Origin of the sequence: Clostridioides sp. ZZV15-6383 (assembly GCF_020657735.1) — a bacterium.
Taxonomy (GTDB): Bacteria; Bacillota; Clostridia; order Peptostreptococcales; family Peptostreptococcaceae; genus Clostridioides; species Clostridioides difficile_D.
On the sequence record NZ_JAGWCV010000001.1, the window covers coordinates 173,014 to 230,684 of the forward strand.

General features: G+C 27.6%; 50 protein-coding genes and 1 pseudogene (2 of these 51 only partly in view). 13 read left to right on the plus strand and 38 right to left on the minus strand.

Annotated elements, in window-relative coordinates; genetic code table 11:
* The 6 genes from KGF42_RS00725 to infC all read right to left on the minus strand — a co-directional run.
* On the minus strand, window positions 1-1,562 hold the 5' portion of the coding sequence (locus tag KGF42_RS00725; RefSeq protein ID WP_227825524.1) for a metallophosphoesterase. The gene continues 352 nt to the left of window position 1, outside the view; 1,562 of the gene's 1,914 nt are visible here — the first part of the coding sequence; it begins with the start codon at window positions 1,560-1,562; its stop codon lies off the left edge, out of view.
* Between the two features lie 166 nt (window positions 1,563-1,728).
* Window positions 1,729-2,064 carry an IS200/IS605 family transposase gene (gene tnpA, locus KGF42_RS00730; RefSeq protein ID WP_227820765.1) on the minus strand — a complete coding sequence of 112 codons (336 nt, stop codon included), beginning with the start codon at window positions 2,062-2,064 and terminating at the stop codon, window positions 1,729-1,731.
* Window positions 2,065-2,382: 318 nt separating this feature from the next.
* The gene (locus KGF42_RS00735; protein WP_227825525.1) at window positions 2,383-2,928 is read right to left on the minus strand and encodes a hypothetical protein; all 546 of its coding nucleotides are present in this window, start codon (window positions 2,926-2,928) and stop codon (window positions 2,383-2,385) included.
* A 299-nt stretch (window positions 2,929-3,227) separates the two neighbouring features.
* Window positions 3,228-3,584: a 50S ribosomal protein L20 gene (gene rplT, locus KGF42_RS00740; RefSeq protein WP_003423569.1), complete on the minus strand. Its 357-nt coding sequence runs from the start codon at window positions 3,582-3,584 to the stop codon at window positions 3,228-3,230.
* A gap of 55 nt (window positions 3,585-3,639) precedes the next feature.
* A complete protein-coding gene (rpmI, locus tag KGF42_RS00745; RefSeq protein WP_003418222.1) occupies window positions 3,640-3,834 on the minus strand; it encodes a 50S ribosomal protein L35 in 195 nt (64 codons plus the stop codon).
* A gap of 27 nt (window positions 3,835-3,861) precedes the next feature.
* Entirely contained in the window at window positions 3,862-4,371 is a 510-nt protein-coding gene (gene infC / locus KGF42_RS00750) for a translation initiation factor IF-3 (protein ID WP_107594153.1), read from the minus strand.
* A 676-nt stretch (window positions 4,372-5,047) separates the two neighbouring features.
* Between infC and KGF42_RS00755 the strand changes: the two genes are divergently transcribed.
* Complete coding sequence (locus KGF42_RS00755) at window positions 5,048-6,451, plus strand: ATP-dependent metallopeptidase FtsH/Yme1/Tma family protein (RefSeq protein WP_003439135.1); 1,404 nt, start codon at window positions 5,048-5,050, stop codon at window positions 6,449-6,451.
* 207 nt (window positions 6,452-6,658) lie between these two features.
* On the opposite strand, the gene KGF42_RS00760 is transcribed toward KGF42_RS00755, so the two are convergent.
* The 5 genes from KGF42_RS00760 to KGF42_RS00780 form a co-directional block, all read right to left on the minus strand.
* The gene (locus tag KGF42_RS00760) at window positions 6,659-7,681 is read right to left on the minus strand and encodes a LacI family DNA-binding transcriptional regulator (RefSeq protein ID WP_227820767.1); all 1,023 of its coding nucleotides are present in this window, start codon (window positions 7,679-7,681) and stop codon (window positions 6,659-6,661) included.
* 55 nt (window positions 7,682-7,736) lie between these two features.
* Window positions 7,737-9,335 (minus strand): sodium:solute symporter, encoded by a 1,599-nt coding sequence (locus KGF42_RS00765; RefSeq protein ID WP_227820768.1) that lies wholly within the window; start codon window positions 9,333-9,335, stop codon window positions 7,737-7,739.
* Window positions 9,336-9,376: 41 nt separating this feature from the next.
* Window positions 9,377-10,642, minus strand: a complete 1,266-nt coding sequence (locus KGF42_RS00770) for an MFS transporter (RefSeq protein ID WP_227825526.1) — start codon at window positions 10,640-10,642, stop codon at window positions 9,377-9,379.
* Between the two features lie 144 nt (window positions 10,643-10,786).
* Window positions 10,787-12,163: an ester cyclase gene (locus KGF42_RS00775; protein ID WP_227825527.1), complete on the minus strand. Its 1,377-nt coding sequence runs from the start codon at window positions 12,161-12,163 to the stop codon at window positions 10,787-10,789.
* 39 nt (window positions 12,164-12,202) lie between these two features.
* Entirely contained in the window at window positions 12,203-13,210 is a 1,008-nt protein-coding gene (locus KGF42_RS00780; RefSeq protein WP_227825528.1) for a nuclear transport factor 2 family protein, read from the minus strand.
* 279 nt (window positions 13,211-13,489) lie between these two features.
* Here KGF42_RS00780 and KGF42_RS00785 point away from each other — a divergent pair, with 279 nt between their 5' ends.
* Together KGF42_RS00785 and KGF42_RS00790 are read left to right on the plus strand one after the other, a co-directional pair.
* A complete protein-coding gene (locus tag KGF42_RS00785; RefSeq protein WP_413926975.1) occupies window positions 13,490-13,711 on the plus strand; it encodes a hypothetical protein in 222 nt (73 codons plus the stop codon).
* Window positions 13,699-13,854: a hypothetical protein gene (locus KGF42_RS00790; protein WP_227820772.1), complete on the plus strand. Its 156-nt coding sequence runs from the start codon at window positions 13,699-13,701 to the stop codon at window positions 13,852-13,854. The genes KGF42_RS00785 and KGF42_RS00790 overlap by 13 nt, the downstream gene beginning before the upstream one ends.
* 193 nt (window positions 13,855-14,047) lie before the next feature.
* On the opposite strand, the gene KGF42_RS00795 is transcribed toward KGF42_RS00790, so the two are convergent.
* From KGF42_RS00795 to KGF42_RS00820, 6 genes are all read right to left on the minus strand, one after another.
* Window positions 14,048-14,755: a methyltransferase domain-containing protein gene (locus tag KGF42_RS00795; protein ID WP_227820773.1), complete on the minus strand. Its 708-nt coding sequence runs from the start codon at window positions 14,753-14,755 to the stop codon at window positions 14,048-14,050.
* Between the two features lie 582 nt (window positions 14,756-15,337).
* Window positions 15,338-16,207, minus strand: coding sequence for a Nif3-like dinuclear metal center hexameric protein (locus KGF42_RS00800; protein WP_054272604.1), 870 nt, complete (start codon window positions 16,205-16,207; stop codon window positions 15,338-15,340).
* Window positions 16,208-16,475: 268 nt separating this feature from the next.
* A complete protein-coding gene (locus KGF42_RS00805; RefSeq protein ID WP_054272603.1) occupies window positions 16,476-16,946 on the minus strand; it encodes a VOC family protein in 471 nt (156 codons plus the stop codon).
* A gap of 459 nt (window positions 16,947-17,405) precedes the next feature.
* Window positions 17,406-17,795: a BlaI/MecI/CopY family transcriptional regulator gene (locus KGF42_RS00810; RefSeq protein ID WP_227820774.1), complete on the minus strand. Its 390-nt coding sequence runs from the start codon at window positions 17,793-17,795 to the stop codon at window positions 17,406-17,408.
* A 1,058-nt stretch (window positions 17,796-18,853) separates the two neighbouring features.
* Window positions 18,854-20,260: a sensor histidine kinase gene (locus KGF42_RS00815; protein WP_227820775.1), complete on the minus strand. Its 1,407-nt coding sequence runs from the start codon at window positions 20,258-20,260 to the stop codon at window positions 18,854-18,856.
* Window positions 20,261-20,299: 39 nt separating this feature from the next.
* Window positions 20,300-21,007: a response regulator transcription factor gene (locus KGF42_RS00820; protein ID WP_227820776.1), complete on the minus strand. Its 708-nt coding sequence runs from the start codon at window positions 21,005-21,007 to the stop codon at window positions 20,300-20,302.
* 166 nt (window positions 21,008-21,173) lie between these two features.
* Here KGF42_RS00820 and KGF42_RS00825 point away from each other — a divergent pair, with 166 nt between their 5' ends.
* The 8 genes from KGF42_RS00825 to KGF42_RS00860 all read left to right on the plus strand — a co-directional run bounded on the left by KGF42_RS00825 (window position 21,174) and on the right by KGF42_RS00860 (window position 29,313).
* Window positions 21,174-22,097: an ABC transporter ATP-binding protein gene (locus KGF42_RS00825; protein ID WP_413926976.1), complete on the plus strand. Its 924-nt coding sequence runs from the start codon at window positions 21,174-21,176 to the stop codon at window positions 22,095-22,097.
* On the plus strand, window positions 22,097-22,858 hold the full coding sequence (locus tag KGF42_RS00830; RefSeq protein WP_227820778.1) for an ABC transporter permease: 762 nt from the start codon (window positions 22,097-22,099) through the stop codon (window positions 22,856-22,858). Before KGF42_RS00825 ends, KGF42_RS00830 begins: the two co-directional genes overlap by 1 nt.
* A gap of 11 nt (window positions 22,859-22,869) precedes the next feature.
* Complete coding sequence (locus KGF42_RS00835) at window positions 22,870-23,607, plus strand: ABC transporter permease (RefSeq protein ID WP_227820779.1); 738 nt, start codon at window positions 22,870-22,872, stop codon at window positions 23,605-23,607.
* Window positions 23,608-24,239: 632 nt separating this feature from the next.
* Complete coding sequence (locus KGF42_RS00840; RefSeq protein WP_054272596.1) at window positions 24,240-24,509, plus strand: DUF3795 domain-containing protein; 270 nt, start codon at window positions 24,240-24,242, stop codon at window positions 24,507-24,509.
* Between the two features lie 492 nt (window positions 24,510-25,001).
* Complete coding sequence (locus tag KGF42_RS00845; protein WP_054272595.1) at window positions 25,002-26,414, plus strand: DASS family sodium-coupled anion symporter; 1,413 nt, start codon at window positions 25,002-25,004, stop codon at window positions 26,412-26,414.
* A 36-nt stretch (window positions 26,415-26,450) separates the two neighbouring features.
* Window positions 26,451-27,590 carry an amidohydrolase family protein gene (locus KGF42_RS00850; protein WP_227825529.1) on the plus strand — a complete coding sequence of 380 codons (1,140 nt, stop codon included), beginning with the start codon at window positions 26,451-26,453 and terminating at the stop codon, window positions 27,588-27,590.
* Window positions 27,591-27,604: 14 nt separating this feature from the next.
* A complete protein-coding gene (locus KGF42_RS00855) occupies window positions 27,605-28,588 on the plus strand; it encodes a hydroxyacid dehydrogenase (RefSeq protein WP_054272593.1) in 984 nt (327 codons plus the stop codon).
* 26 nt (window positions 28,589-28,614) lie between these two features.
* On the plus strand, window positions 28,615-29,313 hold the full coding sequence (locus KGF42_RS00860) for an RraA family protein (protein ID WP_054272592.1): 699 nt from the start codon (window positions 28,615-28,617) through the stop codon (window positions 29,311-29,313).
* Window positions 29,314-29,579: 266 nt separating this feature from the next.
* On the opposite strand, the gene KGF42_RS00865 is transcribed toward KGF42_RS00860, so the two are convergent.
* The 18 genes from KGF42_RS00865 to KGF42_RS00945 form a co-directional block, all read right to left on the minus strand.
* Window positions 29,580-31,469 (minus strand): sigma 54-interacting transcriptional regulator, encoded by a 1,890-nt coding sequence (locus tag KGF42_RS00865; protein ID WP_227825530.1) that lies wholly within the window; start codon window positions 31,467-31,469, stop codon window positions 29,580-29,582.
* 42 nt (window positions 31,470-31,511) lie between these two features.
* Window positions 31,512-32,102: a MarR family transcriptional regulator gene (locus tag KGF42_RS00870; RefSeq protein ID WP_227825531.1), complete on the minus strand. Its 591-nt coding sequence runs from the start codon at window positions 32,100-32,102 to the stop codon at window positions 31,512-31,514.
* A 915-nt stretch (window positions 32,103-33,017) separates the two neighbouring features.
* Window positions 33,018-34,862: an ABC transporter ATP-binding protein gene (locus tag KGF42_RS00875; RefSeq protein WP_227825532.1), complete on the minus strand. Its 1,845-nt coding sequence runs from the start codon at window positions 34,860-34,862 to the stop codon at window positions 33,018-33,020.
* A gap of 137 nt (window positions 34,863-34,999) precedes the next feature.
* The gene (locus KGF42_RS00880) at window positions 35,000-35,719 is read right to left on the minus strand and encodes an ABC transporter ATP-binding protein (RefSeq protein WP_021388373.1); all 720 of its coding nucleotides are present in this window, start codon (window positions 35,717-35,719) and stop codon (window positions 35,000-35,002) included.
* Window positions 35,720-35,816: 97 nt separating this feature from the next.
* Entirely contained in the window at window positions 35,817-36,860 is a 1,044-nt protein-coding gene (locus tag KGF42_RS00885; protein WP_227825533.1) for a S8 family serine peptidase, read from the minus strand.
* An 80-nt stretch (window positions 36,861-36,940) separates the two neighbouring features.
* Window positions 36,941-38,179 (minus strand): radical SAM/SPASM domain-containing protein, encoded by a 1,239-nt coding sequence (locus KGF42_RS00890; RefSeq protein WP_227825534.1) that lies wholly within the window; start codon window positions 38,177-38,179, stop codon window positions 36,941-36,943.
* A 63-nt stretch (window positions 38,180-38,242) separates the two neighbouring features.
* Complete coding sequence (locus KGF42_RS00895) at window positions 38,243-39,289, minus strand: radical SAM/SPASM domain-containing protein (RefSeq protein WP_227825554.1); 1,047 nt, start codon at window positions 39,287-39,289, stop codon at window positions 38,243-38,245.
* On the minus strand, window positions 39,290-40,567 hold the full coding sequence (locus KGF42_RS00900; RefSeq protein ID WP_227825535.1) for a radical SAM/SPASM domain-containing protein: 1,278 nt from the start codon (window positions 40,565-40,567) through the stop codon (window positions 39,290-39,292). It lies immediately after the preceding gene.
* A gap of 34 nt (window positions 40,568-40,601) precedes the next feature.
* On the minus strand, window positions 40,602-42,962 hold the full coding sequence (locus KGF42_RS00905) for an FtsX-like permease family protein (RefSeq protein ID WP_227825536.1): 2,361 nt from the start codon (window positions 42,960-42,962) through the stop codon (window positions 40,602-40,604).
* A 90-nt stretch (window positions 42,963-43,052) separates the two neighbouring features.
* On the minus strand, window positions 43,053-43,175 hold the full coding sequence (locus KGF42_RS19755; protein ID WP_255650906.1) for a hypothetical protein: 123 nt from the start codon (window positions 43,173-43,175) through the stop codon (window positions 43,053-43,055).
* A gap of 378 nt (window positions 43,176-43,553) precedes the next feature.
* Complete coding sequence (locus KGF42_RS00910; protein WP_003427913.1) at window positions 43,554-43,718, minus strand: hypothetical protein; 165 nt, start codon at window positions 43,716-43,718, stop codon at window positions 43,554-43,556.
* Window positions 43,719-44,418: 700 nt separating this feature from the next.
* Window positions 44,419-45,003: an accessory gene regulator B family protein gene (locus tag KGF42_RS00915; protein WP_227825537.1), complete on the minus strand. Its 585-nt coding sequence runs from the start codon at window positions 45,001-45,003 to the stop codon at window positions 44,419-44,421.
* A 39-nt stretch (window positions 45,004-45,042) separates the two neighbouring features.
* Window positions 45,043-45,210 (minus strand): cyclic lactone autoinducer peptide, encoded by a 168-nt coding sequence (locus KGF42_RS00920; protein WP_003427910.1) that lies wholly within the window; start codon window positions 45,208-45,210, stop codon window positions 45,043-45,045.
* Window positions 45,211-45,222: 12 nt separating this feature from the next.
* On the minus strand, window positions 45,223-46,539 hold the full coding sequence (locus tag KGF42_RS00925) for a sensor histidine kinase (RefSeq protein WP_227825538.1): 1,317 nt from the start codon (window positions 46,537-46,539) through the stop codon (window positions 45,223-45,225).
* Complete coding sequence (locus KGF42_RS00930) at window positions 46,533-47,156, minus strand: LytR/AlgR family response regulator transcription factor (protein WP_255650907.1); 624 nt, start codon at window positions 47,154-47,156, stop codon at window positions 46,533-46,535. The genes KGF42_RS00925 and KGF42_RS00930 overlap by 7 nt, the downstream gene beginning before the upstream one ends.
* 321 nt (window positions 47,157-47,477) lie before the next feature.
* Window positions 47,478-49,172 (minus strand): sugar phosphorylase, encoded by a 1,695-nt coding sequence (locus KGF42_RS00935; protein ID WP_227825539.1) that lies wholly within the window; start codon window positions 49,170-49,172, stop codon window positions 47,478-47,480.
* Window positions 49,165-51,831 (minus strand): glycoside hydrolase family 38 C-terminal domain-containing protein, encoded by a 2,667-nt coding sequence (locus KGF42_RS00940; RefSeq protein ID WP_227825540.1) that lies wholly within the window; start codon window positions 51,829-51,831, stop codon window positions 49,165-49,167. The genes KGF42_RS00935 and KGF42_RS00940 overlap by 8 nt, the downstream gene beginning before the upstream one ends.
* Window positions 51,832-51,948: 117 nt before the next feature.
* The gene (locus KGF42_RS00945; RefSeq protein WP_227825541.1) at window positions 51,949-53,919 is read right to left on the minus strand and encodes a fructose-specific PTS transporter subunit EIIC; all 1,971 of its coding nucleotides are present in this window, start codon (window positions 53,917-53,919) and stop codon (window positions 51,949-51,951) included.
* Between the two features lie 152 nt (window positions 53,920-54,071).
* On the opposite strand from KGF42_RS00945, the gene KGF42_RS00950 reads away from it, so the two are divergent.
* Window positions 54,072-54,803, plus strand: a complete 732-nt coding sequence (locus KGF42_RS00950) for a MurR/RpiR family transcriptional regulator (protein WP_227825542.1) — start codon at window positions 54,072-54,074, stop codon at window positions 54,801-54,803.
* 337 nt (window positions 54,804-55,140) lie between these two features.
* The gene (locus KGF42_RS00955; RefSeq protein ID WP_227825543.1) at window positions 55,141-55,518 is read left to right on the plus strand and encodes a BlaI/MecI/CopY family transcriptional regulator; all 378 of its coding nucleotides are present in this window, start codon (window positions 55,141-55,143) and stop codon (window positions 55,516-55,518) included.
* 133 nt (window positions 55,519-55,651) lie between these two features.
* On the opposite strand, the pseudogene KGF42_RS00960 reads toward KGF42_RS00955, so the two are convergent.
* From KGF42_RS00960 to KGF42_RS00970, 3 genes and pseudogenes are all read right to left on the minus strand, one after another.
* Window positions 55,652-56,013, minus strand: a pseudogene (locus KGF42_RS00960) (helix-turn-helix domain-containing protein).
* 300 nt (window positions 56,014-56,313) lie between these two features.
* Window positions 56,314-57,135 carry a MurR/RpiR family transcriptional regulator gene (locus KGF42_RS00965; protein ID WP_227825544.1) on the minus strand — a complete coding sequence of 274 codons (822 nt, stop codon included), beginning with the start codon at window positions 57,133-57,135 and terminating at the stop codon, window positions 56,314-56,316.
* 60 nt (window positions 57,136-57,195) lie between these two features.
* Window positions 57,196-57,671, minus strand: partial view of a DUF4127 family protein gene (locus KGF42_RS00970; protein WP_227825545.1) — the end only. 1,024 nt of this gene lie beyond the right edge of the window; the window shows 476 of its 1,500 coding nt (coding positions 1,025-1,500); the start codon falls outside the window, past its right edge; its stop codon occupies window positions 57,196-57,198.

The following is a 57,671-nucleotide window of genomic DNA, read 5'->3' on the forward strand; positions in this document are numbered from 1 at the left end:
TTTTCTGCATCTTTAGAAGTTTTCAAAGTCTTAGAACCTTTGCTTAAACTTAAGCCACTTAAGTCTTTTTCATCCTTATCATTATCTTTATCAGTAGTAGTAAGACCTAATACCCCAACCTTTATATTTCCTTCCCTAGTTTCTACATTATGAATTATATACGGTTTTACATAATTTTCTCCAGATTCATCATATATATTAGCCGATAAAACGGGTATCTTCATTTCCTCAAAGTTTTCTATAATATAATCCAATGTAGATTTTTTTTCTTCAAAATTATCTTTATCGAATGTAAATTCATGACTACCAAGTACTACAGCATCATAACCAAGATATACAATTGGCCATTCGTTTATTTTTTTATGTATACCTTTATTTTCATTGTACTGCCACTCTTTAGCCCATTTAGTCATTTCTTTTGTATTAGTATTTAGAAAATCTCCAGTATCTATAAATATAGGTTGAACAGCCCTATCTCTTTCACTAAACAAATTAACTGCCATTTCATCTGAACATTTTGGATTTAGACCAGATGTTGTGATTATATTTACTTCTTTTCCAAACACTTTTAATTCACTATATTTATCTTTTATAAACCACTTATCATTCTTCTTATCTAACTTGAAATTAATCTTTGATATACTATTACCATGAGCTCCAGGCTGTGTTACTATTACTTCTTCGCCAGAACTATTTTTATATGTGTGTTGCTCTATTTTTTTATGCGTATGACCTGCTACAATAACATCTATTCCCTCTACAGTTGTTGCTAGTTCTTTTATTCTATTTCCTGGATTTTTAGGTTTTTTTGGTTCTTCACCTGAATGTACAATAGCAATTATTATATCTGGATTTTCTTTTTTCATAACCTTTACCCACTTATTCGCATCTTCTACTAAATCATTTGCATATAATTTCCCTTTATATTGAGGTTGCTCCCCAAGTTCTCTAGCTTTTTTATCTTGCTCGAAATTTTTAAATCTTGAACGTTCTCCTACTTCTTTTATAGTCAGACCAAGTATTCCAACCTTTACATCTCCCTTATCAGTCTTTACATTTTTCATTACATACGGCTTTACATAGTTTTCTCCAGATTGTTCATATACATTTGCTGACACTAATGGTATGTTATTATTTTTAAAATCAGAAACCAATTTATCAAGGCTTTGCTTGTCATTAGAAACAAATTCATGATTTCCAAATGTAACTGCATCATATTTCAACTTTGCCATTTCTTTAGCTATGGGAACCTCACCTTCACGTGGTTCAGCTATTTTTTTGTACTCCGGTATACCATCTTTAAACCTCACTAATTTTTGTCCAGTAAACCACTTGTTCATTTCACTACTTTGCATATCAAAAAAATCACCTGCATCTACCATAAGCAGATTCTCATCATATTTTCTTTCTTTATCCACATAAGAGACCAAATTATCTGGAATAATTGAATGTAAATCACTTGTAGCGAGTACATTGATTTCTGTATCTTTAGTACTTTGACATCCTACGAGTAATACTATTAAAAATATTATTAGTGCTACTATAATAAATTTTATTTTCATAAAAGCCTCCCCCTTAGATTTTTGGATGATAATAAAATTTAATATCATGCTTTATCTTTATTATAATAAGTTTGTACTATTTATTATACTAAAAGAACTATACGTAAATTCCTTTTTAATCAAATCTACATATAGTTCTCAATATTTTTTATTAGTCAAACAAGACTTACTCTAGTGCACTTAAATTATCAATTAAAACTTTCCCTAGTATACTCACAATATATTTACTACAATGTTTGAAATTTTCTCTTAATACTCTTGAACTAAAACCTTTTACTACTTTATGGATTCCAAATTGTGGGTCACATGATATTACTAAATGAACATGGTATTTGTCTATTTCCATTTCTATTATTTCTGCTTCAAGTTCATCTGCTTTATATGTTATTATCTCCTTTAACATCTTTTCTACTTCGCCAACTAAAACAGGTTTATGATACTTAGGACAAAATATTATATGATATTTACAATCATATGTTATATTTCCGTTAGATTTATACATAAAACCTAACACCTCCTACACATAATCTATCATTCGTAGTGTTAGGTTGCAAGTATTATTCTGACTTTTATTTATATTAAGACCTTGCCTTTCATCCCCATATCTAAAGAAGGGGGCTTTTCTGCAATTTTATTGTAATTAACCTCATAAGTTTCAGCCCCTTTACTTTAAATATATCATATATATACAATTTTTCCTTAAATATATCATATCACTTTATATGTCAGCTTGATATACATTTTATTGTATACACTAAAATAAAATACTATAAATAAAAATAACAGCTCAACATAAAAATCAAACTGTTATTTTTATCTTCTATTTGCCTTCATATTCTTTAGGTGGCGTAATTATTAGTCCTATAGAATGCATTCTTCTACCTTTTTCCTGTGAATTATTTTTCAGAGGTTCTAGTATACTAGCAATCTTTTTGCTTGCTTCAACTATCTCATCAATACTAGCATATACTGGACAGACAGAAAATCCTAAACCATCTTTTATAATATCCTTTTCCTTCCTTTCAGCATACTCATAAAATTCTCTTAAAAATCCCATCATATATTGAGTAAACAGTTGGGCATATTCTTCTCCAGAATTTTCATCTATAATTTTGTTCACATCATTAGCTATATCTAGTTTCATAGCATATACTTTTTCAACAGTTCCCCTTATTTTATTTTCTTCAACCACTTTTATAATGTCATCTTCCAGCATTTTATTAAGATAACGATAAAGTGTGGCTTTTGATATATCTTGAAATTTTTCTCCTAATTGTTTAGCTGTAGTTCGACTATTTGAAAAAATTTCAAGTATTAACTTGCATTTAATTGGGTTTACAAAACAATCCATCAGTTTATCATTCATATTATATTCCCCCTGTATACGTTCTTAATAAGATAATATTATCATGTTGATAATATTAATTCAAGATTGATTGGAAATTTTATACATATATCAATGTCGCTTTTACGATAACTTTTTATAATTCTCATAAATAATTGTAATATTTTTTATAATAAATCTAAGTAAAGTCTATTGTATTGTTTATTTTATTTAGCATTATAAAATTGATTGTACTTGACACTAATAATTCTTTTTCAAAAAATAAAAAAGCCCTTGAATTATTTACATAACTCAAAGACTTTACATATCATGATTCAATACTAAGCTAATTTTGCTTTAGCAACTTCTGCTAATTTTGCAAATCCTTCTGGGTCTTGTATAGCCATTTCAGATAACATCTTTCTGTTAACTTCAATACCAGATAATTTTAATCCATTCATTAATCTTGAATAAGATATTCCATTCATTCTAGCAGCTGCATTTATTCTTTGTATCCAAAGTTTTCTGAAGTCTCTCTTCTTTAACTTTCTTCCTATATAAGCATTTTTTAATGCCTTCATTACGAATGTATTTGCTGGTCTATATAATTTGCTTCTAGATCCTCTGAATCCTTTTGCAAGTTTTAATATTTTCTTATGCTTTTTACGAGCGTTCATAGCTTTTTTAACTCTTGCCATCGTTATGACCTCCTTTTATATCCCTCTTCTATAGTTATTATTTATAATCTGTATCCTAGTATGGTAATAATTGTGCTATTCTCTTAGCATCTCCATCACTTACTAAAGTTGATTTTCTTAAGTTCATTTTAGTTTTTGCAGATTTTTTAGTTAATATATGTTTTTTATAAGCTTTAGCTCTCTTTAACTTTCCAGTTCCTGTTTTCTTTAATCTCTTTGCTGCACCTCTATGAGTTTTCATTTTAGGCATGACAAATTCCTCCTCTCAGTTAATCATCTATTTTTTTGGATCTATAATTACAACCATATTATTCCCCTCAAATGTAGGGGCTTTTGTTGGTTCTCCAAACTCTTTTATTATATCTAAAAACTTAAGCATAACTTCTTTACCTATGTCTTTATGTCCTAATTCTCTTCCTCTAAATCTAAGTTCAACTTTGACTTTATCCCCTTTTGTAAGGAACTTTATAGCATTATTAGCTTTCGTATTTAAATCATTTTGTTCAATACCTGGTCTAAGTCTTACTTCCTTTACAACTATAGTTTTTTGTTTTTTCTTAGCTTCTTTCTCTTTTCTCGCTTGCTCATATCTAAACTTTCCATAATCCATTATCTTACATACTGGTGGATTTGCATTTGGCGAGATTTGAACTAAATCTAAGTTTTTGCTATTAGCCATTGCTTGAGCTTCTTTAGTAGGCATTACTCCAAGTTGTTCACCTGTTGGTGAAAGGACTCTTATTTCCTTATCTTTTATTTGTTCATTGATTGCTAATTCTTTGCTAATTGTAGGACACCTCCAAATTTTTTATAAAATAAAAAGCGGATGACATAATCATCCGCAATATAAGTTACCAAATTTAAACAAGTTTAAATTAATATTAAACTTTAACTTATATTTACCTTACTAACCCTTGGCGTAAGGTGAGAAGCGGACTTCTTCTTTGTTTTATTCTTACCTTATTTACTATATCACTTAATCAAATTATTTGCAACTATTTTTTTTAGTTTAGGAAAAATTTAATTACTTTCTCCTACTACTAATTATATGTCTGTACTACTCATTTTGATATTAATTTTTTACTTATATTAAAAAAATACTACCCCCAAATCAAAATTCTTTTAAAACTATAACTAAAAACACCTACTTAGTCAATTTTATACATAATACTATGATTCACACCCATCAATATATACAATATAACATTTTTTATCATTTTCATTTTATTTAGATTTATCACATTTTATTCAATATTATCTATATTTATCACTTTATTCATCAATTTTTATTCAATATATAAAATCAATCTCTATATACATAAATTCACTTTTTCATACATTTAACAAATTTATTTTTATTTAGATAAGATGTATATTTTTTCCACGAAAAATAAATAATAAAAAATAGTAAATATGGAAAATATAAAATTGATTAACAATAATTAATTACCTGAGGTGTGAATATGAAAATGCTAAACAACTTTTTTAAGAAAATCAACAATCCAGCTCCTGTCTTTGCACAAACAAAAATGGAAAGAGATAATCAAACAGATGATTCACTTTCTACAAAACCAAAGACTACATTTAGAGACGTTGCTGGATTAGACGAAGTAAAAGAAGAACTATTTGAAATAGTCGATTTTATGAAGTCACCACAAAAATATCAAAAAATGGGTGCAAAGATACCTAAAGGAGTATTATTTTATGGTCCTCCAGGAACAGGAAAAACTTTACTTGCATCTGCTGTAGCTGGTGAAACAAACTCATCATTTTTCAATGTTACAGGTTCAGAATTCGTTGAAAAATATGTAGGTGTAGGAGCAAAAAGAGTTAGAACTCTATTTGAAAAAGCTAGAAAAGAAGCTCCAAGTATAATATTTATAGACGAAATAGATGCTGTAGGAGCAAAAAGACATCTTGAAAGTAACAACGAAAAAGACCAAACTCTAAACCAACTTTTAGTTGAAATGGATGGATTTAATAAAGATTCCAATGTATTAATAATAGGTGCTACCAATAGACTTGACTTATTAGATGAAGCTTTACTTAGACCAGGAAGATTTGACAGACACATTCATATAGGTGCACCAAATTATCACACTAGATTTGAAATTCTAAAGGTACATACAGATGACAAACCTATAGACAAATCTGTAAATCTAGAACTTTTAGCTAAAAAAACTCATGGTTTCAATGGAGCCCATCTTTCAAATATAGCAAATGAAGCAGCTATATTTGCAGTTAGAGATGACAGTGAATGTATTACATCAGAACACTTTGACAAAGCACTTGAAAGAGTTATTGCAGGGCTAGAATCTAAAAACTCTGCATTGGTTGAAAAAGAGAAAAAAATAGTAGCATATCATGAAGCTGGACATGCTCTTGTAAGTGATATAGTAGGAATTTGTCCTATACAAAAAATATCTATAGTTCCTAGGGGACAAGCATTAGGTTATGTTCTTCAACTCCCTGATGAAGATAGATATATATATACTAAGGACGAGTTGATTGGAAAGATAAAAATATTACTTGCTGGAAAGGCGTCAGAAGAATTAATATTTAACCACAAATCTACTGGTGCAAAAGATGACTTAAAGAAAGTTACTGAAATAGCTAACCAAATGGTTTGTGAGTATGGTATGAGTAACTTAGGATTTATGACTATTGATGGAAATGATAAGACTTTCTTATGTGATAAAGTTCAAAAGGAAGCAAATCGTATAGTTGAAATTTGTTATAAAGAGACTTTAGAGATGTTAAAGGATAATCTTGAAGATTTACATTCTGTTTCTAAATTCCTATTTGAAAAAGAGACTATGACTCATGAAGAGTTAAAGGATTTGATAGGAAAAGAAGCTGTAAACTAGTTTAATTTTAAAAGATGAGTCTTATCAAATTTAAGACTCATCTTTTAATTCTATCTATTAATATAATATTATAACTACATAAAACATTAAAATTAAAATTTGCAAACATCCAATGTTAATCAGTAGTAATTATAAAAATAAGATTCTTTCACTTATAGAATTTCCTTTATAAAAACCATTCTTAACATATCCTTAAATATCAATCACTTAAACCGTAGAACCTCTTTCAATCAATTCTGGTTTTAACATTTCAACTACTGACTCTGGATTTTCTTCATTTAATAAAGATTTAAGTATATTAATTGTTTTTTCAATCAGCAAATCTAGTGGCTGTCTAATCGTTGTTAAATTATAACTTTTCCATGAAGCCATTTGAATATCATCATATCCTATCACTGATAAATCTTCTGGTATCCTCAACTTATACTCAAATCTTGCAGCATCCATTACACCAATAGCTATCAAGTCACTTGTGCAAAAAATTGCTGTTGGAGGACTTGATAATGCTAACATTCTCTTACCTGCTTCATATCCAGAATCATAATCATAGTTTGCAGATTCTTCTTTAAGATTATGAATCCCACTTTGTCTTAATTTAGAATAAAATCCAATTTTCTTTTCCATTTCTTCACTTGTTTCTCTTGTAAATTGGATATATCCTATATTCTTGTGACCTTTCTTAAGCAGATATTCAGCAGCCATGCCCCCACCTTCAATTGGGTCTACATATACTGTACTTATTTTTATACCAGGTATAAAACGATTAAAAAGAATCACAGGAATATTATTTTCTTCACAGGTCTCAGCCATCACCTTATTCATGGCTGAAGCTGTAATAATCACAGCTTCTACTTGAAACTGGATTACTTTTGAAATTATACTATCTATGCTTTCTTGTCTAGGAACTTTAAAAACAAGACACTGTTTACCTATCTCTTGAATTTTTTCTACAAATAAATTGATGATTCTGTTATAAAATGGACCTAGACTATCACCAACTATCAATCCTATAACATTAGTTTTTCCACTAATCATTCCCCGTGCAACTAAATTGGGAACATATCCGATTTCATTTGCTACACGAAAAATTTTTTCTCTTACCTCAGGTTTTACACCCTTTCCATTTGCACTACCAAATGCTCTTGAAACAGATGATTGGGATACTCCTGCCAATCTTGCAACATCTTTTGAGGTAGCTGATTTATTATAATGAACTTTCTTTTGATTCATTTAGTATTTCTCCTTAAACATCTAGTATTTCTCCTTAAACATCTAGTATTTCTTCTTAAAATTGTATCAAAAATAATATAATATATTGGATAATAAAAAAAGCTAATACAATTAATTCTTGTTTACCTAAAGAAAACGGCAATATAGATACTCCATCTACTCTATCTATTCCTTGAGAAATAAGGTGATTTCTCATACCAAATACAGTGTATTTTTTAATATCATCTACATTATGATTGTTCTTTAAAATAACACTAAAAATATATCCAAATATCAATGTTATTGTAGCACCTATTGCTGGATTCCACAACCAACTCACATTATATTTATTAGAAATAAAAAATCCTAAAGCTAATCCTACAATAAAACCAATAGATACCCCTTTGTCATTAGCTTTGTATGTAAACATAGCTAGTATAAATACACCTGTAGCTGGTCCAGCAAAGTATGAAATATAGTTACCAACAAGGTCAAGAATTGATTTGATACTTCCTCCAAATCCCATAATAATAAAACCTGTCATAACAACCCCTATAACTACAGTTATAATCATTGTAACTTTTAATGAGGATTCTTCGTTATCTTTTTTGAAATAAAACTCATAAATGTCTTTCGTAAAAACAGTTGTCATACTGTTTAATATAGAGTCAATACTAGACATCGCTGCTGCAAACACACCTGCAATAATAATTCCAATTGCTCCTACTGGAAGTTCATTTAAAATAAAAGTAATCATTATTTCATTTGAAGTTTCAAATGTTCGACCTTCATAAAAAACAAATAAAATTACTCCTACTAATAACATAAAGTAGTAAACTAAATTCATAACAAATGCACTAACTACAAAAGAATTTTTTGCACATTTTAAAGATTTAGACGTTAAGACTCTTTGTACCTGAGATTGGTCAAAGCAGAAGTATCTTATCCACATTACAGTTCCACCAATTAAAGTAGCCCAAAAAGCATTTGTAACTGAAACATCCCTACTGAAATCAAATGTATTTAATTTTCCACTCTGTTGTGCAATTTGTAATGTATCAAAGAAACTTAGATTCATTCCTTTTAAGGCTACAATAATCACTATAAATACAGCACTTATTACTACTATCATTTGAATACTATCAGTCCATATAACTGCTTTAATCCCACCTAATAGAGTATATATAATTGATACAAGGACAACGATTGGAACTAAAGCATAAAGTGACCATCCAGTAATCATTTGAATAATAAGCACTGGAATATATACCATAGAACTAGCTTGAATCAATGAATTAATAAAAAATTGAATAATAGTTAATCCCCTTGAATAATTTCCTAAACGAAGTCCCATATATTCATATACAGATGTTATTTTTAATCTATAAATAACTGGGGTGGTAATGCTCAGTGCAAAAAATATTGCTAAAGGAACTGCAATATTAACCATTACTGGATACATTCCATCTACATATGCCCATCCAGGACCTCCTATAAAGCCATTTGCACTAATCATAGTAGCTGCAACTGATAAAGCAATTGGAATCCATGGCATTGACCTACCTGCTAAGAAATAATCTTCTTGATTTTTATTATCTTTTCCTGAATAATAGCCAATAACTAACATTAACAGCAAATATCCTATTATAATACATACATCAATTGATGAAATCATAAGCCACCCCTTTCTAGGTAATAAAATAAATTCCTAGTATTTTATTCCTTATTATTTAAAGTTTCTGGTAAGAATAACCATACAATAGCACCTGCTACAAAGACCGCTATTGATATATAAAAGATAGTTATCATACCTAAAGTACCAGAAGCCGTACCAGCTATAGCAGGTATTGCAAATGTAGATATAATCCTTCCTCCATTAAATGACATACCAGAGGACAATGAGCGATATTTACTTGGGAATAATTCTGTATAGTATGCTCCCCATGCTCCAGAATATCCGACAGCAACACCTAGTAATATTGCTATCATGTAGAATGTTGTTGTATTATCTCCACCTAATTTTGTATATATAAAAACAAATACTCCTGCTAATACCATACCTATAAAAGGTATTTTTCTTCCAAATTTATCTGCTATTGAACCCCAGAATAAATATCCTACTAATTGACCAATTCCTTGTAAACTATATATAGAACCAGCTACTGATGCTGACATTCCTATTCCTGTTACTAGGTATGTAGTTGCATTATTTGAAAATGCTGAATATGCTGTAAAATTTGCACCTGATAAAAGAATTGTGCCCAACCCAATCCATAAGTATTTTCCTTTATACATACTTATATAGCTAATTTTTTCACCAGTTTCTTTTCCCTTTTTAACTAACTCCTTTGTATACTCCAAATCATCTGGAACAAAGAAAATTGCTAAGATAGCTCCAACTATAGGTGGTATAATCGCAGTATACATCAGTATTTGCCAATTTGCATCACCTAAAACCCCATATACTTTCCCACCAAAAATCATGGCTAATGAAAATAAAGCAGTTAATATAGCAGCTAGCTTACCACGATATTTACTTGGAAACATATCTGCAACTAAAGGCATTGCTGTTCCAAACACGCCCCCTAACACTACTCCTGTACACAAACGTGCTATTTTCCATAACATAATATTTGTAGGAGACAGCATTGGTATAAATGTTGTCAATCCAATCAGTAAAGCAACACTAATTAAAGTCCTCTTTTTTCCAATTTTTGTAGAAATTACCCCAAAAATAAACGTACCTGGAATTGTACCAAAAGACATAACTGCAAATATTTCTTCTGTTTGTTTTAATGAAAATCCAAATCCGCCCTCTGCTAAAGCATAAATCATTGTTGGTTTAATAAAAGTACCTACCATAAAATTGTAGCAATAAAAAAAGTATATTAAAGCAATTGAAAAAAATGCAATTCCTCTTTTTAGGTTTGAATAGTCTTTTCCTAATATGATATCATTTTCTATTTCAACTGTTGTTTTCATATTTTTATAATTCCCCCTTTTAAATATTAGCCATAATTTTTCTAAAAGTTTAAACTTCTATTTTTCATATACATTCCCTACTTAAATTTTACAAAGTAATACTTACTTATATAAATTTCAAAACTATTTATACTCTAAACATCCTTATTCTTCTACTCCCATATACATTTGTTTTAAGACATCCATACCATCAAAAGTTATCCACTCTTCTTTTACTTTACCTTGTAGTATGTGATAGTGATTGATTCCCATTACCTCTATATGCTTTCCAGAAGGCTGTCCAAAAAATCCTATACCTTCATTTATTCCACGTAATCTCCATCTTACAGATACATCATAACCTTCATTTTTTTCTCTTTGATTACAAGTTACTCTTTCTACTTCATAACTTCCATTTGGAATTGACGCAAGTAAGCTTACAATCATGCCTTGAATCTCATCATAACCATTTAAATCTTTATCACATATAAAATGTACTACTGCATTATCATGATAGTATTTTTTAACTTCATTTATATATTTATAATTATAAATATGGCTTGTCATCTCAAGCATCATTTCGCCAACAGAATCGTCTTTTGCTTGATACTTAGTTGGCATAAATTGACCATCCATAGATTCACAGATACCATAAGTTGATTGTAAGCTAAGAATCTTGGATTCACTTGCCTTTGCCATATTCTTTGCTACTTCCTGAGGATTTAATCCTAATTGAGTTACAATCCATAAATTATCTCTAACTAACCACTCTTCATGAATTCTATTGTTTGTTGTAGCACAATCAATTACAGTTCTAAAGTTTATTTTACGACCTGTTGCTGGTCCAAAATTACTATCACCTAAGTTAGTTGCTGTAGATAAAACACGATGAGAAGATAAAAAACCATCAGCACCAAAGTTAGACCATATTACATTTTGACCAATTAACCTTCTATCAGGAAAAGCATGCAATGTTTGAAGAGTGTTGGAAATAACATCTTTAATACCAACTAAATTTGAGGAACCACAATGCATTGTAACATTATTGTGATATGTGTCATAAATAACACCGATACCTTTTTCTTCCCAGATATTGTGTGTGATTTTCATAATATAATCTACAAAATCTCTATACTTAGAATCAAATCCAGGTATCTCTTGCTCCCTTTTTGTCTGTATTGAAAAATCATTGTAATCCATTACTCCAACAGGTGTTACTTCGAGTGAATCTCCATAATAAATTTTTGTAGATGACATATTATTTTCCCCCTTAAGCATAACTTCATTATTTTTTGCAGTAATAATATTTGTATTGAATTTATTGGTATCTATTTTATCTGTATTAGCTTTATCTATGTTTATTTTGTTCTTATTAATTTTATTTATCTCACTTCCATTTATGTTACTTTCATTTATATCACTAAAATTAGTTTTATTTATTTTAGATTCATTTTCTTCAACATTACTTGATTCAAATTTGCTCATAGAATCTTTTTTTACTTCATCTTTTTCCGTTATATGATTTTTACTGATAGACTTCATTTTATATTTTTTCTCCCTTTTTAGCATACGTATGCATATTTAAGCATTAAAAATACTTTTTGTTCTCTCAAGAATATCAAGACCTTGTTGTTTCAACCAATAAGGAATATCAATTAACACCCAATTTTCTTGAAGTTTATCTCCCTTACGATAATAAACATCAACAACCTGCATATCTGCTTTAACCTCTCCACCTGGTAATCCTAAAAAACCTCCACATGGTACATTAGTCAAGTTAGGCCATCCAAAGAAACAAGCAAAATTACCTTCTGCAAATCTACATATATGACCATTGAAAGTCTTTCCTTTTAAATTATTTCTAAATGGTAGCTGGTGTTGTTCTTGATATCTAGGTATAGTATAAGAAGCACCAATTCCACCTGGACCATACCAAATCATATCTTTAGCCCAAGATTTTTCAAGTATTTCTGGTGGGCATCCCATAGCACCACTTTCATTTAATTCAGATAAATCATCTACCATTTTATTTACTAATGCTAAAGTTTTTACTCCTTCAACTTCATCTGCATCTTCAAAAAGTAATCCATTATGGTCAATTGGTCCTGGATATACAAAATATGAACCTGTTTGTGGTGGCAATGGATTAACTCCTGCTTGAATCATAAATCCGATTATATCTACAAATAATCCAGTTTTAGAAATTTTGCCATCTTGGACACAGTTAAATTCTGCATATCTTAAACTAATCATTTTACGGGTATGCTTAATACCAAGCCAATCATTATCAAAAAGTCCCATAAAATGTCCCATACTCATTACCCATTCACTATTGTCAAGCTCATTTGTTCCTGCAATGAAAATATCTTGTCGTCTTTGCATATTACTCAATGAATTTTTTAAAGGCTTCCAAAATACATCTGATACATTTTCAATTCCCTCTTGTTCACGAAATGGATATACACCTTTCCAATTATAATCCGATTTCATGTATTGTTTTAAAACATTTTTAACTTCATCTCCATTAGCATTTTCTAACGCTTCAAAGTAATTCCTTACAATTTTTTTTGAATCTTGATATTTTCCCATAATTATGCCCTCCCAGATTTATTTAAGTTATAATTTAACTTTCTTTTCTCAATGCATACGTTTTCTATTTTTATCTCTTTTTCCCTGTTTCAAGTTCTTTTTATGAATACATATGCATTTTTTTAAATATTAACATATATCTAAAATTTTGTAAAGAAAATGTTATCATAAAAATATAATTTATATATAAATAATATACTAAAAATAAAAATTTTATTTCACAAATCACTTAATAGATTGTCTAATTTAATAGGGAGGTGAAGTTATGAGTAAAAAAGCATGTTCTCCAAACAGCATCTAAGTTTTGAATACTATGGAGCCGATATTAAAAATGGAAGCTCAAAAGATATTCCTGATTTATCTCAAAGCATAGAAAGTTCTATCCTTGAAGAAGAATTGAAGTATTCATGTACCAATGTGATGTTGCAATGTTTAGATGTAGAAAGTAGAAATATCACTATACTTAAAAAAGGAGACATATCAAGTAGATGGAAGGGATAAAATTTATAAAGCCAGAAGAAAAGTATATTTATTCGTATTGGCAGACTTTTGATAAAATAGCAAAAGAAAGGAAATATCTAGCTATGGATGAGGCATTTCCTTTTGAAGAAACAGTTGAATTTATCTTAAAAACACCCAATTGAGCTAAACAGTCCAATTGGGCATAAACAATCTAAAAAATCATTTTGTATATAAATTTTTCATTCAACTTATTTTTTTATTTAACTTATTTTTTAGTTCATTTCATATTTTAATTCAACTTATTTTTTCATTCACCCTTTTATCTTATTTATCTTATATTTTCATTTAACTTCTGCTCTTATTTATCCTATACTTTTATTTAACCCTCGCTACCAAAGAAATTGTATTAAAGTACTTACCATTCTCTACTTCCATCATTTTTTTGTCATTTTTAGCATATGAATTATCGCAGTTTAACCAATCTTTCCAAGCTTCATCATGACAATTTAAAGCTTCACATCTCTCTACAGTTACAGACTCAGATTCTGACCAAAGTTCATTCCACCATTTAGTTGAATGAAAGTTCATATTGTCTTGCCAAAATGGAATAAGTTCATCTGGTATACAATCCACAAAATCTTGTTTTAATCCGGGCATTGCCATAGCAAGAATTCCTCCCTCTTTTACAAGAGGTGATATATGGTTATCTAAAAATCCTTCTTTGTTTCCAAAATAATGGTAAGAATCAACACTTATAACTGCATCAAAGAAGCCTTCTGCATAAGGTAATTCATGTGCCTCTGCCTGTATAGGAAATATTCTATCATCCAATTTAAACTCTTTAAATCTTTTATAGTTTTCAGTTGGTTCTATCCATAAATCTGTTGCAAATACAGTAGCATCAAATTCATTTGCTAGAAATATAGAGGATATACCTTTACCACAGCCTAAATCTAAAATACGCATCCCTTTTTCTAATTTTATCTTACTTGTTAATTCTTCTAATATCTTTATACAATTAGGTCCCATCATATTTTTCATGAGAAATTCCTTATCGTATTTATTGCTTTTTGTAAATATCATTCTATCTTTCCTTTCCCTATCAATTATTATTTATTAAATTTTCATATGTCTGATTTTCTATTTTTTAGATGACTCTTATAATGAGCAATCACCTTTTTATTCATTCTTTAACAGTCACTTTTAATGAGTAATCTTATCCATTCTGTGATAGTCACTTTAATAAGTAATCATTCTTTCTATATCTTTTTAGATGGTTACTCTAATAAGCAGTTGTTTTTGATACTTAATAAGTTTTCATTACTTCCACTTTAATCTATATACTAATTAACTTATTTAATTTAGTGCATATTTGACACTTTACCTTTTATTATACCATTTATTCTCATAAATATAATAATTCTATTTTTTTAAAATAAACATTTATGATAATTTAGAATAAACATTTATAAATTCTAATCAATCTTAAATAATATTCTAAAAAAATATCGAAAAATAAAGCTTCTAATCAATAATTGAAATTTTATTTTTAGAGGTAAAGGAATAGAGATAGAGTTTTCAAATAATTGTATAAATAGGCAAAAAAATAAACAGTTAGTCAAAACAAATTTTTACTAACTGCTTATTTTTATTGTTTAATATATTCTATAAATCTTCTAAGTAATACTTTCCTTGTAAAAATTCTGATTCTAGACCTAGATTTTTAAAATAATTGACCATAGCCATACATGCAAATTTTTCTGTAGAATAATGAGTAGCACCTATAACATTAATTAAATTATCTTTTGCTATTTGATGGAACTCTAATACTGGTTCAAAATGTTTTAAAGGTTTAGTAAATCCAGTAATATACAAATTTATGCCAAGTTCAGCAACTTCACTTGCTACAAATGGATAACTTCCTCCTCCTGCCGCAATAGCAACTAATCCATCTTTTAACATAGAATCTCCATAATCATACAATTTGACATCATGACCAACAGTTTTTTTAACTAATTCTTTAACTTCTTCTATGGATTGTAATGATGTCTTACAGATAACCCCTACCTTAATTTTATCATCATATTTGCAAAATGGTTCGACTATTTCTAGACCTAGAGCCTTTGCAAAACTAACAGAAGTTGAATAATCACTATAGTTGTCCAACGGGGAATGTAATACATAAAAAGAGATTCTGCGATTTTTCATCTCTTCCATATAAGATAGTGGTATGTCGTGAAATGGGAAACCTTCATCTGATGCTATATACCCCATTGCATGATGTGAAAAAATCAAAACATCTTTTTCATCTTTGTCTATAACCTGCTTAATTATCTCTTTATCAGGAAAAGTAGTTGTATATACTTTATTAATATTTTGAGCATTATCTAATACTAATCCTATGTACTTTGTTTTAAATTCTGAAGTAATAAAATCATTTTCAAAATTCATAAAACTCCAATCATCATTAATATTTTTAATATCAAATTCCAAATCTAATTTTTTATAAAGTTCAACTGCTTTAATAATAACCACTCCTCTATAACAATATCTTATTACTACATATTAATATAGTAATTTCCCGATAACAAACTTTATACATTTAAATATTTCTACTTCAATTTTGAAATATTATGAATATTAAATTTTATTAATGTATTTTAATGTTATCTTTATTTTTCCTTTATTAATATTTTCTTTATTTTAATTTAATTTATAACATCTGTCAAATACTAGTCCGATATATTATCTTGAATCAATTTTTCTATAATAAACTCTCACTCAATAGTTCTAATTAAAACAATCATTCCTTACTATTTTTACACTGCTTTACAAATTCAATTGGATGTTGAATTATTTTAGAAGTTTCTTCTACAGAATATCCTTCAGCTAAATATCTTCTAGCTATAACTTCCATAGACTCTCCTATCTCAATAATATGCTTATCTGGGTCGTAAATACGCACTACCCTTTGTTGCCATTCATATTTTAGTGGCTTATGAACAAACTCAACATCTTTATAAGAATTGAGTTTTTCAATAAATTCATCAAAATCATCAACTTCAAAGTAAAGTTCCATATTATTTGATTTTTGTATAATTGTATCTGGATTAATCCCTGTAAGCCATGCAAAATCTTCTTGTATAGCAAATCCTCCACTAAAAGTTACATTTTTGCCTAAATCTAACTCAATTTCTTGCTCAAATAATTCTTGGTAAAACTTTTTTGATACTTCAACATCATTTACTGCTAATAACGAAACCTGATATTTCATAAATTTTCCTCCTAATTTTTTATTAATCCTTTATTTCTATTTTATAAATATTTTTATTAATCCTTTACTTTTTCAATATTTTTTATTTTATCAGTTTAAATATGAAAACTCTATGTCATATTTATAAAATATACGTTTTTATCCATTTTAGAGATTCATAGTTTGTATTTTAAAACTCTCTTTAAGTCTTTACAGTTTGCATTTAAAATTCTCTTTAAATCTCACAGTTTATATTTAAAAAGCTACCTTAATCATACTTATATAATTGATAAGTAAAGGTAGCTTTTTAAATTTAATTAAATAGAATATCCATTGTTAATTTATGTTTACATTTAACCTGACTTTGATTTAAATTATAATCCACTTATAATTGATAGCTATATTACTTAAGTAGATTAATATATTGCACAGATACACCTACATATGATTTAGATTAATAATATATAAAAATAAGCTACTTTATACATTTTCTTCGTTCTTTTTTAGATTTTTTATCCACTCTTCAATAAATAATATCTCCTCTTTACTCAAATTAATATTTTCATGTAATGATAACAACAAACTCTTAATAGAAGAATCATGAATATTTCTAAAGAAATCTTTTGTTTCAACACTTACATATTCTTTTTCTTTAATTAAAACTTCATAATGTGTATATTTATCTATCTTTTGAGAATTTAGAAATCCTTTTACTACCAATCTAGATAAAAGAGTCAAAGTTGTCGTTTGTTTCCATTGATATTTTTGCTCCATTCCTAAAACAATATCTTTCGATGTTACTTTAGAATCTGCTTTCCATATAAATTTCATTATCCTTAATTCTGATTGTGGCAACTTTTTTATAGTCATGATAAAACCTTGCTACCCAGAATATAGACAAGCAATATCCATAATAAAATTTTTCGATTAAATACATCTTATACGGATTCATATAAGCTTAGATTTATAAGATATTTTTCAATCTTAATCCTAAATTTAGCTATTTGTACACAGTAAATATATATATATATAATGTCAAAATTCTCTCGTATTATATTGCTTAATTTTATGAAATATTTTGTGCTCAGCTATCTATTTTGGATACTTGCCCAGTAGCTCTCCTTTCTTTTAAATTCTTTAATTTTAAGTATTTGTATTTCCTTAAATCTTGTTTCCTTAAAGTTTAACTTCTTAATTTCAGACTTCTTAAAAATAACGTTAATTGTAATCTTAAGACTATAATTTTAGCTTTATTTAATTAAAAAATTCTATATAATTATATTTTGCTATTTTATAATATTTTTTATTTGTATCCTACACAGTTTAAATTTTTTTATTAACTATATTATAAATTACATATACATTTCAACATATATATTTAAATATATATGTAATATCTTAAAATATATCATAAAAAGCTCTACTTTAGTAGAACTTTTGAAAGCAAAAAACGTCAATTAAAAACATTTCTCTTGTTCTAAATAAATAATTATAATAAAATAAACCTTTCATAATTACATAAAAGTTATTATAATTACATATAACCTACTATAATCAAAATATTTTTTAGCATATCATTATATTTTTCTTAAAATTAAAAAACGTTATATAATAATTCTATTTTAGTAGAATTTTTTTGTCAATAATAAAATTAAATATTAATTAAAAAATATGAAAAAAATGGAATTATCTAAAGAATTTAATAACCTTACAATAATTCCAAAATATTATTTCTATGAAAATTTTGATACCTTGAGTAACCCAGCTATAAGCACATAAAGCACAAATTACCCTTTATTTAATAAAACTTGACAAGAAAAGAATTTATCATTATTCTACTCTAATAGAGCTTCTTTGTCAATAAAGAATAAAATTATTTCCAAAATATTTTTATTCTTCATTCTTATCTGTTATTATTTTATAAAATATTACTTAATCAGTGGTAATTTTAATATTGTTTTTAATCCCTGACAATCAATACTCATAATATCTAACTTACCCTTATGTGCGTTAATAATACCTGCTACTATCAAAAGACCTAGACCATGATTTTGACCTTTAGCATATGCCTCACTCAAACCATTTTGAGTCTTTAGTAAATTATTAATTTTTTCTTTACTCATGCCTTTCCCATTATCTTCAACACTTATATAACAAAAATCTAAATCAGATTTAGAAATCACCTTTATATTACATCCTTGTTCATTATGAGTTATACTATTTTGTATTAAATTATTAATGGCTCTTTTTAATAATTTTTCATCTGCATCTATAGTAATATCTTCGTTCAATATATCAAGTTCGATATAAAAATTATTATCTAAATTACTATTTATAAACTCAGAAACAAGTTTTCTCAAAAACACAGAAACTCTAATCTTATTACAATTCAATGCTTGCATATTATATTCAAGTTTAGACACTAAATTTAGGTCATTTACCAATTCTCTAATCTTAATTCCTTGATTACAGATACTAGTTGCTTGCTCTTGCTCCCTCTGAGAAAGACTACTACTTTCTTCAAGCTCTCCAGCATATCCAATTATCATTGAAAGTGGTGTTCTTATATCATGAGATATTCCTGCAATCCAGTTAGACCTAGCTTCATCTCTCTTTTTAAGCTTTTCATTTTTCATTTGTAATTCTTTTGATACAGTATTAATAGATTTTGAAATATCACTAAGTACTCCTTTTTCTTGGAGAATAACTGGCTCACCCTTTGACATAAGCTTCATACCAGTAATAATTGGCTTTATAGATTTAACCATTTTTAATCCTATAAATAAAGCTATTAAAAAAGTAACCATTGCATTGACTATAAGCATACCAATTATTAAAATAGGAAACTGGTTTATTTCTTTAATCGTATAAGTAAGGTTGAATTTAGTATACATGTCCTTTGGATACCCTATTACTAATGTTCCATTTGGATGCTCCCATACATACACAGGGTAATCCTTTAAAAAGAACCTTGAAAACTTAGCTACATCTGTCAAAGTATAGTGATTTGGAATTTCTTTTGGCAAATCAAATCCCCATACTCTATCTCCATTACTATCTATTAGCATTGCCCAGATTTTATTCTTCTGTAGTATTTCCTTACTAGAATCATCTAGAATAAATTTTCCATCTTTTAAAATTAAATTATCCTCAAGCATAATTAAATTTGATTTTATTTCCCTACTATCATTTGTATCTAAATCCCCAGAATATTTAGAAACAAATATTGTATATGAAAACAGGAGAAAGCCTACTATATTTAATACAATAAAAAGCAATGAAATCAAGATACTTGAACCTATAAATCGCCTCAATATATACTTTACACTATCCAAAATTAAATCACTCCTCTTGATTTCTTCTATTCTAATATCTTAATTAATCATCAATTTATATCCAAGACCTCTTACTGTAAGAAGATGTTTAGGAGAAGACGGAGTTTTTTCTATTTTTTCCCTAACCCTTCTAACATGAACCATAAGGGTATTTTCATATCCATACATATCATCTCCCCAAATGGCTTGACACAGTGAGTCACTAGTAACAATTCTACCTTTATTTTCATACAGCTTTAAAAGTAATGAATGTTCTTTAGCTGTTAAAGAAATCTCTTGTCCATCTTTCTCAACACATGCACTATTTAAATTTACAACAACTGAATCTCCAAGTTTAAATACTGGCAACTCTTCTTCTTCTATATGCACATATACGCGATTTAATATACCTACAAGTCTTAAAGTAAGTTCCTTTGGTAAAAATGGCTTTACTATATAATCATCAGCCCCTAAGCCTAAACCAATCAATCTATCCTCATCTTCCCCTCTTGCAGAAAGAAAAATAACTGGTATCTTAGATGTTTCTCTAATTTTTCTCATAATAGAAAAACCATCTCCATCTGGTAAGACAATATCTAAAATTGCACAATCTGGCTTCACATTTCTAAACATCCTAACAGCTTCTTCATAACTTGATGCTAAAAATATTCTACTAAAACCCTCTTTTCTTAAGATTTCATCTACCATTTTTAATAATTCCTTGTGGTCATCAACCACAAGTATTTTTTTATCTTTTATCGACTCCATAATTAATTATCACCCTCCTTTAGTATACCATATACCCATTTTCATAACTTTGCCTCAATAGACTATTTAAGGTTATCGTAAGGTAAACTTCAGCTATCTGAAATGTAGTTAAGTTATTATACTGATATAAGCTAAAAAAAACAATAAACACAGATTAAAAAAGGGGATGAAATATATGGAAATGATAATTAAGACACAAAAACTTTCAAAGGAATACAATAAAATATTTAGAGTAAAGGATATAGACCTAAGAGTTCCAAAAGGAGCTGTATACGGCTTCTTAGGTCCTAATGGAGCAGGAAAATCTACCACTCTTAAAATGCTACTTGGACTTGCTAAACCTACACAAGGAAATATTAATATTTTAGATAAGGAATTAAATGAAAAGAACAGAATATCAATCTTAAAAGATATAGGTTCATTGATAGAATCTCCATCATACTATGGGCATTTGACAGGTCTTGAAAACATGACTATTATGCAAAGACTCTTAGATTTGCCTAAAAGAAATGTAAATGAAGCATTGAAAATAGTAAGGTTAGAAAACCAAAAAAATAAAAAAGTTAGCCAATATTCTTTAGGTATGAAGCAACGTCTTGGTATTGCTATGGCTATAATGAAATTTCCTAAATTGTTAATACTTGATGAGCCTACAAATGGACTTGACCCAGCAGGAATTGAAGAAATTAGAGAATTAATAAAATCACTGCCAGAAAAATATGGTATGACAGTCCTAATCTCTAGCCATCTTTTAAGCGAAATTGACCAGATTGCCACATCAATAGGAATAATAAATCATGGTGAACTTGTTTTTCAAGATAGTATAAAAGAACTTCGTGATAGAGGTCAAAGCCATATTGCTATTAAAACACAAAATCTTGTATCTGCACAAAAGCTATTGAATACTAAAGGATATATGTCCCTTATACAAGATGGATTCTTGACTATTGAAGATTTAAAAGACTCCGATGTAGCCAAAATAAACAGCATGCTTGTCCATTCAAATATTGATGTATTTAGAATAGAAGAACACAAAAAGAGCTTGGAAGATATATTCCTAGAACTTACTGGTAAGGCGGTGACTTTATAATGAAATACCTTGGTCTAGAGTTTTATAAACTTAAAAGAAAAAAAATTATATTGATGACATTTTTATTTGTCGCTGTTGAAATACTGTGGTGCATCATAAATTCAAATAGAGCTATTACACATAATCCAGATATGTTAGGTGGATTTGAGTACTCATATATGGTTATGAGTTTTGCAAGTTTAAACGGCTTATTCTTTCCTATTTTAATAACAATAATTACATCACGTATAAGCGATATAGAACATAAGGGAGATACATGGAAACTTTTAAAATCTTCTGTAACATCTTTAAATAGCATTTATTTATCTAAGTTCTTATGCTCCGTTATTTTGGTATCTGCATCTGTATTGATGCAAATGCTGTCTATTGTACTATTTGGATGTTTTAGAGATGTTATTGAATCATTATCTATATTTTTACTTTTAAAATATACATTAGGAACAATTTTTGTAAGTATGGCTATAACTTCACTACATCTGTGGATTGCAACTGTAATCCCAAATCAAATGATTGCAATTACATTTGGAATGATAGGTAGCTTTATAGGTTTGACATCAGGATTATTTTATCAAGGTATTCGTAGATTGTTTATATGGTCTTATTATTTAGAATTAACACCTCTAAATTATGCTTATGACAATACTGTAGGGTCATCTGTTTACAGAGTAGATATGCACTTTTCACTTACAATTTTAATATTCTTAATTGGAATGTTAATTTATTATATTGGAAGAAATCATCTTCTAAAAAAAGAAGTATAGGAGGGGTTTAAATGTTAAGGAAATCAGTTTTTGGAGAAATCCTAAAGTTAAAAAATTCTTTTATATGGTATGTATTATTAGCACTGCCACTTATAAGTGTGTTGATTGGTTCTGGTAACTTTTATCTGAATCAAGGTATACTCCAAAAAGAATGGTACAGCTTATGGACTCAAGTTAGTCTTTTTTATGGGGAATTTTTCTTTCCTATCTTAATCGCAATCTTTTGTGCATATATTTGTAGGCTTGAACATATGAATCATAACTGGAATAATGTAATGACATTGCCAATTAATTTAAAGAATATCTTTTTATCTAAACTTGTGGTAATTTCAATACTTACAGCTATTACACAAATTTTCTTTGTTATCTTTTATATAGTTGCAGGAAACATGTTCGGTTTTTCTGATAGTATACCTAAAGAACTTACTGGTTGGATTGCTAAAGGATGGATTATTTCCATTTCAATAGCTTCTATACAGTTATACATGTCTATAAAGATTAGAAGTTTTGCCACTCCGATTGGTATTAGCCTTTGCCTTTCTCTATTTGGTATGGGATTAATAGTAGCAAAACCTGCTATCGGGATATTTTTCCCTTACTCTATGTTAGCAAGTGCTATGGGGGTTATAAAGCAATCTGCTTTAAATATTAATGATACTATGGTTACAATATGTGTTGCAATTATTACTACTATAGTATTTTCTAAAATTGCCAATAGAAATTTTAGAAAAAACGATGTTATTTCTTAATGTTGAAACCTCATAATTAAAATAAAAGCCATCTGTTATAGCTCAAATACTTATTTTATTTAATTATATTTGAAATATAAATAGGTGGTTTACTTATTAATTACACCATCAGTTACTTTAACACTTATACTTATTACTATAATTGTAATATGAAATCTAAGTTTTGATACATGTTAGTAAATTTTTTATTTATAAACTATATGCCTTCTGTTTAAAGACTATATATTCGATATATTCTTATAAGTAAAAATACATAATAATATTTTTATTTAAAATTATTTAGTGTTATACTAAAAATTTAATGCAAAAATAACTCTTCTATTATATAATAAAAATTAATTAAATATAGCTAAAAAATATTGAATATATTGAATAAATACTTAACCCTTGAGAGATATAATTAAAATGATAATTAGGCAAGAAAAACGATAAACAGGAAGATGAATTACAAGGAATGTATAGTGCTGTAGAATATTCAAAGAAGTTTTTTGAGTAGTTTCTATAAATTTACAACAATATAAATAATAATTTTACGTGTAATGTTTAGATGACCTAAAATCAATTATTTGAACTTTTAGAGTCATCTAAAATTATTTTATAATACTTTTAATTAATAGAAAGGATGTTTGAATATGTTTGAATCAAGATGTGGTGTTCTCTGTAACAGTTGTACAAGAAAGGAACAGGTAAATTGTACTGGTTGCCCAACTATGGAAAAACCATTTTGGGGTGGAGAATGTAAGGTTAAAACTTGCTGTGAAGACAAGGAACTTAATCATTGTGGAGAATGTGATACTTTCCCATGTGATATGCTCTTAAATAAGGGAAAAGACCAAGGTTTTGACCCTATGATAAATATTGAGCAGTGTAGAAAATGGCTTGAAGAAACGGTTTCTAATTAATTATCTTAGAATGTTTTATTAAGTGGTGTATTTAGCCATATGGATAGATTTACATAAAATTTATACCCAAAATAGGGGGTGTCTCAAAATGAACTTTTTAGTTCATGAGGCACTCTTTTTTGTATAAAATCAAATGTATTTTCATCATTTTAATAATGGAAATAAGGCTTATCTCTATTTTAAGACAGCCTCTTTTGCTAAACGATATGTATCACAAAATTTAGATTAGGCGTTTTATTAATAATTGAAATACTATATTTCATTTTAAAATTATTGTGTTTCATTTTGAAATACAATATAGGCAAATAAAGTATCACTACTAATACTCTTTAAGAAAAGGTTTCTATAAATTTTTATTGAATCTATTTGATTCGTATTAAAATTGCAATAAATTGCACAAAAAAATAAAAAAATTATTATTAGGCTAAAAAGTTGGCATATTTTGTGCTTTTATAATTTAGTATAAATTTAAAATTAAATAAGGAGAAGAAAATGAATAAAAAACAGTTGATGAAATTCTTACTTGTTGCAGCTATACCAATAATTATATGGAACTTACCTGCACCACAAGGATTGAAGAAAGAAACTTGGGATATTGTTGCTTTATATCTAGGCTTACTAGCAGGTCTTGTCATTAAACCATTTAAAGAACCAATAATTACCTTAATCATTGTAGGTGTAGCACTTATGTTTATGGATGAGTCAATACTACTTCATGGATATTCAGATAAGATGACTTGGTTTTTAGTTGTTGTAACTATTGTATGTACAGCCTTTGTAAAGACAGGATTAGGAAAACGTATGGCATATAACCTTTTACTAAGAGCAGGAGATTCTACCCTAGGGCTTGGATACTTAATGATGATAAGTGATTTAATACTTAGCCCAGCTACAGGTTCAAATGCATCTAGAACAACTATTATATACCCTATATTTAGAAATATAGCAGAAGGTGCAGGTTCTAAACCTGATGATGAGCCTAAAAAATTAGGTGCATATTTAACAGTATTAACATATGTAGTCTCTCAAGGTACAGCAGCATTATTTTTGACAGGTATGGCAACTAATGCGATAACAGTTTCTTTGGCAGCAAGCATGTTAGGTGTTAACTTAACTTGGGGAACTTGGTTTATGGCATCAGTTGTACCAGCAGGCTTATTCTTACTAGTAGCACCACTTATAGTATATAAGATATATAAGCCAGATTTAACTCATTTAACAGATATTAAGCCACAGATAAGAAAAGATTTAGATTCATTAGGCACTATTACAAAACATGAAAAAATATTAGTTGTATTCTTTATTCTTGCAATTCTTGGATGGATGTTTGGTGAAAAAATACCTTTTATAAACTTAAATATGCAAGTAGTAGGATTTGTATTCTTGGCATTAGTTCTTATAGCAGGTATTTTAGACTGGGATGATGTTATTGGTGCTAAAGGAGCATGGAATGTATTTATATGGTATGGTGCATTTTATGGTATTGCTGGTTCATTAGCTGATGCAGGCTTTTACAATTGGCTGGCTGATAAATTAGGTACAGTACTTAATCTATCAGATGTAAATGGATTATTAGTTACAGTAGTACTATTGTTAGTGAGTTTGGCAGTTAGATACTTCTTTGTGTCAAATAGTGCATTTGTGGCATCTTTTTATCCTGTACTATTTGCAATAGTTCTATCTACTAAAGCAAATCCAATGGTAGTCACATTATTACTAGCATTCTTTGCAAGTTATGGAGCTTTATTGACTCATTATGGAAATGGAGCTGGTCTTATAGCCTTTGCTTCAGGGTATGTATCTCAAAAAGATTTCTGGAAAGTAGGTACTATCATGGTAATGATTGCATTAGCAATATTTTTAGTAATAGGTTTACCTTACTGGAAAATAATTGGATTATGGTAAGTACATATTAAATTTATATATTGGAGATGAATGATTATGCTAGATTTACTTATTATAAATGGTCATGTAATAGACCCTAAAAATAATGTAAATGGAAATAAAACGATTGCTATATACAATGGAAAAGTAACTGAATATAAACATGGTGATAAAGCAAAACACACAATAGATGCAAGAGGTAAATTTGTTTTTCCAGGGTTGATTGATGCACATGCTCATATGTTTGCAGATGGAACTGAAATTGGTATATATCCAGATAGCACCTATCTTCCAACTGGTGTTACTAGTGCAATTGATTGTTCAGCAGGAGTAGCAAATTACCAACTATTTAAATCTTCAATTGTAGCTAAAAGTAAAGTAAATATAAAAAGTTTCTTGCAAGTTTGCTCAGCAGGCTTGGTAACTACTAGTTACCATGAATGTATTGACCCAAAGTATTTTAATCATGAAAAAATAGAACGAATATACAATGAAAATAAAGATAATATATTAGGTCTAAAAATAAGATTAAGTGAAAATTTAGTAGAGGGTCTAGGGATAGAGCCATTAAAAGAAACTATTAAAATAGCTGAAAAAATAGGATGTCCTGTTGAAGTTCATTGTACAAATTTACCAGTTCCTACAGAAGAAGTATTAAACATATTAAGACCAGGAGATATATTTGAACATGTATATCAAGGTGTTCAAAATACTATCCTCGACTCAAATGGCAATTTATATGAATGTGTGAAGAAAGCAAGGGAAAGAGGAATCATATTTGATACAGGTGAAGGTAGAAAACATGGTGATTTTGAAGTTATGTTAAAAGCAAAAGAACAAGGATTTATAGCTGATATTTGTAGCACAGATTTGGTACTAGAAAGCATGTTTAGAAGACCTATATTCTCTCTACCAAATCTTATGTCAAGATACTTATGTATGGGAATAAGTCTATATGATGTTGTAAAAATGACAACACAAAATCCAGCTAAACTTATGAAAATTGAAAATCAGATAGGCTGTTTATCAGAAGGTGCAAATGCAGATGTAGCAATATTTGACATTATGGATGTCAAACAAATTTATACAGATTGGAAAGGTAGTAAATTCGAGGCAGATAAATTATTAAAAACAGAAATGACCATCAAAGATGGATTTATAGTATATTGTGCCCCAGATTACATATATGAAAATTAATTAGGAGGAAAAAAATGGGTTGGAAAATATTATTACCACAAGAAATAATGCAAGAAGGAAGAGATTACTTAGAAAGTAGAGGTCATGAACTAATAACTGGTTCAGGCATGGAAACTAAAGATATAATAAATGATATAAAAGGTATTGATGCAATTATAGTTAGGCTATCTAAAATAACGAGAGAGGTATTTGAAGCTGCTGATAACCTAAAAGTAATAGTACGTCATGGAGCAGGCTTTGATACTGTAGATTTGGAGGCAGCAAAAGAATTTGGTGTTCAAGTATTGTATTGTCCAGTAGCAAATAGTACTTCTGTTGCAGAGGTAACACTAATGTATATGTTATATTGCTCTAGAAATTATACAAAGGTAAGAAAAAGCTTTATAGATGACTATTACAAAGCTAAATTAAGAACTCCTAAATGTGAGCTTGATGGAAAAACTGTAGGAATTATTGGATGTGGAAACATAGGTTCAAGAGTTGCTAAGATGTGTATGGATGGATTTAATATGAAGGTAGTTGCATATGACCCATACAAATCATCTAAAGACTTCCCACAAGGTGTAGAAGTAACTAGAGATATAAACAAGATATATAAAGAAAGTGATTTTGTTTCTGTTCACTGTCCAACAACTTCTGTTACTAAAAATTTTATAGGAAAAGAACAATTTAGTATGATGAAAGAAACAGCATTTTTTATAAATGCAGCAAGAGGAAGTGTTGTAGATGAACAAGCTTTATATGAAGCATGTAGAGATAACATTATAGCAGGTGCTGGTTTAGATGTATTACAACAAGAGCCAGTAGATTCTAAAAACCCTATATTGTATTTAGATAATGTTGTGGTATCTCCTCATATAGGAGCAGCAACTAAAGAAGCCACTAATAGAGCCTCTTTACACTCTGCAATTGGAGTTAATGAAGTATTTGAAGGTAAAAATCCTACTTGGCCAGTAAAATCAATAGATTGGGATAATGCAACTATATATAATGATTAGTAAACACTTATTAGGAGGAATTTAAAATGACAATAGGAAATAGAGTATATTTAAAAAGAGATTTACCAGATAAAGAACTTGTAAAAAGATTTAGTGTATTACCAGCAGCAAATGTTGGAGATTGTATGTATAGGTCAAGTGCATTAAGTTCAGAAATAAAGTTAATGTCTTCACCAAAAAACAGAATGTGTGGAGTTGCATTAACAGTAAAATCAAGACCAGGAGATAATTTAATGCTTCATCAAGCTCTTAATATAGCTCAAGAAGGAGATGTAATAATACTATCTAATAATGGAGATAGAACACAGGCTATCATGGGAGAAATAATGTACAAATATCTTGCAGATTTCAAAAAAGTAGCTGGAATTGTAATAGATGGTCCAATAAGAGATATTGATGTTATATCAAAGTCTAATTGTCCAATATATGCTACGGGAACTACTCCAGGTGGTCCATATAAAGAAGGTCCTGGTGAAGTAAATGTGCCTATATCTATAGGTGGAATTGCTGTTAATCCAGGAGATATAATATTAGGAGACCAAGATGGTGTAATAGTAATTCCTAAAAATGATGCAGTAGACCTTATTGAGAAAGCAGAAGCAAATGCTCAGCAAGACCATGCTAAGGTTGTAAAGGCTTCTGAAGGAACTGCAAATAGAGACTGGGTAAAAGAAACTTTAGAAAAAAAAGGTGTAGAAATTATAGATGATGTTTACAGAGTTTAATAATAAATGACTCATATTCTATATCTATAAAATATTTATATATATAAATATTAAAATACGATTAACTATTAATTTAGTTAATCGTATTTTTAGTTTATTTAATGAAGATTTTATTTAACTACTATCTTATTCATTATTATTCTATCTTATGAACATCTTATTTAACTACTATTCTATCTTATGGACATTTATTTAATTACTATCTTATTTAATTATTATTCTATCTTATGAACATTTATTTAATCACTATTTTACTTAGCAAGTATTTAATTTGAAAGAGCATACTTTTTAAGTTTACGCCAGAGTGTAGTAGTACTAATCCCTAATTGACTTGCAGTAGCAGATTTTACTCCATTATTTTTCTCTAATGTTTCAAGAATTAATTTTTTTTCATAATCAGCAATTTTATTATCCACCAAATTAGGAGAATAATCTATTGTAGGAGCTGAACTTATATCCTTTCTAAAATGTGGCTCAGAAATTAATATATCAGAAACTAAATGCTCATCTATAAAATTATCATCACACATAACTACCAATCTTTCTACTATATTTTTTAATTGTCTTATATTACCAGGAAAGTCATATCTACTTAATATTTTGAGTGCAGAATCAGATATTGAAACTGGTTTGTTGTAATGAGATATAATAGAATATGTTAGTTGCTCGATATCTTCTTTTCGCTCTCTAAGAGGAGGTAAATCCAGTTTCAACACACAAAGCCTGTAAAATAAATCTTCTCTAAAATTATTATTATCAATCTGCTCCACTAAATTTTTATTAGTAGCTGTTATAACCCTTACATTAATAGGTACAACTTTAGTATCACCTATCCTAGTAACTTCCCTCTCCTGTAGTACTCGAAGCAGTTTGACTTGAACATCTTTAGAAATTTCTCCAATTTCATCTAAAAATATAGTACCATTATGTGCCAATTCAAAGACACCTGCTTTCCCCTCATTTCTAGCACCTGTAAAAGCACCTTTTACATACCCAAATAGCTCACTTTCAAGTATATTTTCAGGTATAGCTGCACAGTTTATAGCCATAAAAGGTCCATTAAATCTATTGCTGTAATTATGGATACTTTGAGCAAATATTTCTTTACCAGTACCAGATTCTCCAGTAATTATAATTGTAGAATCAGATTTGGCAAATTTCTTTGCCATATTTACTGAGTGCATCAATGCATCACTTGAACCTAATATATCGTTAAAATTACTCTTTGCACAATGAGATTTTGAAATCAGACTCTCTCTTATTTCTTTTTCTGTTGATTGAATGTTTTCTATGTCTTGTATAGTTGCAACACATCCAAAATGTAGGTTGTCAATTATAATAGGAAAACAATCAAATGTAAGAGAAGAACCTTTAAAACTAATTATATTGTTACATAGAGAATGTCCATTTTTAAGTGAGTCTAAGATGTCACCAGAAGTTAGATAATCTTTTATAAATTTATCAACTTGGTTAAATAGTAACCTTTTTGCTTGATTATTTATAAAAAGTGGTGAGTGATTTTTATCAATAGCAATTATACCACTATGGGTACATTCTAAAATTTCTTCTGTAATAGAGTTATTTATTCTCTTTTCAATTCCTATATTATATAGATGAATTGCTTCATTGATAGATGCATGAATAGAAGACTTTTCAACTTCAGTCTCTATACAAGGTTTATTATATTTAGAAGTGATTTCTTTTGTTGTTTTGCCACCTATAAAAATTTCAGTGCCATTATAAATTAATTTTTTTATTGTATGTTCAAACTCATAAAGAGAATTTAACTTAGGTATTTCTAAATCGAAATTTGAGATTTCTTTGAATCGTTTAGCCGTTTTATACGATGATTCTAGACCTATAAATCCTATTTTTGAAGAATATTTAAGTGCTTTTTTATATGAATAAAATATGTCTTCGTATTTATATCCAACGTCTACTATAGGGATTGAAACATGTTTACGCAATAAATCAACATTTTGACCACGAGTAATTATTACTTTAGTGCCTAAGTTAATTAGATTATCTGCTAGTTCTATGGTTTCTTTACCTGTAGCAATGTATGATGGAATTTTTATATGTAGTTCTTCAAGTACTTCATATACTGTATCTGAAAATAGCTTAGAAGGAGCAATAACTACTATCTCGTTTTTCATATTGTAAAACCTCCTTTTTTGAACCTCCCATGACTAAAGTTATCAATTCTTATAGCTATTTTTTCTATCAAGTTCTTTTTTTGTAAAGAATTCTGGATGCTGTTTCATCAATTGTTCAATAAGTTCTGGATGTTGTTTTACCATCTGTTCAAAGAGCTCTTCTCTATTAAAAAAATCTTGATAGTCTTCTCCACTGGCAAAACCATCTAAATATTGCCCATGGTGTGGTCTTGGTGGTGGTTGCATAGGTATTCCATCAAAATTATTACTATCCTCACTTTTTATAGTTCTATCCAATTCCTCAGTAATCTTTGTAAGAATATAACTTAAGCTCCTCTTTTCTTCTGGTTCTAATACATTAAATATCTGATTAGTTGAGTCTTCTTTCTGTTCATTTTTATTAATTTCATCCATTCCCTTTGATGTCAATTTTACTACCATTAATCTACGGTCTTTTTCTGAGTGCGTACGAGTGATAAATCTTTGATTTTCTAATTTTAAAAGTAACTCACCTAATGATTGAGGTCTCATATCAAGTAAATATGATAGTTCTTTTTGAGTGATTTCCGGCTTTATTTTCAACATGGATAAATACTCTGCCTTTACCTCTGTGCGTTGCTCTAAAAAATCCATGTGATTTATGATTTTGAAGGTGAAATTTATGTAGCAATGATTGTACTTTAAAAAATTGTTCTAATAAATTATCATCTTTTGTTTCATTCATTATTTACCCTCCTAAGTTAATTATTCATTTTATAATTGTATATTATCATTAATTATATTATTTTAAATCAGTAATTTAAAGAGTTATATTACTTATATCGAGTATAAGAGCAAGCCTTTTATTTGTCAATATTAGTTTGTAATAAATATAATCCTTCTACACTTGATACTTTGACCTATATTATAATATACTATTCAAAGTTTATATCATATATCCATGCTTTATGTCGCACATTTATAGTCTATGTTATACGTTTATTTTTTTACTCATAACTTCAGCCCCTATTAATTTAGACAATCTAGAAAGTAATTTGTGGCTAAACTGTCGTCACGTGATATTTTTATTTCTTCATTATTTTCTTCTAGAGAGATTATTAAACAATAAGTATATTTATCAAATAAAAAAAAGCAACTAGAATATAAAGCCATAGTATAATTTATACAAGAAATTATCTGATAAATTTTAATTTTGAAGTGAGAATAGGAAGTGTTTATAGGATTTGTCGTCAGTTTTTTGAATGCTTAGTTTTAGCAGATGAATGGTGTGGACATAACTTATTACGCTTTGGATAGGTATGCCTTGTTGTGATTTCAATAGATTGTCTACTCTTTCTTCTTTAAGAAAAAACGGTATAACATAAAGAAAATGCTATACCGTGAAACCTTAGAAAAATTCTTACTTGTCGCAAACGAAAATTTAAAATACTTTAACAAAGATAAAATAAATAAAATGATTACTTTTTTTCATAACAATATTTTAAATAATATTCTGTATATTCCATTAAAGTTATTGAATTATATCTATTTCTACTATAAGTAATAATTCTATTGTGTATTTAAAGTAACTAGTTTTCTATATATACCATTTCTTATAAATAGTTCTTTATCTTTACCTGATTCCACAACTTTTCCTTTTTCAAGAACATAAATATTGTCTGCATCTTTTATAGTTGAAAGTCTATGTGCTATAATAATCACTATCTTACCTTTTACATACGCCCTAATATTTCTTAATATCTCGCTTTGGGATATATTGTCAAGTGCAGATGTTGCTTCATCTAGTATCAATATCTTACTATCATTTACTAACGACCTTGCGAGTGCAATTCTCTGTTTTTGACCACCTGATATCTTGACTCCTTTTTCTCCTATAATTGTATCAAATCCATTTTCAAGTCTACTTATAAAATCGTTCATTCCTACTACATTACATATATTTTTAAGTTCTTCATCACTTAAACTTTTATTTATACTTATATTATTTCTAATTGTATCGTCAAACATAAGCATATCTTGAGTAACAATATTTATACTTTTTCTAAGAGATTTTAGATTTATATTTTTTATATTTATTCCATCAATAGTTATTTCACCTTTTTGAATATCCCATAATCTGTAAAGTAAATTTACTATTGTAGATTTCCCACTTCCACTTTCACCAATAAGAGCTGTAGTTTCTCCCTTTCTAAATGTAATATTTATGTTACTTAGAATATAACTATCTGTTTCTATATCTTCATATGTACAATCAATTTGCTCATCTTGTTCTAAATTTTGTAATTTTTTCTTTCCTATTTCTTTATATGAAAAATAGATATTCTTAAATTCTATTATATTGCACTCTTTATCCTCTATTCTCAATCCTCTATTATTTACTTTTATATCTATTTCCTCATCTATTACTGAGTATACTCTATCTAAAGATGCTTTAGCCTGTTGTATTCTTGTATTTGCTCTCACTATACTTATACATGGTCCAATAAACATATTTGTATATTGTTGAAATGCAAGCAGTTCTCCTATTGTCATATTTCCACTTATTATCTTGTACCCTCCAACACCATAAATGGATACTGTTACTAAGATACTAATAGATTTTGCGATTGCAATATTCCCATTCATTATTAAATCCAGTTTTAAGTACTTTCTTATAAGATTTTTTTCTTCACTTAGATATGATGAAAAAAACTTCATTCTTGATTTTGAAACAACTACATTCTTGATATTTGAAACATATTCTTGGATTTTATTTGATAAACTTCCTGAATCTTCTCTTATCTCTCTTGTGTTTTTAGATATAAGTTTGGTAAATTTATTTTGAAAAATACTTAAAATTATTTGAAGTATTAGAACTATCAAAAACAAATCAACTTGCATTCTTACTAGGAAAAATAAAGCCATTGAAGCTGTAAATATATTTACTAATATAGAAAATGCAAGTTCTGCTCCAAAATTTTCTATTATAAATATATCACTTTCAATTATTGAAATAATATTCCCTGTCTTTATATTTGAATAGTATTTTCCTGATAGTTTAGATAAATGATTGAGTAATTTTATCTTTATATCTACTGTTACATTCTTTTTTATAGCCGAATATAAATATGATAAAAGAAGATAAAGTATTGCTGAAGATACTCCAGCAGCTCCATATATAAACATTAGTTTTAAAAGAAGGTTAACATCTTTTGTTCCTATCCCTTCATCAACTATCATTCTTGTTACTTGAGGCTGTACTAAATCAACTACTGCTACAATTATTACCATAATAAACGAAAGTAAAAGCTTTCCCTTATTCTTCTTAAAAGTAAGGAATGCAAATCGTTTTAAGCTCTTATTCTTATTATTCATATTTTCTATTTTCTTATTTTTAGAACACTTTTTCTTCATTTCATCCACCTTATTTAATTATTAATCAATACTAAATATAACTTCCAAGACTTTTTATTTATTTTAATATTCTATATTATTGATATGTCTTTACTATATGGATTTTATTATTCAAAAGTTATTCTTCTTTGACAACATTAAATTTTAATTTCAGTTTCACCCATATTATGCTCTTCAAAACTTTTATCTAAAATTTTCACAATTTTCCCATCACTTATAGTAATTATTTTATCTGCAGTCTCTGCTATTTTATCACTATGAGTAATCATAACAAGTGTTTGAGAAAACTCCTTTACACAAATTTCAAGCAACTCCATTACTTCCGCTGTAGTCTTACTATCTAAGTTTCCTGTTGGTTCATCTGCAAATATCACAGATGGTTTATTTGCTAAGGCCCTTGCAATTGCAACTCTTTGTTGTTGACCTCCAGAAAGCTCATTAGGAAACCTTTTTACTTGTGACTCTAATCCTAAACGGAATATAAGATTATTTATATGTGTTTTATCCTCTCGTTTTGAATCTAATAATACAGGTAATACTATATTGTCATATACATTTATAACAGGTATAAGATTATAACTTTGAAATATAAATCCAAACTCTTCTCTACGTATTTTTGATAATTTATCATCATTTAATGTATAAATATCTAAATCATCTAAATACACGTTTCCTGATGTTGGTTTGTCAAGACCTGCCATACAATGAAGTAATGTACTTTTCCCAGAACCACTAGCTCCTACTATTGCTGTAAACTTTTTAGGTTCTATTTCAAGGTCAATTCCTGCTATTGCATGAACTTCATTTTCATATTTACCATATATCTTTTTTAAATTTTTTATTTTCAGTGTTTTCATTATTTCCTCCATTTCTTTTCTAGTAGTGTGCAATTTTAAAATATCAAATAAAATATTCACTTTTATTGTATTTTCGTTTATGTAAAATAGATTTTAGTTAAATAGAGTTATTGACACTAGCTTTATTCAAATGTTTACATACCAAATTCACCAAATCATTTAAATTCTCTAGCTCATATAAAAACAGTCCTTTATAACTTATCTCAATTTCAAATTCTTTATTTATCTCTGTAAGAAACTTAAACGCATTATGATTTCCTAAATCTGTAAAGTTATTAAATATAGAATATTTATCTAAAAAATCTAAGTCTATTTTATGTACAGCAAACTTTTTATTTATCATATTGACAATTCGTCTTGAAATATCTAATTTTTTGTTTTTGGTAATACATAAATCAAAATTATTCTGCTTATTTCTAAATTTTGATTTAACTGTATTAATATTTTTATCTAAGCTTTCTTTTTCAAAAATTTTTTCAAGTTCATCAAACATTATTTTTCCATATTTATTAAATATGTTACAGATAATCCCTGTTACAACAGCTGAAGCTCTACTGCTCTTTCCAAAATGAGTTACTTCATTCCTAAATTCAACAAAACACTCTTTTGTATTCGCTATCATTTGAATCTTTTTTCCCTTTTCATAGATATAATCATTATCATTATAAATATCATTACTTCCAGTTACACCTATAACAGAATTAAAAACAGTAGGAAAACTATCACAATCCTTAGCTCTTTTATGGTGAGATGATATTATAATTTTTCCTTTCTTACAAAGTTCTTCACATATATATTTTAATTCTCGCTTATATTTATCATTTAAAGTAGATGCTGAAATATTTATTAAATCGATATCTGAATCTAAATTTCTTTCTAATGCTTCTAATAATCTCTCTCCACTAGTACGCCCTCCTTGATTAAAAATTTTTATTGGATAAATTTCAATCCTATCAGTATTTCTACATACTGATAGGATTGTTTTTGAACAAAGAGTTCCATGCCCATGTGTATCATCTAAATCTTTATATTCAACTATTTCTTCAAGCTGAATATTTTTATTAAATTTTATATATTTTTTTATAGAATCATCATTTACATCTATACCAGTATCAACTACTGCTACTTTTATTTTTTCCATCCAACAACCAACTTTTACCTTTCTTAAATCTTTATATTATAAAAATATTTTTAGTATGTATATATTTAAAATAATAGTATTTACCACACAATAGGCTCTAAAATACTTTTCATTTTTTTACAATTTGAATTTAACATCTCTTTATTATTTTTTAAAGTATACATTTTAGATGGGCATGTTGTACAAAATACATTTACTTTACAATCTTTGCATTCTTCCATGTTCATAGGCTTTAAAGTATCAAACTTATCAAATATTTCCATATTTCTGTTTAAAATTTTTTCTAACATACTTTCATCAAATTGTAATATATTAAACATCTTTAAATCATCATACTCTAAGTTTGGACATGGATATACATCCCCCTTATAGTCAATACTTATTTGGTTTACACCAGCTTTACACATATTTGAATTTAAACTATTTTTATTTATATAATCATCTTCACAAATATATCCAATATCAAGTTCATCATCAAGGTATCTAATACAACTTTCATTTCCTCTACCAATATTCATAAAATTTCTTATTATAGGAATTGTCCCTAATTCATAATTCATCTTATTAAATTTATCTATGTCATTTTCATTGTTTTTTCCTACAACCATAGACAAACCAATATTATTAAATCCTTTTGATTTAATATATTTAATTAAATTTATTACTTTAGTAAATACACCTTTTCCTCTTACCTTACTACAGCTTAATTCATCATAACCATCTAAGCTAATTTCTATTGCATATAAACCATCAATTATCTCATCTACCTGATTCTCTTTGATTAAAGTCGCATTTGTAGATAACCTTATCTTTCCTTTGAATTTTTCTTTTGTATAAGATAGTATTTCAAAAAAATCATCCCTAAGTAATGGTTCTCCACCTGTAATAGTTAAAATTCTTGGGTTTATTTTAACTATATTATCTATTGCTTCTTTTAACTCCTCTGTATCCAAATAATCCTTATTTTCAATTTTAGAATCTGCACAACAATAATCGCATCTTAAATTACATCTATTTGTTGGAGAAAATGAAACTAAATTCACTCTCTCTAATTTAAATTTATCTACAATAAAATTACTTACAAAACCTAATTGTTCTAATTTATCTACAACTTGTTTATAATATTTTTTATCTTCATCAAGATTAAATACATCTTCCAGTTTATCAAGAGGTTTTTTATTTTTTATTGAATATTCTATAACTTTATAACATTCAATAGGAATTTTTATCCATTTACCATTTATCTTATTAGCAAGAATTACTTGATTTTCATTTATTATGTTGTCACATACATCATTTATAAAAAATCTATCTTCCATACTTTATTACCCCCTATATTTATGACAGTATAAAGAATTGTACTTCCATATTAAATTTTTATGCTATATCATTACCTCTTTAGATTTCTCTTCCATCTTTATTTTTCTTGTTGTTGTTAAGATAACTTTCTCCAGTGCACATATTATTGGAATTGCTTTATTAAATTCCCCTGTAACTTTTCTATTCATAAGTTTACATCTAACTGAAGTACACCACTCTTTCCTTAAGCAATCCTTACACTCTTCATTCTCTGAAATATAAATTTTAATAAGCTCTTGTCTTTTTTCTTCACTAATATTCCTGTCAAAGACACTTCCAAGTTTAAACTCATTATCTCCAACACTAAAAGTACATGGGAATATATCTCCATTAACATCTATTGCAAAACTAACAATTCCACCAAAGCATTCTCCCTTTTTAATATTCAAATTTTTAATATCAAGTAAGCTAATATCTATGTTCGGATGTTCTTTTTTTAAATTTATTAACTTTGAAATTTGCTCATTAATTATATCTATATGATTATTTGTCCAGTTTAAACTCATAAAATCAGCAATTGGTACTATATTAGTAAATCCATACCTTACAATTTGAGCTATACTTTCATATAGTTCAGAAATTGTATCTGGTGTATATGTCATTCTTACTCTGACGTCTTTGCCTATATCTAAAAATCTTTTAGCATTTTTTATCACTAAATCGTAACTACCATCACCATTTGAAAATATTCTATTTTTATCATGAAATTTCTTAGTTCCATCAATACTAATTGAAATATTATCTATATTTTTACACATAAAATTTATAATTTCTTCATCTAAATAAGTTGCATTAGTCGTCATATCATAAATAATTTTTCTTTCTAATACTCTTTTGGATAGCTCTTTATGTATATGCTTTACTAATTTAAAGTTTATAAGAGGTTCTCCACCATGAAATACAATATATAATGGAATATCAAGTTCTTCATTTTTAATATTCTTACAAATAAAGTCTATGGTTTTATTAGCAGTATTTATATCCATGCTCTTACCTCTATCCATTCCTCGTTCATAGCAATATGTACATCTTAAATTACATTTTTCTGTAACAAATATCGTAAATTTCAGTTATACTTCACCTCCCCAAATTGCTAGCTCCATATTTCTCTTCGTTAAATTACACCATATGTTTAATTCTTTATCATCATTTTTTACTTTGTTTACCATAGCTGGACACTTAAAACAAAAAATATTCACATCACAATCTTTACATTTTTCAAAGTTAAATGGATATATTTCATTAAGATTCCTAAAAGCTTGATTTTCTTTTAGGTCATTCTCTTTCAGGTTATTTATAATTTTTTTATCAAATACACTTCCAACTAAGTATTCCTTTTCCACAAGAGAGGGACAAGGATATATATTTCCCTTATGATCTATAAATACTTGCTCAATACAAGCATTACATGAACACGAACACGGATTTATCCTATTCTTCTTACCATTCATTTCATTTTCACGAAACTTAGGTATCACAAGTGGTAAAACAGAGTTTTCATCTGAGTAAATTTCTCTATTTATTAGACCTCTTCCACTCGGAAGAAAATATCTTTCAATAGCTTTTGTATTAAGATCTTCATTAAGTTTTTTAAATTTTTCTGACATTTGATAATTTTTTTCACCAAAAACCATAGATAAACTTATATTATTAAACTTCTTATTTTGAAGTTCATACACTACATTTAATACTTTTTTAAATACACCTTTTCCTCTTATGTTGCTACATGTTTCTTCATCAATTCCATCTAAACTTATATCAACTTTATGAAATTTACTGATAATAAAGTCAATATTTGTATCATTAATTAATGTTGCATTTGTTGATAAACTAAGTTCCTCTAATGGAAGTTTTTTTTTGATATAATTCACAATTTCAAAAAAATCTTCTCTGACCAATGGCTCTCCACCAGTTAAAACCAAACTTCTTACATTTAACTCATATAAATTATCTATTAATTTTAAAATCATACTAGTATCCATATAATCTTCTTCTTTAGGACTACAACTTGAAACGCAGTGATTACAACTAAGATTACATCTATTTGTAAGAGAAAGATGCATGTCTTTAAAGTTTTTTTTGTTGAATAGATTCCCATCAATTACTTCGTTTTTTATCATAATATTTAATATAGATTCGATATATTTCTTATCTTCATCTTTTTTAAAACAATCTATTAATTCTCTGACTTTCCATTTGTTTTTTTCAGCAAGTCTAGTATATTCATATACTTCTTCTGATAATTTTACATGTCTCTTTTTTTCTTTATTATATAGAATAACTTTTCCATTTCTTTTGTTTATTAATAAATCATTTTCTCTAAACTTTATCTGTATATCATCAAACAATCTTATCACCCCATGTTATCTTAGAATCTCAAACTTAATCATTTTGTGAAATACCCTCTGTTATCTCTGTTCCTTCAATCTTATCTTTAGATAGATATACTGCAACAAACCCCATAATAATAAAAATCGCAAATAGTATAAATATCTGATTAAAAGGAATGTTATATTCTATAGTCCTATTAAATCCTCCTGCTAAAAGAGTTTTATTTGATTTTGAAATTCCCCAGTTATAATATATGGTTGCAATTATAGTTCCTATTATAGTTGCAATGATTCCATATAATTCACTTTCAATTATTAGAACTTTTTTAATACTCTTGATACTCATTCCAATTGCTCTTAGCGTTGACAATTCTTTTCTCCTTGATATAATGTTACTTCTCATAATGAAAATACTATTTACAGCAAGTATAAGTATAATTAGGCATTGATATATTGCTGCAAGCCTTTCCTCTGAGCTTTGTTGTACTCCAACCAGTTTCAAATCCTCACCTTTTCCACCAATTGATGTAAATGAATAATTCTTTGTTAATTCTTCTAATTTTTTTTCCACTGGATATAATTTACCTTTTTGAGTCATCACATAAAGCTTATTATATTCCTTTTGACCTGTTAGTTCTCTATAGTCATCTTCTCTAAATATTACTTGTGCTCCACTAGCATGAACATTGCCATCTTGAGCTGCAGCATATACTTCTTTCATAATCGCACTAACTTCAATCTTAAATGCTTCATACTTTTGAGTACCATCTTTGTATACAGGTAATTTTATGTCTATAACATCTCCAACCTTTACATTCTCAATTACCTTAGCATCAAATGAATGTGTAACTTGTGAATTTGTATTATTCACCAACATAACTTTCTTATATTGTCCATTTTTAGTATTTATCAAATTTTTCCCTTCTTCAATAAATGATTCTCTTTTCTTTAATAATTCGTCGCTATAACCTCTTATAAGAAGTGGATATTCATTATCATTTTTGTCTTGAAATAGTAAATTTCTTCTATCTAGTTCCTCTTTATAAGATTTTGATATTTTATCCTTAGATAATAAAATATATCCATTAGGATTAAAAAAGTTTGGTTCTACACTTTCTACCCCTTCTATATTTTTTATCTCTTCTATCATACTTTCATCAATTTTGTAAAATAAGCTTTCTGTACCATTGTAACTACCGCTTACGGTTTTATCTACACTTCCATATGACATGCCAAGTCCGCCACCAGTTACTCCTGATTCTATGTTGTCCTTTAATAGACTTTTTGTGCCAAGGTTAAATATAAACATTGTTCCAACCATGGTAATCGCAAGTATTGTTATAATTGTTCTAGATTTATTTCTCCCTATATTTCTAATTGCAAGACTTCTAATTATGTTACCCTGCGTTTTGTTTGTTTTATTACTACTATATTTTAATTTTCTTTCATACATTTCACTACTTCTTATTGAATTAATTATAGACATCTTCACAGCTTTTCTGACTACTATAAAACTACTTATTGACACTGCTAATATAGAAACTGAAAAAGAATAAATTATACTTGAAATCTCTACAGTCATCATAGAGCTATATCCATAGATTAATCTCACTCCAATGTATGATAAAATCATTCCAAGTAACATACCTATTATCGTTCCTAAAACTATATAAATAAGACTCAGTACTGCAAACATACTCTTGATTTTCTTATTTGACATACCAATTGATCTCATAAGTCCTATTTGAACTATCATATCTTGCAGAATAATATTAAAAATATTGTAGATTACAAGGCTAGATACAATAACTAAAAGAAACATCTTTTGAATATTTTCCTTATTTTCAGATAAATCTTTTAATAGTTTTGCTGCACTAACTTCTGTATTTTCATGTAAGTAATCCCAAGTAAGATTTAGTTTCTTTTCCATTTTACTGATAAATTTAGATGTATTTTTTTCAGATTTAAGGAATATTACACCTTTATATGTATCTTCAGTTCTTATTGGAAGTTTTGTGCCTTTATATATAAAAGCCTGAGTTTTAATTCCTCCTAGTGAACCGGATAGAGAGGTATAGTATTTATTTGGCTTTTCAATTAAACCAACTATTTTAAAAGTTTGATTGGCACTATCCATTTTGTTAGTTCCATCATTATCAACATACTTATTCATTAACATTAAATCAATATTCTTGTTTAATGGATTACTTATACCTATCTGTTTTGCAACCTCTTTTTCTATGACTATTTCGCCTTCTTTAGTTGGATTTCTTCCTATCATCTTATAATTAAGTGACTCTATAAAATCTTTATCAAATGAATTTAAAGCAAGTTTAACACCACTTGCCTTATTAATTACTTCACAAAAATATTCAACACTGCTTGATTTTTTTACTTCAGTATCATTTTTCAACTTTTTTGCTTTATTTATATCAATTCCTTCAAACCATATTTGATATTCACCATGTAAGTTCTTTGCTTCTTGTATTTGAGAATCATAACCCTAAGCTCTAATTACAATAATTGAGAAAATAAGCCTGACTGAAAGTATAATACTCGATAATAGTGCTACTGTTTTTCCTCTTTGTTTTTTCATATAAGAAATTGCAAGTTTTACTATAAACAAAACTTCTCACCTCCATGACAAAAATTTATCATCCCTTATAAAACAAATTTTCTATTTTGGGGACATAACTCATTGCTTAATTACATAACATTCTTATTTATAAAACTTTCTATTATCCTATTTACACTTTAAGTTTGGTGCAGTTCAAGTACTACATAAAATTTTAAATTGAGACTTTGACTAACATGTATAATCTAAATTTATATGTTATTCTATTATATCTATACCTTTATAGTTGCATAATTTTTAAATAACTTTATTAAGTTAAATCCTTAAATAGTTTATATTAGAATATGATTAATTTTTGTATAACCAAGAATGCCACCCGCATAGCAGGTGGCTTATTGTTGTCAATAATCTAAACTTTCATAGTAAAACTTAATATGCTGGTGAGCCTTTTGGTGATGTTCCTGAGCTACAATCTCTTAAGCAATCATATATTCCGTTATATGGATCATTTTTACATGGATCTGCTTGCACCTCTACCTCTTCTATCTCTATTTTGTCAGTGATTTTTTCGATTTGTAATTTTTTATTTTCCATAATTATTCCTACCTTTCTGTAACTTTGTACTTTTTAACTTACACAAGCTACATATCAATTTAATTTGTTTGAAAATATTTTTTATACACGGCGCCTTATCCTATCGATAAAATATATAAATAAATATTTTCTATATGTAAAACAGATTACAATTCTAACAATTGCTCTGTAATTACAGATTTAATTATTTGTATCTCCTATAAATTACTTATCTTAATATAAAAAATAAATCTATAAAACCTTTTTAATAGAAAAATAAATAAACGATATTATGTTAATATTTCTTAATTTTCTTTTTATAAGAAACTTACTTATTTTATTTCTTAACTGTCTTATATACACCTGGTAATTATCAAATACATCTTTATAAAATTTTTATATGTTAAATTTTTCTTCTTAGTTTCAATAAAACACTCATATACTTCCAGACTTTGATTTATATTTTTATAATCTTTTTTACTGTATATTAAGATTAATTTATTTTTTCAATATATGTCTTCTTACTGCCTTTTAAATATGTTATAGAAAGTATTGTAATTATCTAATATATTTCTAATCAGAAAATATCAATAAATATATCAAAACTACAAATATCTAATAAAATTACTTTTTTAATATCTAGCTTGCTATTATGATATCACCCTCAAGTTTTAGATTCAATATACTATGTCTAACTGGACATTAAGCTTAGCTAAATAGATTATTTTTTGAAGAAATTAATAATAATTTGTACTAATAGTAATATTGTAATTAAAAATACAGCTAATGAGGAATATATAATGTATTCACTCATAATATTAAATATTAAACTTATTATAACTACTATAATTATTGATAATGTTATCTTTTTTATAATATTTCTATAATTCTTCTTCTCATAGATACTAAGAGGTTTATTTCTATGCTCTAAGGGCGCAACCTTATGTATTATAACTGTACTTAGTAAAAGTAATAGTATTAATATATATTTAAACTTATAAATGTCTATATTCTCAGTAACTAAAATAATTGATATATAAATTAGTGCAAATGTTATTGTACATTCTGTATAATTTCTAGCATGATATCCACCTGTAAATTGCCTCAAAGTACAGTAACAGACTAAAAATATAATTGTTTGTATAAATTTATTAAGAGCAATACCTATAAGTAATGCTACTGAAATATTAATGATAAAATAAACTAATGTCTCAAATCCATATCTATATATTTCAAAATCTTCATCTTCTATAACTTCATTTCTAACCAAAATATTTGCAAATTTATATGATAAACTTTTAAACATATTTATATTTCCTCCTTAAATACAAAAACTCTCTCTTGATTAGAGAGAGAATTTTGTACTTGTATTATTTTTTTTCAATTTTTTTAAAGCCTGTGGCTCTTCTGCTTGATGAGCTATCCATGAGCTTGCAGTATTTGCTGATAATCTAGATATTCCTAGGCTTAATGTTGACATACTTTTAAGTAAACTTAATGCTATTTTTTTCATTTGTACTTCCTCCTAATCTTTTATTGGTATCATTATTTTTAATATAAACTCATTATCTGAGTAATTAACTATAAGTTCTCCATCATATTTGCTTACCATATATTTGATACTTGCAAGACCTATTCCATGTACCCTATTATTATCCTTACTAGTCTTAATACGTTCATCAATAAACTTAATATCATTTACTTTAGTATTTATGAACTTTATTATGGCAAATCCATTTACGTATGTAGCTTTAACCTCTATTCTTTTTTCTGTATTATTATTCATTTTCATACATGCTTCAATTGCATTATCTAGTGCATTTGCAAATATTGCACATATATCAACATCTTGAATAAATTGTAATTTTGATATATTTATACTGTCTTCAAATTCAATATTATATTTTTTACAAAGATATATCTTTTCTCCTAAAATTATATCTAATGTTTTATTGCCTGTATTTCTAAAATACTCAAAATCATTTATTTTATTTTCTAAATTATTTACATAAGATATAATTTCTTCTTTAGTATCATAGTTTTTTATACAAATCATATGATTTTTTAAATCATGATAAACATATTTTAATTTATCATGTATTTCATTTATAGACTCATAACTTTTATGATCTATTTTTATTCTCTCATTTATCAGTTCATATTCTAACTTGACTTTATCATCTTGTACAATTTTCCCTATTACTATTAAAATTATTATGCTAGATGACACAATCAATAAAGTTGAAAGTATAATTACAAATATATTATCATCGCTTACAGAATTATTCTTAAGATTATACCCAAATATTAATAACAAACTTACTATATTTGATAATATAGGTAAACCTATAAGCACCATATCCTTAGGTTTAAATTCTATAGATAATTTAAAATACTTAATTGACATAAATATTATAAATAAGAATTTTTTAGATATCACAATGGACTCTAATCTAAATAAATTTCCATTTAGTATTATATCAATATTATTTAATTGATTTATAACTACAACTATACCTATAGCTAAACCTTCCCCCATCATTAATCCTAACCAAAATAATAAGCTAATTAATATACATTTATATATACTCTCTTTGTATGAAGCAATATAAAATAAAGAACCTATTACTATACATATGATAATCTTAAAATTTGGAAATATACTCATAAAATTGACCAATGACATAGATACGAGTACAAGTGTCATATAAATTGTATATTTTCTGAAAGATATATTTTTTTTCCCCAATATACTCATGACTAAAAAGAATATAATCCAATCTATACAGCCTGTGATTATATTAATAATATCCCAAAGATTTATATTTAATGTTTCTAACATATTATATCTCCTAATATATTAGTTATTGCTAATTTTAACCCTTTCACTCTATATTTACTTACTGGTATACTCTTTCCATTTATTACTACACTATTTCCATTCATAGATTGTACTAATTTTAAATTAATTATATAGCTATTATGGCATCTGAAAAATCCAAATTCACTTAATATTTTTTCTATTTTGGAAATACTCATTTTTGTAGTGTATGTATTATCATGTGTATAAATCACTATATTAGGTCTATCTGTTTCTATATAAATAATAGAATCTATTTTAATTCTATCTACATAGTTCTTAACTTTGATAGTCAAATAATTATTCCTTTTTTTCATTATCTCATCTATACAAGGTAAAATATTTTTTGTGATTTTTTTTTCATTTATTGGTTTCAATATGTATCTATATGCTTTGACTTCATACCCTTCTTGCATAAATTCAGGAAATGAAGTCATAAATATTATCTCCAGATTTTCGTCAAACTCTCGTATTTTTCTTGAGGTATCCATACCATTTAATATCTCCATTTGTATATCAATAATTAATATGTCTAAATTTTTTGGATAGTTACGTAACAACTCTTTTCCTGATGAAAATTCATGTATATTATAATCCATGGTATATGAGCTTAATACCTTTTTTAATATATCTTTTATCTACAATGTAATTCATCATCACATATCCCTATATTAATCAAAGTCTAAACATCCTCTCATTGGTATACTTGAACTTACTTTTATATTACTTCAATTTATATCTTTTTGCCATATATTTATGGCTATTTAGGCTTTAAATACTACTTTTTGGACAATAAATATTACTTTTCAGAACTTAAATGTAACATTTTGGACTAAACCATAATCAATGACCTCATATTTAAATAAATACCATACTACTCCACTTTAACCACCTTAGGTAATATCTGAAGGCAGAAACTCCTATTTGATTTTTATCCAATCAAATTTATATGCACCTAAAGTTAGCTTACCTTTGATATTAGTATTTTCCAATATATTTACACCACTAAAACCACAGTCTATAGTCTTCTCATTAGATGCAACATTAGTTACAAATACTACCTTCTCATTAGTTTCTTTATTCTCACGCTCTAGTGCAAATATCTCTCTTCCAAAATCCAATACATTTTGATTTGCATATGGAGAGAATGCACTCTCTCCTTTTCTTATATCTATCATATTTTTAAGTCCAATAAATATCTTATTTCTTCTAGAATTATTTTCTAATTCATAACAAATCCTACTATACTCTAACTTTTCTCTATTTATTCTTCTGTTTATACCTGATTTTTCTACTCCTTCATAATAGTTTCTAGAGCCTAATAGAGAATGATAGTATATAGCTGGTACACCTATAAATGATAATAATAATGCATGTGCCGATAATATCTTTTGTATTTGGACATCTTCCTCTATATCTTCATCTTTATTTAATAAAGCATCTAAATAATTTATATTTAACTCATATACAGACTTAGTTCCATCTGGATTATCCTTGTATGATACTCTACCACCATTAACTATAGTCTTATCTACTAACATTTTACATTCTTCTTCTGTAAGTATACCTTCTGTAGGTCTCATTCCTATTCCATCATGACTTGCTAAGAAGTTAAAGAATGTAGCATTATCAGATACCTTATCTATAGTCGAAGCCCATTTTGTAAGCTTAGTAGAATCATGTGTAGTGAATGTATGAAGCGTTAATGGTGGTAATGTAAATTGATATACCATATGTGCTTCATTTGTAGTATCGCCAAAATAGCTTATATTTTCTAAATGAGGTACGTTAGTCTCAGTTATTATTTGAGTATTTTTCTTAAAGTAATCAAGTATTATTCTCCATAGTTGTATTATCATGTGAGTTTGTGGTAAATGTATACAGGTAGTACCAGACTCCTTCCATAAGAATCCTATAGCATCAAGTCTTATAGAATTTGCACCATTTAATGCATAGTTAAGCAAAACTTCAGTAATCTCTATAAGTACTGGGAAATGTTTAACATTTATATCTATTTGGTCTTCACTAAATGTAGTCCAAGCAGTCTTTACACCGTCTTTTCCTTGGTACTTATGTATTATTGGAGAAGTTCTAGGTCTTACTACATTTGAGTAATCAAAATTTTTATCTCCTGGTATAAAATAATTTTGATACTTCTCTTCTCCACTTAAGTATCCCTTAAACCATCTACTACTCTTTGATATATGATTTGCAACAAAATCATACATTAATCTATAATCTTTAGATAAATTGTTTATATTCTCCCAATTTCCAAGATTGTTATCTATTTTCATATAATCAACAACAGAGAATCCATCATCTGAAGTGTATTCAAACATAGGAAGTATATGAACATCAGTTATAGTATCTCCTACTTTATTGTTTAAGAATTTCTTTAAAGTATCTATAGTGGGTACACCTTCTTCATATATACTATCTCCGTAAGTTATTAAATATACATTCTTTTCAGATATAGCATCCACCTTGTCAAAATCCTTACCTTCAAACTTCTCAATAGTAGCTTTCATCATATCAAAGAACTTTGGTTTGTACTTTTCTTTATATATTTCTTTAAGTTTTTGTTCTATACCTTGTAACAGTATCGTCTTATTCATGGTATTCTCCTCCTAATAATTTAAGAGTTATGTATCCTTTAGCTTTTATTTGTACACTAGAATCCAAAGTATCCAACTCCCTCTCATATAAATTGGTTATCTTTATATCCTTTATATATTTGCTATTTATACTTATTTCTTTAGTTTTACTTGTCGGATTAAATAATCTTACTATTACTCCATCCTCTTCATAAGATTCTTTACACATACTCATAAACACATCATCATTATCTATATTAAATAAGCTATAGCTTGATAAGTTTATAGTATTATCTTTAGGTATTTCAAATCTTTCTAGTCTTTCTTCAAATAAATTCAAATCTTGATTTTGGTAAGTAGTGTATTTATTTATAAATTTATCAGTAACATCAAATAATGCTGTTACATCTTCATCTGACTCATCATAGTATATGGCATACTCAAACTTCAATTTCTTATTAAGAAGTTGTGCATCTTTAGTATACACGACCTTGTTATTTATACCAGAAGCTCTACCTGGTCTCCAAGCCAAGTTATCTCTTCCCAGTAAACCAACACTTCTGTATAAAGTAAGTGCTATTTTGCTATCTTCTAATATTTCATATTCTTTTATACCTTTTGTCACTAAAGCAAAGGTATTGCTATTATCTTTTAAAGCTACAAAGTTCTCTAAAGCATATATACATACTGGCTTTTCAGCAAACTTTCTTTCTTTCCAATTATCTAAGTACATATTGTAGTTTTGTCTTGTTATGGCAGAGAATCCTTGGTCACTTAATGACACTTTTGATTTTATATTTGTATTGTATACAACTCTTAATCTATGGTCTTTTACAGTATTTTCTATATCATGTGAAACTCTTATAAAATTTTCACCACTTCTTACTTCTATCTTAGTTATTATTTCTAATATAGTTGAATTTTTATTTGATTTTCTTTCATCTATATCAAAAGGTAATTCTACACTATGCTTTAACTTCATAGTTTGTACTAAATTGCTCTTTGATACTTCTAATAACTCTGCTTTAGTTGCTAATATGTCTTTATCGTTACCTAATGGGGAAAAATCATATGAATCTCCATAATCACCACAATTTTCAAAATGAACTATATTATCTATTCTTTTATTAGTAGATTTATTAACTAATAGTAAGTTATTGTTATCGAATATTAATTCATATAAATCATTTTCTATACTCCTATCATTAGATACAACTAACATATCAGCTGTTTCTTTGCTATCTTGATTAATTACTAATGTAGTAAATCCCATAGGTTTAACATTTACATTAGCTAATCTGACTTCAGTTCTATAGTATCCAAGTAATTCTACTTCTTTTTCACCTTCAGCAGTTACTAATATCTGCTTACCACCACTTAGAACTTCTTGGCTATTTATAGTGAATTCTACAGTTTCTTTGTCTATAGTATTTATTGTAAAGTCTTTTTCCTTAGTAAATATTACAGCCTCTATTATTTCATTCATACATTTATTTTTAGTGTTAAATACAACTAATATATTGTCTCTATTTAAATATTTACTTATAGCTATTGTTATTTGTTTCTTAACAATATTTATAATATCATCACACATTACATTAACTTTTTCAAGTCTTGTAACTATGTCTCTATTCGTCTCATCCGAGTTGCACCCACCTATACTATCATGTGCATGTGCATCAAATAGTAACTTCCACATAATATCTAACCACCTAGACTTATAGCTTATTCCAGAAAATTTACCTATTACAGATAATGGCTCTAATACATAAAGAATCTTATTTTCTACTAAAGTGTTTAAGTATTTTATATCGTATCTTTGAGACTTTATAGTATTGTGTATTCTAGACTTTTCACATGCTATTAGCTCTCCATGTATCTTATTATCAAAATTGTTAGTCCAAGTATCCTTCATAAAAGTTTCGTAATCTGATAATACAAACTCATACTTATCTTGCTTTTCATTTAATTCTTTTATAGTTTGTGGGAAATGCTTTCTTACTAAGACTTGGTCTCCACCACATGGTAAAAGTAAGTTGTCACAATCCCTATTTAAACTTTCTAATTTTTCAAGCATAGGTATTAACTTATCTTGTATATACTGATTATCAGATGATAAGAACTTACCTGACCCATATCCTAAGAATATATTGTTAGCTCTAACACTTTCATTATCAGGAGAAACCCACTTGAAGTTTAAATTTCCCTTTAAATCATCTATGTATATTCCCCTTTGTAATATACTATATTCCATATCAAATCCGTTGAATATGGATGGTAAATATGCATTTTGTCCAAATATATCAGGAAGATATCCTACCTTCATACTATGCCCATACTTGTTCCCAAGTCTTGTGCCATATAAAAGATTTCTTATTATAGACTCCTTGTTCACAAGTATGGAATCTGTTTGGGTGTACCAAGGACCTATAAATATTCTTTTGTCACTTACTAACTTCTTAAGTCTTTCTTTTTCTTCAGGATATATCTTTACTAATTCTTCAACAACAGATAACTGTGCATCAAAAGTGTAAGAGGTATAATCCGTATCCTTTTCAAGTACATCCATTAAATAAGGCATATTTTCACTTAATAATATATTTGAATCTTCTATAGTAAAGTACCATTCTCTATCCCAATGAGAGTGAGGTACTACATATACTTTTTTCCTATTATTCATATCTTCCTCCATATAAAATCATCTTTTTTAACTATTTTTAAATAATTTTATTAAATATCTACTTGTGCAAATGGGAATTATTCTAGTTAAATTTATCCGAATAATTCCCAATTATTATTATGCTGTTTTATCTATATCATTTTTCTCTTGTCTTTTTATAATATTGAATCTTATAAATATATTGGCTAATGCTATAAATAACGTACCTACTATTAAACCTACTAGGTATGCCCATAAATTTTCTACTAAAGGCCATCCCCATATAGCTGGCAATGGATTCCATTGAATAGCACCCAACATTACTGCTGTTATAGAACCTATTATTGCACCTAATATATTTATAGGTATTGTTATTAGAGGATTTTTCAGCATGAAAGGTATCGCCCCCTCACTCACAGCTATTAGTCCAAGTATTATAGAAGAGTTACCCACCACTCTTAGGTTATCATCAAATACTCTTCTCTTAACTATAATCTTATCTAAAACAGTAGCTAAGCCTAATCCTATTGGTGGTATTACTATAGATAATACTCTAGCTGTTAATGGGAATACACCATCCGCTGCAAGACCTATAGCTATAGCACCTGCTGCCTTGTTTACTGGTCCACCTAAGTCAAACGCAGTACACGCTGCTATAACTACAGTTAATGCTATTGTACTAGCAGTACCAAAAGATTCTATTATATTTGCTATAAATGCATTTACTCTACCAAATGCAGGGTCTACAGCATAGAAGTTTAATAAGAATATTACTAACATTGTTATACCTGGTAATAAGAACATGGGCTTCATAGCTTGTAAGTTCTTGTTTAACTTTATGTTTTCATTTAAGAATCTAGTAACATAACCTGCAACTAAGCCTAATATTAAAGCTCCTATAAACCCTGATGGTATTCCACCTTCTACACCCCAGAAAGTAAAATGAAGTCCTCCAGCAAATGCACCACCTATAAATCCTGGTACTAAAGCTGGTCTATCAGCAATAGAATATGCTACATAAGCTGAAAATACTGGGTATATAAACTTAAATATCATACCTCCAAACATATCTAAATATCCTAACAATTCATAAAATGTATTTCCACTTTCTATAAAAGTTCCCATATTGTCGATTTGACCGATAGCCATAGCAGTAAGCTTAGCTATCCCCATCATAAGACCTGCTGAAACTATTACAGGAATCATATATGATATACCTGTCATTACAGCTTCCATCATTTCTTTTAATATACCCTGTTTTGACTCAGATGTAGACGTAACAGCTACTTCATTATCTGAAACTTCGACTTTCCCATCTGGATTTTGAAGTACTTTGTTAAGTAAATCTTTAGAATGTTTTAAAGGCTCTGCTACTCTAACCTTAACGAATGACTTCCCTTGGTATCTTTCTATATTTTTAACAGCAACATCACAAGCAAATATTACTCCATCTGCTTTTTGTATTTGCTCTTTTGTATGTCTATCTTCTATACCACTAGCACCTTGTTTTTCTGATATTACTTTTATGCCCATTTCTTTACCTGCTTTTTCTAAAGCTTCAGCAGACATATATGTATGAGCTATCCCAGCTGCACAAGCAGTTACTACCAATACAGTTTTATTATATTTATTTGTATCTTTTTCTTCTTTATCGCCACGATTTAAATTCTTCAAAAATTCATTAGCATTTTTAGAAGTTCTTAAATCATTATAGAAATTCTCATCCATTAAAGCTACAGATAATTCAGATAATAACTTCAAGTGGGTAGTCTCTTGTTCAGACTTAGGTATAGCCAATAAGAATACTAAATCCACTTCATTACTTTCATCTATACTTTCCCAGTCATTTATTTTATTGTTTAATCTAGCTACAGCAAAAGCTGCCTTATTTACAGAGTCACATTTACCATGTGGTATAGCTAGCCCTCTTTCTAGCCCAGTTGGAGAATGTTTTTCTCTTTCCATTACGGTATCAAAGAATTGTTCTTTTGAACTAATAATATTTTCTTTATAAAGCTTGTCTATTAACAACCTTATAGCTTCTTCCTTTGTAACTGCATTTACATCTAATGCTATTAAATTTTTGTTGGTCATTTTAGCTAAATTCATATCTCACCCTCCTATTAATACATTTACTTAAATGCTTATTTATCTTATAATATTATTATATATTATATAAAAAACATTTTCTTATACATAAAAAGTACATTTGTACTTTTTAACTATATACAAAGGTGGTGATTAATATTAGTAGTTTCATAATGAAATTTTCACATAAATTAAATAATCTTAGTCATGCTGAGAAACATATATTTTATTATATAGACTCGAGTATACATACAGTGAAGGATTTATCACTTACAGCTTTAGCTGAGATAAATAACGTAAGCACTACCACAATAATAAGAATGTGTTCTAAGATAGGACTATCAGGTTACTCTGAATTAAAGCATATACTTAAAGATTTAGATAAGGAACATACATCTATATCTGGTGACTATCATGTTAGTAATATAATAGATAACTTAAATCAAAATCTATCAAATCTTAATTTAACAAATATAAATAAGCTAGCTAAAAATATTAAATCTGCCAATAGAATAATAATAGTTGCAGTAGGACTATCAAAGCCTATTGGAGAATACTTCTCAAAACTACTAATGCAGGCTAATAAAAATAGTTTTTATGTATATGAATCTCATATGATTGACCTGTTAGATAAAACAACAAAAAAACAAGACTTAGTAATATTTGTATCTAATAGTGGAGAAACACGCACACTAATTACAGCATGTGAAAAGTTTAGGTACAAAAACTTAAACACAGCAGCTATAATAAATAGCCCTAATTCTACGCTATCTATGCTAGTAGACATACCAATAAATACATGCTCTCAAAAGCTTAATATTTCTGGATACGACACTACTCCAAGGTCTACTATACTAGTTATTATAGATATCTTATTTGAGACTTATCTAAATATTATTGAATAATAAAAAAGATATAGTTATAAGTAAAAATATCTTCCTTAAAACCACATAGTATAGAATGTATTAAACATTTATTAAAAGTAAGAATTGAATATCTAAAAGAAATAGGAATTAGGAATCCTGTATGAATGAAATAATTTGTTGAAGGAAACATCACTCAAAGTTAAGTAAAGTACGTTTCCTTGCTTTTATTATGTTACAAATTGAAAATATTAACACAAAACTTTGTAAGTACATACTTATTATGGTTCTAAAAAATATATGGAAATAATTGGATTTGATTGCATGAAATTATTGTTGTAATATTTAGTTAAATAAACAAATGATTGGGGCGATAATTGTGTGTTTAAGAAAACTATCAAAGTCAGAATTAACTGTAATGAAATTTATTTGGAATTTAAATACAAAAGTAAAATCATATGAGGTTATTAATTATATGAAAGATAAATATAGCTGGTCAGAAAAAACAACCTTAAAAACTTTATCTAAATTATCAAATAAAAGATTTCTGTATACTCAAGAAACAAGCAAATGTAGATATTATACAATCTCAATTAAAGAAGATAAGTATTATGAATTCATATCAAAAAAAATACATAAACTTTTAGTTTATAACTTTATAAAAAGTCTTTTGGTATCATTATCTCAGGAAGAATTAACAGATGAAAAAATAACTTCATTAGAAAAATGGATACAAAACTGGGAAGAAGAGGACTAAAGATTATATATACTATTATTTTAATATATATACTATTATTTAAATCAAAATTTTAATATGAAATTTATTACAAAAAATATAATTTTAATTTTCTATTTTTGACATTGTAATATATACAATAAAAATCTGTATTTTACATACCAAACTGATTTCTTATTTCTCTATCTTTACGCATTACCTCTTTCATATGTTTTAAAACATCAACAAGCATTCTAACTTCATACTCATCACAGTCGTTAAAAATTTCTTTAGCTTCTCCCTCAAATATAACTTTAGAATTTAATACATTATCACATAATAATTCATCTATTGTAACAGAAAGAGCATTGGCAATATTAATTAATACATGTAAACTTAATTTAGTTTTTCCAGTTTCAATGTTACTCATATGAGATGGTGTTATGTCTATTTTTTCTGCAATTACTTCCTGAGTCACATTTTTTTAATCCTTGCAATTTTAATTCTTTTTCCTAATGCGTTATAGTCTATCTCCATAATTATACTCTCCTTTCCATTTTTTATATTGTAACCATTGGTAGAGTATAATATAATAATCTATATACATGAATAATTTATATAAAATATTTTAATATTCAAAATTTAAAAAATTTATTGAAGATTAGATATCTACCCTACAAGTATGACTTTCTAGAACTAATAAACTATTTAAAATAAGTCGTATATATCTATAAAACCATTTATAGATATATCTGTACTATATTTAGATAATTCTGGAAAATTAGGATTTTCATTAAAATAGCGAGCATTAATATCTAAGCCTAAAAATATACATTTTTATCTATTTTCTATATCCTCATGAACAAATGAAAGTGTATCTTTCAATAGTGCATATTTCACTGAATAATCGAGGTTAAGAAAATGAGAATGTAAAACATCAATAATCACTAAAATTACAAACTGAGGGGATATAACATCTCCTACATCAAGATTTTTCGTTACAGCAGCTTTTAAGACTTCATCACAATATTCCTTCATTCTATATTTATAATTACAAGTTATTAATACCGTCTTTGCACCTTTTTCCTTTGCCATCTTCAAATATTGTTGTAAATTAGCACCACTAACGCTAATACATATAAGTAAAGATTGCTCATTAATAATTACAGAATTCATCTTCATTATATGTTCATCTGTAACATATTCCACACGCAGACCAAGTCTCATAAATCTGATTTTAAAATCACGTGCACACATTCCAGAGCTACCAATTCCGTATATGTATACATATTTAGCTTGTACCATCATATACGCAATCCTATTCATTTGCTCATCCTTAATTAGCGAATAACTTTTATTTAGCAACTCCTGATAAGTAGTGAATACCTCTTTTGTAATACTAGCGATATTTTCATTATCCTCAACTATATTATTTTCATATGCAAATATAAATTGACGATATCCTGAAAATCCACATTTCTTTGAAAACCTTGATAATGCTGCTTCTGAAACATATAATTTAGTCGATATTGTCTTTGCTTTAAAGTCTTGTTTTTTCTTATTCTTAATAAAAAAATCTGCAATTCTTTTTTCTATTGGTGATAAATCTGTATAAACAGATTCTAATATTGGAACAATACTTTTATTATATTGATTCATAATACCTCCTAAAAAAGCTCATGTCTATACTATAACAGACTGAGCTTTTCTTTTCGATATTTATTTCAATTCTATGCCAATTTCAAACATTCTTTTCCATGGCATATAAATACTTTCTATTTTAAACTTATATTTATTAAAAAACTCAAACGACTCAAAATATTGTTGACATCGTTTACGAATTTCTTGTTCTACATACTTTTGTTTATCTTTAAAATCATAATAAGAAAGTCCCATAGTTGGAAGTATATCATTAACTATAATTTGTCTTACATATGCTTGATAGATACCATCCTCTATATATCTATACGCTAAATGATACAAAGTTTCTTTAGATATACTATCAAGACTAAATGTTGCCATAGATAAAACAGTTCCTAAAGAATTGCAGTTAGTATTCCATCCAGCATATCCATATAATTTATCCATAAGGCCATGCTCATCTAGATATCTAAGTAATGTCAAGTCACTTCCATTGGAAAATGCGCTATCACAAAGTGCTACTTTCATACCACGATTTACGTATGATTCAATGC

Bases quoted from the DNA above. Each gene is read 5' to 3' on its own strand.
- KGF42_RS00915 (WP_227825537.1), bottom strand. From the start codon at position 45,003: ATGTTTAAAAGTTTATCATATAAATTTGCAAATATTTTGGTTAGAAAT.
- KGF42_RS00935 (WP_227825539.1), bottom strand. From the start codon at position 49,172: ATGAATAAGACGATACTGTTACAAGGTATAGAACAAAAACTTAAAGAA.
- KGF42_RS00835 (WP_227820779.1), top strand. From the start codon at position 22,870: ATGTTAAGGAAATCAGTTTTTGGAGAAATCCTAAAGTTAAAAAATTCT.
- KGF42_RS00925 (WP_227825538.1), bottom strand. From the start codon at position 46,539: ATGTTAGAAACATTAAATATAAATCTTTGGGATATTATTAATATAATC.
- KGF42_RS00840 (WP_054272596.1), top strand. From the start codon at position 24,240: ATGTTTGAATCAAGATGTGGTGTTCTCTGTAACAGTTGTACAAGAAAG.
- KGF42_RS00865 (WP_227825530.1), bottom strand. From the start codon at position 31,469: ATGAAAAACGAGATAGTAGTTATTGCTCCTTCTAAGCTATTTTCAGAT.
- KGF42_RS00870 (WP_227825531.1), bottom strand. From the start codon at position 32,102: ATGGATTTTTTAGAGCAACGCACAGAGGTAAAGGCAGAGTATTTATCC.
- KGF42_RS00765 (WP_227820768.1), bottom strand. From the start codon at position 9,335: ATGATTTCATCAATTGATGTATGTATTATAATAGGATATTTGCTGTTA.
- KGF42_RS00770 (WP_227825526.1), bottom strand. From the start codon at position 10,642: ATGAAAACAACAGTTGAAATAGAAAATGATATCATATTAGGAAAAGAC.
- KGF42_RS00825 (WP_413926976.1), top strand. From the start codon at position 21,174: ATGAAATATATGGAAATGATAATTAAGACACAAAAACTTTCAAAGGAA.
- KGF42_RS00965 (WP_227825544.1), bottom strand. From the start codon at position 57,135: ATGAATCAATATAATAAAAGTATTGTTCCAATATTAGAATCTGTTTAT.
- KGF42_RS00775 (WP_227825527.1), bottom strand. From the start codon at position 12,163: ATGAAGTCTATCAGTAAAAATCATATAACGGAAAAAGATGAAGTAAAA.
- KGF42_RS00790 (WP_227820772.1), top strand. From the start codon at position 13,699: ATGGAAGGGATAAAATTTATAAAGCCAGAAGAAAAGTATATTTATTCG.
- KGF42_RS00920 (WP_003427910.1), bottom strand. From the start codon at position 45,210: ATGAAAAAAATAGCATTAAGTTTACTTAAAAGTATGTCAACATTAAGC.
- KGF42_RS00945 (WP_227825541.1), bottom strand. From the start codon at position 53,919: ATGAATTTAGCTAAAATGACCAACAAAAATTTAATAGCATTAGATGTA.
- KGF42_RS00855 (WP_054272593.1), top strand. From the start codon at position 27,605: ATGGGTTGGAAAATATTATTACCACAAGAAATAATGCAAGAAGGAAGA.
- KGF42_RS00890 (WP_227825534.1), bottom strand. From the start codon at position 38,179: ATGGAAGATAGATTTTTTATAAATGATGTATGTGACAACATAATAAAT.
- KGF42_RS00860 (WP_054272592.1), top strand. From the start codon at position 28,615: ATGACAATAGGAAATAGAGTATATTTAAAAAGAGATTTACCAGATAAA.
- KGF42_RS00795 (WP_227820773.1), bottom strand. From the start codon at position 14,755: ATGATATTTACAAAAAGCAATAAATACGATAAGGAATTTCTCATGAAA.
- KGF42_RS00880 (WP_021388373.1), bottom strand. From the start codon at position 35,719: ATGAAAACACTGAAAATAAAAAATTTAAAAAAGATATATGGTAAATAT.
- KGF42_RS00845 (WP_054272595.1), top strand. From the start codon at position 25,002: ATGAATAAAAAACAGTTGATGAAATTCTTACTTGTTGCAGCTATACCA.
- KGF42_RS00940 (WP_227825540.1), bottom strand. From the start codon at position 51,831: ATGAATAATAGGAAAAAAGTATATGTAGTACCTCACTCTCATTGGGAT.
- rplT (WP_003423569.1), bottom strand. From the start codon at position 3,584: ATGGCAAGAGTTAAAAAAGCTATGAACGCTCGTAAAAAGCATAAGAAA.
- KGF42_RS00810 (WP_227820774.1), bottom strand. From the start codon at position 17,795: ATGACTATAAAAAAGTTGCCACAATCAGAATTAAGGATAATGAAATTT.
- tnpA (WP_227820765.1), bottom strand. From the start codon at position 2,064: ATGTATAAATCTAACGGAAATATAACATATGATTGTAAATATCATATA.
- KGF42_RS00760 (WP_227820767.1), bottom strand. From the start codon at position 7,681: ATGAATCAAAAGAAAGTTCATTATAATAAATCAGCTACCTCAAAAGAT.
- KGF42_RS00805 (WP_054272603.1), bottom strand. From the start codon at position 16,946: ATGAAATATCAGGTTTCGTTATTAGCAGTAAATGATGTTGAAGTATCA.
- KGF42_RS00780 (WP_227825528.1), bottom strand. From the start codon at position 13,210: ATGGGAAAATATCAAGATTCAAAAAAAATTGTAAGGAATTACTTTGAA.
- KGF42_RS00930 (WP_255650907.1), bottom strand. From the start codon at position 47,156: ATGGATTATAATATACATGAATTTTCATCAGGAAAAGAGTTGTTACGT.
- KGF42_RS00830 (WP_227820778.1), top strand. From the start codon at position 22,097: ATGAAATACCTTGGTCTAGAGTTTTATAAACTTAAAAGAAAAAAAATT.
- KGF42_RS00950 (WP_227825542.1), top strand. From the start codon at position 54,072: ATGAAATTTTCACATAAATTAAATAATCTTAGTCATGCTGAGAAACAT.
- KGF42_RS00820 (WP_227820776.1), bottom strand. From the start codon at position 21,007: ATGGAGTCGATAAAAGATAAAAAAATACTTGTGGTTGATGACCACAAG.
- KGF42_RS00785 (WP_413926975.1), top strand. From the start codon at position 13,490: ATGTTCTCCAAACAGCATCTAAGTTTTGAATACTATGGAGCCGATATT.
- KGF42_RS00755 (WP_003439135.1), top strand. From the start codon at position 5,048: ATGAAAATGCTAAACAACTTTTTTAAGAAAATCAACAATCCAGCTCCT.
- rpmI (WP_003418222.1), bottom strand. From the start codon at position 3,834: ATGCCTAAAATGAAAACTCATAGAGGTGCAGCAAAGAGATTAAAGAAA.
- KGF42_RS00885 (WP_227825533.1), bottom strand. From the start codon at position 36,860: ATGGAAAAAATAAAAGTAGCAGTAGTTGATACTGGTATAGATGTAAAT.
- KGF42_RS00735 (WP_227825525.1), bottom strand. From the start codon at position 2,928: ATGAATGATAAACTGATGGATTGTTTTGTAAACCCAATTAAATGCAAG.
- KGF42_RS00850 (WP_227825529.1), top strand. From the start codon at position 26,451: ATGCTAGATTTACTTATTATAAATGGTCATGTAATAGACCCTAAAAAT.
- KGF42_RS00910 (WP_003427913.1), bottom strand. From the start codon at position 43,718: ATGGAAAATAAAAAATTACAAATCGAAAAAATCACTGACAAAATAGAG.
- KGF42_RS00875 (WP_227825532.1), bottom strand. From the start codon at position 34,862: ATGAAGAAAAAGTGTTCTAAAAATAAGAAAATAGAAAATATGAATAAT.